This is a genomic window from Pseudomonas sp. S60 (assembly GCF_016647865.1).
Classification (GTDB): domain Bacteria; phylum Pseudomonadota; class Gammaproteobacteria; order Pseudomonadales; family Pseudomonadaceae; genus Aquipseudomonas; species Aquipseudomonas parafulva.
Map to the genome: position 1 here is coordinate 115344 of NZ_JACVVH010000004.1, position 57671 is coordinate 173014.

51 protein-coding genes (2 of these 51 cut by a window edge) are annotated in these 57671 nt (G+C 61.9%); 24 read left to right on the forward strand and 27 right to left on the reverse strand.

What is annotated here, in order from left to right; genetic code table 11:
* The 5 genes from aceE to IAE33_RS03305 all read left to right on the forward strand — a co-directional run.
* Positions 1–2117, forward strand: the 3' portion of a protein-coding gene (aceE, locus tag IAE33_RS03285; protein ID WP_201162157.1) for a pyruvate dehydrogenase (acetyl-transferring), homodimeric type. The gene continues 529 nt to the left of window position 1, outside the view; only the last 2117 of its 2646 coding nucleotides appear in the window; the start codon falls outside the window, past its left edge; its stop codon occupies positions 2115–2117.
* A 13-nt stretch (positions 2118–2130) separates the two neighbouring features.
* A complete protein-coding gene (aceF, locus tag IAE33_RS03290) occupies positions 2131–3783 on the forward strand; it encodes a dihydrolipoyllysine-residue acetyltransferase (RefSeq protein ID WP_201162159.1) in 1653 nt (550 codons plus the stop codon).
* A 253-nt stretch (positions 3784–4036) separates the two neighbouring features.
* A complete protein-coding gene (locus IAE33_RS03295) occupies positions 4037–6724 on the forward strand; it encodes a putative bifunctional diguanylate cyclase/phosphodiesterase (RefSeq protein ID WP_060483591.1) in 2688 nt (895 codons plus the stop codon).
* 154 nt (positions 6725–6878) lie between these two features.
* Entirely contained in the window at positions 6879–7547 is a 669-nt protein-coding gene (msrA, locus tag IAE33_RS03300; protein ID WP_201162160.1) for a peptide-methionine (S)-S-oxide reductase MsrA, read from the forward strand.
* 3 nt (positions 7548–7550) lie between these two features.
* Complete coding sequence (locus IAE33_RS03305) at positions 7551–8174, forward strand: glutathione S-transferase (protein WP_201162162.1); 624 nt, start codon at positions 7551–7553, stop codon at positions 8172–8174.
* Positions 8175–8240: 66 nt separating this feature from the next.
* Here IAE33_RS03305 and rloA2 read toward each other — a convergent pair whose 3' ends face one another.
* On the reverse strand, positions 8241–8741 hold the full coding sequence (gene rloA2 / locus IAE33_RS03310; protein WP_201162164.1) for a retropepsin-like aspartic peptidase RloA2: 501 nt from the start codon (positions 8739–8741) through the stop codon (positions 8241–8243).
* 182 nt (positions 8742–8923) lie between these two features.
* On the opposite strand from rloA2, the gene IAE33_RS03315 reads away from it, so the two are divergent.
* Positions 8924–9811, forward strand: a complete 888-nt coding sequence (locus IAE33_RS03315) for an acyltransferase (RefSeq protein ID WP_201162166.1) — start codon at positions 8924–8926, stop codon at positions 9809–9811.
* Between the two features lie 66 nt (positions 9812–9877).
* Here the strand turns inward: IAE33_RS03315 and IAE33_RS03320 are convergent, their stop codons facing one another.
* On the reverse strand, positions 9878–10444 hold the full coding sequence (locus IAE33_RS03320) for a DUF2780 domain-containing protein (protein WP_201162168.1): 567 nt from the start codon (positions 10442–10444) through the stop codon (positions 9878–9880).
* Positions 10445–10659: 215 nt separating this feature from the next.
* Here IAE33_RS03320 and IAE33_RS03325 point away from each other — a divergent pair, with 215 nt between their 5' ends.
* Positions 10660–11556: an RHS repeat-associated core domain-containing protein gene (locus IAE33_RS03325; protein WP_201162169.1), complete on the forward strand. Its 897-nt coding sequence runs from the start codon at positions 10660–10662 to the stop codon at positions 11554–11556.
* Positions 11557–12017: 461 nt separating this feature from the next.
* Positions 12018–12929 carry an RHS repeat-associated core domain-containing protein gene (locus IAE33_RS03330; protein ID WP_201162171.1) on the forward strand — a complete coding sequence of 304 codons (912 nt, stop codon included), beginning with the start codon at positions 12018–12020 and terminating at the stop codon, positions 12927–12929.
* Between the two features lie 82 nt (positions 12930–13011).
* On the opposite strand, the gene fdhA is transcribed toward IAE33_RS03330, so the two are convergent.
* Positions 13012–14211 (reverse strand): formaldehyde dehydrogenase, glutathione-independent, encoded by a 1200-nt coding sequence (fdhA, locus tag IAE33_RS03335; protein WP_201162173.1) that lies wholly within the window; start codon positions 14209–14211, stop codon positions 13012–13014.
* Between the two features lie 254 nt (positions 14212–14465).
* Between fdhA and IAE33_RS03340 the strand changes: the two genes are divergently transcribed.
* The 3 genes from IAE33_RS03340 to IAE33_RS03350 all read left to right on the forward strand — a co-directional run bounded on the left by IAE33_RS03340 (position 14466) and on the right by IAE33_RS03350 (position 16445).
* A complete protein-coding gene (locus tag IAE33_RS03340; protein ID WP_201162175.1) occupies positions 14466–14627 on the forward strand; it encodes a hypothetical protein in 162 nt (53 codons plus the stop codon).
* A gap of 9 nt (positions 14628–14636) precedes the next feature.
* Positions 14637–15284, forward strand: a complete 648-nt coding sequence (locus IAE33_RS03345; RefSeq protein WP_201162178.1) for an RHS repeat-associated core domain-containing protein — start codon at positions 14637–14639, stop codon at positions 15282–15284.
* A gap of 192 nt (positions 15285–15476) precedes the next feature.
* Positions 15477–16445 (forward strand): RHS repeat-associated core domain-containing protein, encoded by a 969-nt coding sequence (locus IAE33_RS03350; protein WP_201162180.1) that lies wholly within the window; start codon positions 15477–15479, stop codon positions 16443–16445.
* 13 nt (positions 16446–16458) lie between these two features.
* Here IAE33_RS03350 and purU read toward each other — a convergent pair whose 3' ends face one another.
* The 6 genes from purU to IAE33_RS03380 all read right to left on the reverse strand — a co-directional run bounded on the left by purU (position 16459) and on the right by IAE33_RS03380 (position 23972).
* Entirely contained in the window at positions 16459–17316 is an 858-nt protein-coding gene (purU, locus tag IAE33_RS03355; RefSeq protein ID WP_201162182.1) for a formyltetrahydrofolate deformylase, read from the reverse strand.
* 11 nt (positions 17317–17327) lie between these two features.
* The gene (locus IAE33_RS03360; RefSeq protein WP_028635274.1) at positions 17328–17960 is read right to left on the reverse strand and encodes a sarcosine oxidase subunit gamma; all 633 of its coding nucleotides are present in this window, start codon (positions 17958–17960) and stop codon (positions 17328–17330) included.
* 128 nt (positions 17961–18088) lie between these two features.
* Positions 18089–21106: a sarcosine oxidase subunit alpha gene (locus tag IAE33_RS03365; protein ID WP_028635275.1), complete on the reverse strand. Its 3018-nt coding sequence runs from the start codon at positions 21104–21106 to the stop codon at positions 18089–18091.
* Positions 21103–21438 (reverse strand): sarcosine oxidase subunit delta, encoded by a 336-nt coding sequence (locus IAE33_RS03370; RefSeq protein ID WP_028635276.1) that lies wholly within the window; start codon positions 21436–21438, stop codon positions 21103–21105. The genes IAE33_RS03365 and IAE33_RS03370 overlap by 4 nt, the downstream gene beginning before the upstream one ends.
* A gap of 14 nt (positions 21439–21452) precedes the next feature.
* Positions 21453–22703, reverse strand: a complete 1251-nt coding sequence (locus IAE33_RS03375; RefSeq protein WP_028635277.1) for a sarcosine oxidase subunit beta family protein — start codon at positions 22701–22703, stop codon at positions 21453–21455.
* A gap of 15 nt (positions 22704–22718) precedes the next feature.
* Positions 22719–23972: a serine hydroxymethyltransferase gene (locus IAE33_RS03380; protein ID WP_028635278.1), complete on the reverse strand. Its 1254-nt coding sequence runs from the start codon at positions 23970–23972 to the stop codon at positions 22719–22721.
* Positions 23973–24326: 354 nt separating this feature from the next.
* On the opposite strand from IAE33_RS03380, the gene IAE33_RS03385 reads away from it, so the two are divergent.
* On the forward strand, positions 24327–25367 hold the full coding sequence (locus IAE33_RS03385; RefSeq protein ID WP_201162184.1) for a threonine aldolase family protein: 1041 nt from the start codon (positions 24327–24329) through the stop codon (positions 25365–25367).
* Between the two features lie 68 nt (positions 25368–25435).
* Here the strand turns inward: IAE33_RS03385 and IAE33_RS03390 are convergent, their stop codons facing one another.
* The 3 genes from IAE33_RS03390 to gbcB form a co-directional block, all read right to left on the reverse strand.
* Positions 25436–25738, reverse strand: coding sequence for a cell division protein ZapA (locus tag IAE33_RS03390; RefSeq protein ID WP_201162186.1), 303 nt, complete (start codon positions 25736–25738; stop codon positions 25436–25438).
* Positions 25735–25965, reverse strand: a complete 231-nt coding sequence (locus IAE33_RS03395) for a hypothetical protein (RefSeq protein WP_028635281.1) — start codon at positions 25963–25965, stop codon at positions 25735–25737. Before IAE33_RS03395 ends, IAE33_RS03390 begins: the two co-directional genes overlap by 4 nt.
* A 180-nt stretch (positions 25966–26145) precedes the next feature.
* Positions 26146–27246, reverse strand: coding sequence for a glycine-betaine demethylase subunit GbcB (gene gbcB / locus IAE33_RS03400; protein WP_201162188.1), 1101 nt, complete (start codon positions 27244–27246; stop codon positions 26146–26148).
* A 294-nt stretch (positions 27247–27540) separates the two neighbouring features.
* On the opposite strand from gbcB, the gene gbcA reads away from it, so the two are divergent.
* Entirely contained in the window at positions 27541–28833 is a 1293-nt protein-coding gene (gene gbcA / locus IAE33_RS03405; RefSeq protein ID WP_028635283.1) for a glycine-betaine demethylase subunit GbcA, read from the forward strand.
* A gap of 54 nt (positions 28834–28887) precedes the next feature.
* Here the strand turns inward: gbcA and IAE33_RS03410 are convergent, their stop codons facing one another.
* From IAE33_RS03410 to IAE33_RS03440, 7 genes are all read right to left on the reverse strand, one after another.
* Complete coding sequence (locus IAE33_RS03410; protein WP_201162189.1) at positions 28888–29682, reverse strand: RHS repeat-associated core domain-containing protein; 795 nt, start codon at positions 29680–29682, stop codon at positions 28888–28890.
* Positions 29683–29870: 188 nt separating this feature from the next.
* Complete coding sequence (etfB, locus tag IAE33_RS03415; RefSeq protein ID WP_028635284.1) at positions 29871–30641, reverse strand: electron transfer flavoprotein subunit beta; 771 nt, start codon at positions 30639–30641, stop codon at positions 29871–29873.
* A 10-nt stretch (positions 30642–30651) separates the two neighbouring features.
* Positions 30652–31884: an electron transfer flavoprotein subunit alpha gene (gene etfA, locus IAE33_RS03420; protein WP_201162191.1), complete on the reverse strand. Its 1233-nt coding sequence runs from the start codon at positions 31882–31884 to the stop codon at positions 30652–30654.
* Positions 31884–33839: a dimethylglycine demethylation protein DgcB gene (dgcB, locus tag IAE33_RS03425; protein WP_201162193.1), complete on the reverse strand. Its 1956-nt coding sequence runs from the start codon at positions 33837–33839 to the stop codon at positions 31884–31886. Before dgcB ends, etfA begins: the two co-directional genes overlap by 1 nt.
* 179 nt (positions 33840–34018) lie before the next feature.
* A complete protein-coding gene (dgcA, locus tag IAE33_RS03430; RefSeq protein ID WP_060482833.1) occupies positions 34019–36079 on the reverse strand; it encodes a dimethylglycine demethylation protein DgcA in 2061 nt (686 codons plus the stop codon).
* Positions 36080–36094: 15 nt separating this feature from the next.
* Positions 36095–36625, reverse strand: a complete 531-nt coding sequence (locus IAE33_RS03435; protein WP_060482832.1) for a DUF5943 domain-containing protein — start codon at positions 36623–36625, stop codon at positions 36095–36097.
* Positions 36626–36701: 76 nt separating this feature from the next.
* Entirely contained in the window at positions 36702–37679 is a 978-nt protein-coding gene (locus IAE33_RS03440) for a dipeptidase (protein WP_028635289.1), read from the reverse strand.
* A gap of 283 nt (positions 37680–37962) precedes the next feature.
* Here IAE33_RS03440 and IAE33_RS03445 point away from each other — a divergent pair, with 283 nt between their 5' ends.
* On the forward strand, positions 37963–38364 hold the full coding sequence (locus tag IAE33_RS03445; RefSeq protein WP_201162195.1) for a lysozyme inhibitor LprI family protein: 402 nt from the start codon (positions 37963–37965) through the stop codon (positions 38362–38364).
* A 53-nt stretch (positions 38365–38417) separates the two neighbouring features.
* On the opposite strand, the gene IAE33_RS03450 is transcribed toward IAE33_RS03445, so the two are convergent.
* The gene (locus tag IAE33_RS03450; protein WP_028635291.1) at positions 38418–39362 is read right to left on the reverse strand and encodes a GlxA family transcriptional regulator; all 945 of its coding nucleotides are present in this window, start codon (positions 39360–39362) and stop codon (positions 38418–38420) included.
* Between the two features lie 147 nt (positions 39363–39509).
* Between IAE33_RS03450 and choX (IAE33_RS03455) the strand changes: the two genes are divergently transcribed.
* The 5 genes from choX (IAE33_RS03455) to IAE33_RS03475 all read left to right on the forward strand — a co-directional run bounded on the left by choX (IAE33_RS03455) (position 39510) and on the right by IAE33_RS03475 (position 43447).
* The gene (gene choX / locus IAE33_RS03455; RefSeq protein ID WP_201162198.1) at positions 39510–40454 is read left to right on the forward strand and encodes a choline ABC transporter substrate-binding protein; all 945 of its coding nucleotides are present in this window, start codon (positions 39510–39512) and stop codon (positions 40452–40454) included.
* A gap of 123 nt (positions 40455–40577) precedes the next feature.
* The gene (locus tag IAE33_RS03460; protein WP_201162200.1) at positions 40578–41462 is read left to right on the forward strand and encodes a 3-keto-5-aminohexanoate cleavage protein; all 885 of its coding nucleotides are present in this window, start codon (positions 40578–40580) and stop codon (positions 41460–41462) included.
* Positions 41463–41480: 18 nt separating this feature from the next.
* On the forward strand, positions 41481–42446 hold the full coding sequence (locus tag IAE33_RS03465; protein WP_201162202.1) for an L-carnitine dehydrogenase: 966 nt from the start codon (positions 41481–41483) through the stop codon (positions 42444–42446).
* Positions 42447–42456: 10 nt separating this feature from the next.
* On the forward strand, positions 42457–42924 hold the full coding sequence (locus tag IAE33_RS03470; RefSeq protein ID WP_201162204.1) for a thioesterase family protein: 468 nt from the start codon (positions 42457–42459) through the stop codon (positions 42922–42924).
* A 265-nt stretch (positions 42925–43189) separates the two neighbouring features.
* Positions 43190–43447 (forward strand): hypothetical protein, encoded by a 258-nt coding sequence (locus IAE33_RS03475; protein ID WP_201162206.1) that lies wholly within the window; start codon positions 43190–43192, stop codon positions 43445–43447.
* A gap of 110 nt (positions 43448–43557) precedes the next feature.
* On the opposite strand, the gene IAE33_RS03480 is transcribed toward IAE33_RS03475, so the two are convergent.
* Together IAE33_RS03480 and IAE33_RS03485 are read right to left on the reverse strand one after the other, a co-directional pair.
* A complete protein-coding gene (locus IAE33_RS03480) occupies positions 43558–44664 on the reverse strand; it encodes a GlxA family transcriptional regulator (RefSeq protein WP_028635297.1) in 1107 nt (368 codons plus the stop codon).
* 449 nt (positions 44665–45113) lie between these two features.
* A complete protein-coding gene (locus tag IAE33_RS03485; protein ID WP_028635298.1) occupies positions 45114–46490 on the reverse strand; it encodes an L-serine ammonia-lyase in 1377 nt (458 codons plus the stop codon).
* A 451-nt stretch (positions 46491–46941) separates the two neighbouring features.
* Between IAE33_RS03485 and choX (IAE33_RS03490) the strand changes: the two genes are divergently transcribed.
* The 3 genes from choX (IAE33_RS03490) to choV all read left to right on the forward strand — a co-directional run bounded on the left by choX (IAE33_RS03490) (position 46942) and on the right by choV (position 49995).
* Positions 46942–47889 (forward strand): choline ABC transporter substrate-binding protein, encoded by a 948-nt coding sequence (gene choX / locus IAE33_RS03490; RefSeq protein WP_201162208.1) that lies wholly within the window; start codon positions 46942–46944, stop codon positions 47887–47889.
* Between the two features lie 82 nt (positions 47890–47971).
* A complete protein-coding gene (gene choW, locus IAE33_RS03495; protein ID WP_174435893.1) occupies positions 47972–48820 on the forward strand; it encodes a choline ABC transporter permease subunit in 849 nt (282 codons plus the stop codon).
* The gene (gene choV, locus IAE33_RS03500) at positions 48817–49995 is read left to right on the forward strand and encodes a choline ABC transporter ATP-binding protein (protein ID WP_060482826.1); all 1179 of its coding nucleotides are present in this window, start codon (positions 48817–48819) and stop codon (positions 49993–49995) included. Before choW ends, choV begins: the two co-directional genes overlap by 4 nt.
* A gap of 80 nt (positions 49996–50075) precedes the next feature.
* Here the strand turns inward: choV and hisF are convergent, their stop codons facing one another.
* The 5 genes from hisF to IAE33_RS03525 all read right to left on the reverse strand — a co-directional run bounded on the left by hisF (position 50076) and on the right by IAE33_RS03525 (position 55152).
* The gene (gene hisF, locus IAE33_RS03505; protein ID WP_028635302.1) at positions 50076–50846 is read right to left on the reverse strand and encodes an imidazole glycerol phosphate synthase subunit HisF; all 771 of its coding nucleotides are present in this window, start codon (positions 50844–50846) and stop codon (positions 50076–50078) included.
* 109 nt (positions 50847–50955) lie between these two features.
* Positions 50956–51687: a 1-(5-phosphoribosyl)-5-[(5-phosphoribosylamino)methylideneamino]imidazole-4-carboxamide isomerase gene (gene hisA / locus IAE33_RS03510; protein ID WP_028635303.1), complete on the reverse strand. Its 732-nt coding sequence runs from the start codon at positions 51685–51687 to the stop codon at positions 50956–50958.
* 112 nt (positions 51688–51799) lie between these two features.
* Positions 51800–52438 (reverse strand): imidazole glycerol phosphate synthase subunit HisH, encoded by a 639-nt coding sequence (gene hisH, locus IAE33_RS03515; protein WP_060482824.1) that lies wholly within the window; start codon positions 52436–52438, stop codon positions 51800–51802.
* Positions 52439–53032, reverse strand: coding sequence for an imidazoleglycerol-phosphate dehydratase HisB (gene hisB, locus IAE33_RS03520; RefSeq protein WP_028635305.1), 594 nt, complete (start codon positions 53030–53032; stop codon positions 52439–52441).
* A gap of 458 nt (positions 53033–53490) precedes the next feature.
* Positions 53491–55152, reverse strand: coding sequence for an OFA family MFS transporter (locus IAE33_RS03525; RefSeq protein ID WP_201162210.1), 1662 nt, complete (start codon positions 55150–55152; stop codon positions 53491–53493).
* A gap of 257 nt (positions 55153–55409) precedes the next feature.
* Between IAE33_RS03525 and IAE33_RS03530 the strand changes: the two genes are divergently transcribed.
* Both IAE33_RS03530 and mutY read left to right on the forward strand, forming a co-directional pair.
* Positions 55410–57662, forward strand: a complete 2253-nt coding sequence (locus IAE33_RS03530) for an AsmA family protein (RefSeq protein ID WP_201162212.1) — start codon at positions 55410–55412, stop codon at positions 57660–57662.
* On the forward strand, positions 57659–57671 hold the 5' portion of the coding sequence (mutY, locus tag IAE33_RS03535) for an A/G-specific adenine glycosylase (RefSeq protein WP_201162214.1). The gene runs 1052 nt beyond the window's last position; the window shows 13 of its 1065 coding nt (coding positions 1–13); it begins with the start codon at positions 57659–57661; its stop codon lies beyond the right edge, outside the window. Before IAE33_RS03530 ends, mutY begins: the two co-directional genes overlap by 4 nt.

Consider the following 57671-nt stretch of genomic DNA (forward strand, 5'->3'; position numbering starts at 1 on the left):
TGATGCCTGACTTCTGGCAGTTCCCGACCGTATCGATGGGTCTGGGCCCGATCCAGGCCATCTACCAGGCACGCTTCATGAAGTACCTGGAAGCCCGTGGCTTCATCCCGGCCGGCAAGCAGAAAGTCTGGTGCTTCATGGGCGACGGCGAGTGCGACGAGCCGGAATCCCTGGGTGCCATTTCCCTGGCCGGCCGCGAGAAGCTGGACAACCTGATCTTTGTCATCAACTGCAACCTGCAGCGCCTCGACGGCCCTGTACGCGGTAACGGCAAGATCATCCAGGAACTCGAAGGCGTGTTCCGTGGCGGTGGCTGGAACGTCAACAAAGTGGTCTGGGGCCGTTTCTGGGACCCACTGCTGGCCAAGGACACCAACGGTGCCCTGCAGCGCCGCATGGACGAAGTCATCGACGGCGAGTACCAGAACTACAAGGCCAAAGACGGCGCCTACGTGCGTGAGCACTTCTTCAACACCCCAGAGCTCAAGGCCATGGTCGAAGACCTGTCGGACGACGAGATCTGGAAGCTCAACCGTGGCGGCCACGACCCGTACAAGGTTTACGCGGCGTACCACCAGGCTGTTAACCACAAAGAGCAGCCGACCGTTATCCTGGCCAAGACCATCAAGGGCTACGGCACCGGTGCGGGCGAAGCCAAGAACACCGCGCACAACACCAAGAAGGTCGACGTCGACAGCCTGCGTAAATTCCGCGACCGCTTCGACATCCCGGTCAAGGATGCAGAGCTGGAGAACCTGCCGTTCTTCAAGCCTGAAGAAGGTTCCGCCGAAGCCAAGTACCTGGCCGAGCGCCGCGCAGCCCTGGGCGGTTTCGTGCCGCAGCGCCGCGCCAAGAGCTTCAGCGTGCCTACCCCGCCACTGGAAACGCTGAAAGCGATCCTGGACGGCTCGGGCGACCGCGAAATCTCCACCACCATGGCCTTCGTGCGTATTCTGGCGCAGCTGGTCAAGGACAAGGAAATCGGCCAGCGCATCGTGCCGATCATTCCGGACGAAGCCCGTACCTTCGGTATGGAAGGCATGTTCCGCCAGCTGGGCATCTACTCGTCGGTCGGCCAGCTCTACGAGCCTGTCGACAAAGACCAGGTGATGTTCTACCGCGAAGACAAGAAGGGCCAGATCCTCGAGGAAGGCATCAACGAAGCCGGCGCCATGTCGTCGTTCATCGCTGCCGGTACCTCGTACAGCTGCCACAACCAGCCGATGCTGCCGTTCTACATCTTCTACTCGATGTTCGGCTTCCAGCGCATTGGCGACCTGGCCTGGGCCGCTGGCGACAGCCGCACCCGTGGCTTCCTGATCGGCGGTACTGCCGGCCGTACCACGCTCAACGGTGAAGGCCTGCAGCACGAAGACGGTCACAGCCACATGATGGCCGGTACCATCCCGAACTGCCGCACCTACGATCCCACCTACGGCTATGAGCTGGCGGTGATCATCCAGGACGGCATGAAGAAGATGACCGAAGAGCAACAGGACATCTTCTACTACATCACCGTGATGAACGAATCCTACCAGCAGCCTGCCATCCCGGCCGGTGCCGAGGAAGGCATCATCAAGGGCATGTACCTGCTGGAAGAAGACACCCGTGAAGCCGCACACCATGTGCAGCTGATGGGCTCGGGCACCATCCTGCGCGAAGTGCGCGAGGCAGCGAAGATCCTGCGTGAAGAGTTCAACGTCGGTGCCGACGTGTGGAGCGTCACCAGCTTCAACGAACTGCGCCGTGACGGCCTGGCCGTGGAACGCGCCAACCGCCTCAAGCCTGGCCAGAAGCCACAGCAGACCTACGTCGAGCAGTGCCTGACCGGTCGCAAAGGCCCGGTGATCGCGTCTACCGACTACATGAAGCTGTTCGCCGAACAGATTCGCCAGTGGGTGCCAAGCAAAGAGTTCAAGGTCCTGGGTACCGACGGTTACGGTCGCAGCGACAGCCGCAAGAAGCTGCGTCACTTCTTCGAAGTCGACCGCCACTTCGTGGTGCTGGCTGCCCTGGAAGCCCTGGCTGACCGTGGCGAGATCGAACCCAAGGTTGTGGCTGACGCCATCGTCAAGTTCGGTATCGACCCGGACAAGCGCAACCCCCTGGACTGCTGAGGAGTATTTTTAAGTGAGCGAACTCATTCGCGTACCTGACATCGGCAGCGGTGAAGGTGAAATCATCGAGCTGTTCGTCAAGGTCGGTGACCGTATCGAGGCCGACCAGAGCCTGCTGACCCTGGAGTCCGACAAGGCCTCCATGGAGATCCCGGCGCCGAAGGCTGGTGTGGTCAAGGAACTGAAGGTCAAGCTGGGCGACCGCCTGAAGGAAGGCGACGAACTGCTGGTACTGGAAGCCGAAGGTGCCGCTGCTGCGGCCCCTGAGGCACCGGCGGCCGAGCAGAAGCCTGCAGCAGAAGCAGCGGCGCCAGCGCCTGCCGCAGAAGCTGCCCCGGCCCCCGCTGCTGCACCGGCTGCGGCCAGCGTGCAGGACATCCACGTGCCGGATATCGGTTCGTCGGGCAAGGCCAAGATCATCGAGGTACTGGTGAAGGCTGGCGATACCGTCGAAGCCGACCAGTCGCTGATCACCCTGGAGTCCGACAAAGCCTCCATGGAAATCCCGTCCCCCGCCGCCGGCGTGGTGAAGGAAGTCATCGCCAAGCTGGACGATGAGGTTGGTACCGGCGACCTGATCCTCAAGCTGGAAGTGGCGGGCGCCGCGCCGGCTTCTGCTCCAGCCCCTGCGGCTGCGGCGCCGGCGAAGGCCGAGGCTGAACAGGCCCCGGCGGCAAGTGCTCCTGCGCCTGCCGCCCCTGCCGCTGCACCTGCACCTGCTGCCGCTGCGCCGGCTGCCAGCAGCAACGCCAAGGTTCATGCCGGCCCTGCCGTGCGCCAGCTGGCCCGTGAATTCGGCGTCGAGCTGGGCGCAGTGGCGGCCAGCGGCCCACACGGTCGCATCCTGAAAGAAGACGTGCAGGTTTACGTCAAGGCCATGATGCAGAAGGCCAAGGAAGCACCCGCAGCTGCCGGTGCCACCGGTGGCGCAGGCATCCCGCCGATCCCTGCCGTGGACTTCAGCAAGTTTGGTGAAGTGGAAGAGGTGGCCCTGACCCGCCTGATGCAGGTCGGTGCTGCCAACCTGCACCGCAGCTGGCTGAACGTGCCGCACGTCACCCAGTTCGATTCTGCCGACATCACCGAGCTGGAAGCCTTCCGCGTGGCGCAGAAGGCTGTGGCCGAGAAAGCAGGCGTGAAGCTGACCGTGCTGCCGTTGCTGCTCAAGGCCTGCGCCTTCCTGCTCAAGGAACTGCCAGACTTCAACAGCTCGCTGGCCCCAAGCGGCAAGGCGATCATCCGCAAGAAGTACGTCAACGTCGGTTTCGCCGTGGACACCCCGGATGGCCTGCTGGTACCGGTGATCAAGAACGTCGACCAGAAGAGCCTGCTGCAACTGGCTGCCGAAGCTGCGGCGCTGGCCGAAAAAGCCCGCACCAAGAAGCTGTCGGCTGACGAGATGCAGGGCGCCTGCTTCACCATCTCCAGCCTCGGCCACATTGGCGGCACCGGCTTCACGCCGATCGTCAACGCACCGGAAGTTGCAATCCTGGGGGTTTCGAAAGCCACCATGCAGCCGGTCTGGGATGGCAAGGCCTTCCAGCCCAAGCTGATGCTGCCGCTGTCGCTGTCCTACGATCACCGTGTGATCAATGGCGCTGCCGCCGCGCGCTTCACCAAGCGTCTGGGCGATGTGCTGGGCGACATCCGCACCCTGCTGCTGTAACGCTGCACGCTGCCCCTCCTGGCGAGGGGCAGGACTTTTTTCGAGCTGCCACGCTCGTACCTCAACCCCGTCGTTTGGCGGGGCTTTTTTTTGTCCGCCGAAAAACCCAAGGCGATCTAACTTTCCCGCTCACCCGGCCGATAACCATTACACACCCTCAAACATGGCCGCTTGCCAGCCATAGGGACATGATGCAACCTTGCCAGATTCGACGTGGTCCAACGGGCGCGTTCCCTCTTCAAGCGAGTCTTCGATGAAAAGCCAAACCGATGCCGCCAGCCGTGTGGCGGCCGAGGTCGTCACGCCGTTACCCGTGCCGTCGCGGCTGGGTATGCTGCGGTTCGAAAGGCTCAACGAGGCAAGCTGGTCGCTGCTGTACCTGGACCCGGCCTGCGAGCGCCAGTTTGGCCTGCACGCCGGCGATTTGTGCGCCCTGGTGGATGCCCCCTACGCCAGCCTGATGGAGCCTGAGGCCCGCTACCGGCTGCACGACGACATCCAACTGCAATTGGCCCAACGTGCCTATTACCGGGTGCGCTACACCCTGCATACCCCAAGCGCCTCACTGCGCATGCTGGAAGTGGGCGAAGGCTACAAGCAACACAACCGCCAGTTGCTGCGCGGCTACCTGAGCGTGCTGGACGACCACCCCGAAGACACGGGCGAGACCGCCAGTGAGCTTGAGTCGCGCAACAACCGCCTGCAACTGGCCCTGCAACTGAACCAACGCGCCCAGCAGGAACAACTGGAACACCTTGAGCGGGTGCGCAGCCAGCAGGACCTCATCCTGCGCCTGGCACGCCAGCGGTACAGCGCCGAAAACTCACTGCTTGAAGCCGCCGAATTGATCACCCGCAGTGCCTGCGAAATCTACAAGATCGACTGCGCTGGCATCTGGCACCTGGAAGACCAGCGCCTCGAACCCATCACCGCCTGGTACAGCGACGTGCAGGCCTACCGCCAGCCCGAAGCCATTGACGCCAGCCGCTTCCCCGACTACCTGGACGCCCTGCACGCCAGCCGTGCCATCGACGCCCACAATGCCGGCCACGACCCCCGCACCCGCGCCCTGTTGCAAAGCATGGGGCCCGGCAACAAGGCGATGCTCGACGCCAGTATCCGCGTCGACGGCCAGGTGGTAGGCGTGCTGTGCCTTGAGCAGACCGGGCAGACGCGCGCCTGGCAGTCAGACGAAATTGCCTTTGCCGGCGAGCTGGCCGACCAGTTCGCCCAGGTGATCACCAACCACAACCGCCGTGCCGCCACCAGCGCGCTGCACCTGTTCCAGCGAGCGGTGGAACAAAGTGCCAGTGCCTTCCTGCTGGTGAACCGCGATGGCCAGGTGGAATATGTAAACCCGAGTTTCACCGCCATTACCCAGTACAGCACCGATGAAGTCCAGGGCCACCACCTGGGGGAGTTGCCCGCGCTGGAAAACCTCAACGAACTGCTGTTCGATTCCCCTTCCAGCCTGGCCATGGGCAACAGCTGGCAGGGCGAATTCAAAAGCCGGCGCAAGAACCTGGAGCCCTACTGGGGCCAGTTGTCGATCTCCAAGGTGTACGGCGACAACCGCGAGCTGACCCACTACATCGGCATCTACGAAGACGTCACCCAGACCAAGCTGGCGCAGCAGCGCATCGAGCGTTTGGCCTACACCGACAACCTGACCAACCTGGGTAACCGCCCTGCCTTCATCCGCAGCCTGGACGAATGCTTCGCCCGCGACGTGCAAAACGCCATGTGCCTGTTGTTGGTAGACATCGACAACTTCAAGCGCATCAACGACAGCCTGGGCCACCACACCGGCGACAAGCTGCTGATCAGCCTGGCCAGGCGCCTGCGCAACAGCCTGCACGCCGGCGGCATCCTGGCGCGCTTCGCCAGTAACGAGTTTGCCGTGCTGCTCGACGACACCAGCCTGGAAGCGGGCCAGAGCGTGGCGCAGCAGTTGCTGCATACCCTCGACAAACCGATGTTCGTCGACAACCAGTTGATCAACGTCACCGCCTCGGTAGGCCTGGCCAGTGCGCCGCAGCACGGCGCCGACCCCACCAGCCTGATGAAGAACGCAGGCCTTGCCCTGCACAAGGCCAAGGCCAACGGCAAGCACCAGGTGCAGGTGTTCACCGAGGTGCTCAATGCCGAAGCCAGCTACAAACTGTTCGTCGAGAACAACCTGCGCCGCGCGCTGACCCAGAACGAGCTGGAGGTGTTCTACCAGCCCAAGCTGTGCCTGCGCAGTGGCCGGCTGCTGGGCCTGGAAGCCTTGCTGCGCTGGAACCACCCCGAGCGCGGCATGATCCGCCCGGACCAGTTCATCAGCGTGGCCGAAGAAACCGGCCTGATCATCCCCATCGGCAAATGGGTGGTGCGCCAATCCTGCCGCATGAGCAAAGCGTTGCGCGAAGCCGGCCTGGGCAACCTGCATGTGGCCATCAACCTGTCGCCCAAGCAGTTCTCCGACCCGGACCTGGTGGCCTCAATCAGCAGCATCATTCGCGAGGAGGGGCTGCCGGCGCACCTGCTGGAACTGGAACTGACCGAAGGGCTGCTGCTGGAAGCCAGCGACGACACGCACCGCCAGCTGGATGAACTGAAAGCCCTGGGCCTGACCCTGGCCATGGACGACTTTGGCACCGGCTACTCATCGCTGAGCTACCTGAAGAAGTTTCCGATCGACATCCTCAAGATCGACCGCAGCTTCATCAATGATATTCCGGACAACCAGGACGACATGGAAATCACCTCGGCGGTGGTGGCCATGGCGCACAACCTGAAGCTGAAAGTGGTGGCAGAGGGCATCGAGACGCCTGCCCAGCTGGCGTTCCTGCGCCGCCACCGCTGCGATATTGGCCAGGGATACCTGTTCGACCGGCCGATTCCAGGGCGCGAGCTTGCCGAGCGATTGAAGCGTTACCCACGCGGGCCGGTGGCCTGACAGCAGCATAAACCTCGGGCACTATAGAGCCCATGAGGGCCTCTTCGCCCACAAGCCCACCACGGATTTCGAATACTGTGGAAGGCCTGTGGGAGCGGGTTTACCCGCGAATGCCCCAGCACCTACCCAACTGAAAAAACACAGAGGAACGGCCATGGTCCTGCGTTCGGAAATCCTGGTGAACAAAAACGTCATGCCTACTGCGGAACAGGCCCTGCCTGGCCGCGAAACGCCAATGAGCCTGCCCGAATTCCACTACGTGTTCGAAGGCACCCCGCTACTCGGCCCCTTCTTCGAAGGCGCTATCGACTTCGCCATTTTCGGCCTGGGTTGCTTCTGGGGCGCCGAGCGCCGCTTCTGGCAGCGTGAAGGTGTGGTCAGCACGGTGGTTGGCTACGCTGGCGGCTTCACCCCAAACCCTACCTACGAAGAAGTCTGCTCGGGCCTGACCGGCCACACCGAAGTGGTACTGGTGGTGTTCGACAAGGACAAGGTCAGCTACCGCGAGCTGCTGGCCATGTTCTGGGAACTGCACAACCCGACCCAAGGCATGCGCCAGGGCAACGATGTCGGTACCCAGTACCGCTCGGCCATCTACTGCACCAGCCCGCAACAGCTGGAGCAGGCCAAGGCCAGCCGCGACGCCTTCCAGGCTGAACTGAGCAAGGCTGGCTTCGGCGAAATCACCACTGAAATCGACCAGGCACCGACGGTGTACTTCGCCGAGGCCTACCACCAGCAGTACCTGGCCAAGAACCCCCAGGGCTACTGCGGTATCGGCGGTACCGGCGTGTGCCTGCCGCCTAGCCTGCAGGGTAACTGAAGCATGAGCACGATGACCCTGTTTCACGCCCCCTTGTCGCCATTCGTGCGCAAGGTCATGGTGGTGTTGCACGAAACCGGCCAGCTGCAGCGTGTGCAACTGCACACGGTGAATATCAGCCCGGTGAGCGGCGATGCGCAGCTTAACCAGGGCAACCCGATCGGCAAGATCCCGGCCCTGCGCCTGGATGACGGCACCGTGCTGCATGACAGCCGGGTCATCTGCGAATACCTTGACCAGCAGCACGTGGGCCAGCCACTGCTGCCCCGTGAGGGCTCTGCCCGCTGGCGGCGCATGACGCTGGCGTCCCAGGCCGATGCAATCATGGATGCGGCGGTTTCCAGCCGCTACGAAAGCTTCTTGCGGCCTGAGGACAAGCGTTGGGGCGGGTGGCTGGAGGCTCAGGCCGAAAAAATCCGCCGCAGCCTCGCCAACCTGGAGCAGGAGCATCTGGCTGAGCTGGCATCCGGGTTCGACCTGGCAGCCATCGGCCTGGCGTGTGCACTGGGGTATCTGGACCTGCGCCAGCCCGAGTTTGGCTGGCGGGAGCGCCAGCCAGGGTTGGCAGCGTGGTATGCCGAGGTGAGCTTGCGGCCGTCCATGGTAGCGACCGCTCCAGCGGCCTGAGCGGCCTCATCGCGGGTTTACTCGCGATTGTCCCTGCCCATTTTTAAGATGCAAACCTCAACCCATTCAGCAACCCGGCTTGCCCGCCGTATACTTCTTGGCCGGGTTGACTGCAGCCTTGAACTCGCGCAGAGCCTTGGCGCCCACCAGCAGCGGGTAGTTGAAGTGGCTGCGGTCCACGAGGTTGACCTCGACCGTACGCTTCACATCGCCCAGGCAAAGCTCAAGGTCTACCACCGGCCGTTTGGTTGCCTCGGGCGCATCCCCTTCATCGTCCTCTTCGGCGCGCGCCTTGATCTTGCTGATGCGCGATACCTTGTGCTCATACACCTTGCCGTCCGCATCCTGGGTGGCGAGGCGGAAGCGCACCCACTCCTCCCCGTCACGGGTGAAGCGTTCGATATCCTTGGCCGACAACGACGCCGTGTAGGCGCCGGTGTCCATCTTGGCTTTCAGCGTTTCACCGATCTCCGGCAGTGCGATGTTTTCGTAACGTCCATACACGGTAGGCTCGGCGGCCATCACCGGTAGCGCCAACAGTGACAGCAGGGCAAACAGAGGTTTCACAGGCAAGCTTCCTTGAAAGGGGTCGGTGCTTAGACTGCACCGGCAGAAGAGGTTCGCTGTCACAAGCCTAACCAACATAATGTGAAACATTTGTCTTCATCGCAGCGCATTGGACATTTGGCGTAGGCCAACGCCCTGCTTATCATTGCCAACAGTTTTCATCCCACAACAAGAGTTTCCTTATGCGTCGCCTGCTGACCGGCATTCTCACCACCACCCTGCTGCTGCTCAACACCCTGGTGTTGATCGGCCCGCTGCTGGTATTCGCCCTGATCAAACTGGTGCTGCCGGGGCGTGGCCGCGACTACGCCTCGTGGGCAGTGATGTGGGTGGCCGAAACCTGGTCGGAAATCGACAAAGCCATCTTCGCCCTGTGCATCCCTACCCGGTGGGACATTCGCGGTGTCGAAAGCCTGCGCAAAGACACCTCGTACCTGGCGGTGAGCAACCACCAAAGCTGGGTCGATATCCCCGCATTGATCGAAAGCCTCAACCGCCGCACGCCGTTCTTCAAATTCTTCCTGAAAAAAGAGCTGATCTGGGTGCCGCTGCTGGGCCTGGCCTGGTGGGGCCTGGACTACCCCTTCATGAAGCGTTACAGCAAGGCGTTTCTGGAGAAGCACCCCGAGCTCAAGGGCAAGGACCTGGAAATCACCAAGGCCGCCTGTGAGCTGTTCCGGCGCCAACCGGTGACCGTGGTCAATTACCTGGAAGGCACCCGCTTCACCGAAGCCAAGCGGTTGGAGCAGCAGTCCCCCTATGGCCACCTGCTCAAACCCAAGGCGGGTGGCGTGGCGTTTGTGCTGGCGGCATTGGGCGAGCAGCTGGATGCCCTGCTGGACGTGACAATCGTATATCCCGGCAACAAGGCGCCGGGGTTCTGGGACCTGCTCAATGGCAGTGTCAGCCGGGTGATCATTGATATTCAGGTACGCGAACTGGCCCCCGCGCTGTGGGCGGGAGATTACGAGAACGATCCGGAGTTTCGCCAGACGATACAGGCCTGGGTGAACCGGTTGTGGGTGGAGAAGGACCTGCGGATTGAGCAATTGCGGGGCGAAATGGGCTGAACTATTCGCCGCCTGGCTTGGGCCACTTCGCGGGTAAACCCGCTCCCACAGTGCCCGCGCCGACCGTCAGACCGAAGGCTGGACTAACGGCGCCGGCGCCGTCCACAAGCTACCCAGGTTCTGCAACAACGACCCGGCAATCCCTTGCTGCCCCAGGTACTGCAGAATCAACGGCGCGAACTGCCCGATCATGCCGGTATCCATGCCCAACGCCTTGAACGCGCTGTCCAGGTCATTGCGGTTTTCGACATTGCCCAGCGCATTGCTCAGCGCCGAGCGCTGCCCAGTATGCTTACCGAGCAGTTCACCGAGACCATTAAGGCTACCCAGTGCATGTGCGCCCGCCAGCAGGTCCAGACCGGGCACCGCCTTGGTCAGCTGGCCGTATTCATCACCACTGAGGTTGTTGCGCGCCAGGCCCAGCATGGCGCCAGCGCCGCCTAGCGCTTGTTCCGGGCTGATCTTGAGTTCGCTGCCGAGGGTGTTGAGCAGGTCGGCCTGCGCTTGCGGGGCCTGTACGTTGCCTTGCTCGCCTTGCATGGCCGAAACGACGTTGGCGGCGTCGTTGAGGTTGAAGGCGAACACCGGGCTAGCGGCCAGGGTCATCAGGGTTGCCAGGGTGACTGCTTTCATCGTAACGGGCCTCGTTGACCACAATGGTCGGAAACGACGTGTTGGACTGGAAGCCCAGGGGAATGTTTCAGGCCGCGCGTCGGCTGAAACGGCATAACGAACCTCCGCTTATGGAGGCTCACTGATACTTTTGCTAGTTGAGGCTCACCGATAATCGTCAAACACTCGACGCAGCCGCTGTAACGATCAGCCTGTTCATAATGGGGACCTGTGTCATGTTGAAAGATGCCAATTACCGTATGTTCCATGCTGGCGAGCATCTTGTCACAGTGGTCCATGCACACGGCGGTACATCCTTGCTACGCGCTGGACGACTACCGCTCGCCCAATTGAGCACAGAGCAGCCGCACGCCTCGTTGCTACTGGCTTCGGATGAGAAAGCGTCGGTGCTCAAGGTCCTGCAAAACCGCCATGGGCAGCCCATCACTTATGATGTGTATGGCTATGCCTTGTCGCACAGCGAGTCGTTACTGAGGTTCGATGGCGAATTTCAGGATGCCATCACCCACTTGATGTGCATGGGCAACGGTAAACGCTGTCGTGATCCAAGGATGAGTCGGTTTCTCCAGCCGGATGAGCTGTCGCCCTTCGGCAAGGGAGGGGTGAATACCTATGGGTACGTATCGGGTGACCCGGTCAACCGCATCGATCCGTCCGGGCAGTTCTCGTGGCTGATCAAGGCTTTTCGAAGGGTTCAAAAGTTTTTCGGCAAGGGTAAAAACTCACCACCTCAACACGAAAATTTCGAGCTGGTCATTGTGAACGACCAGCAGCGTTCGCCACAACCTGGTCCGTCGCGGCTGGCTTCACAACCCGTGATGACTCAGATGCCGAATGATTCGAGGACCGCAGGTACAACGACTACAACATTGATCAGTGCACCTGACGCCGGTTCGCGCAAATTTTTACGGTATGAAACTTCCCGTGAGGGAACCTATGTTGTCTATCGAACGGGTGGAGGGATTCTTGTGCGAGCACACGACCCAACACATGAAATCACCGTCCAACCGGACGGGTACACGCTACCTGACGGGTTCACAATTCCCTATAACAGAAGCAGGGTGGTTTCAAACCCCAGTTCGGCAAGAGACAGAGTGAGATGCTCGCAGTGAGCCCAGCGTGCTACGCGGCAGAGATACGGCCAGCATGGCAGCCGAAGCCAATTGCAGTTTTGCTGAGGGCACGCAAGGGTGGCGCTGTACGCGGGGCGCTAGCCTCCAAGTGACCAACGGGGCAGGTAGGGAGCTACCCGATGACAGACCTGATAATTCTGTCAGTTGCGTCCTCTAAGCAAGCCATGGACACTTTTCCTGTGACCTACCGAGACAACGGGAGCTGCCGATGAACACGCATACACCTACAGCGCTGTATTATTTTCAAGGCGGGCCGTCAGTTAGCGTTGAACACGGCAAGTCAGCGAACTCCGTTTTCCATAACGAAAACACGCCGCTTGCAGAGTTCCGATAAAACGCGTCTTTCTATAACACACCGCTTGCGATCAATGCCGCGAACTCGAGCCAGCAGCCAGTTCGAAAGCGAAGCGTAATAGAGCGAATTTCACGAGGCACTAAAGATGAATAACAAGCCAACGATGTATTTTTACCAGAATAAAAAAATAACCACCATCAAATCAGATAATCACGCTAGCTCCGTCCTTCGAAGCAATGAAGCAATTTTAGCTGAACGCCCCATGCAAACGCCGAATGCCACCCGTCTTTATGCAACTAGCGAGTCGGGATCGGTACTGAGATCTTCGCTTTCCGACTCAGCAGCACATAACTATTCCGCCTATGGCCATGGCGCAATGCTGAACAGCTCCATGTTTGCATTTAATGGGGAAATGTGGCAGCAGCCTTCAGCAAAATACCTCCTCGGGGACGGATACAGACTTTACAGCCCCGCGATCATGCGTTTTCTGTCGCCAGACATTCTCAGCCCCTTCCGTGAGGGCGGCATCAATCCCTTCAATTATTGTGGGGGTGACCCAATCAACTATACGGATCCATCAGGCGCTTTTCGCATATTTTTCAAAACCCGAGGCCGCCCGCGAGTTCCCAAGGCACTTAAAAAACTCCCGCCTCCAGAGCACGAGCCATCATCTCCAAACCCTCCACTTTACAATTCGATAGACGATGAATTGCCCCCTCCTTCTTACATTAGCACGATTACAAGCTCCCAGAGTGAACTAGCGACTGTCCTACCAGAGCCGAAAAAACAGCTGGGAAAATTTTCAAAACGGATCGGTCACTTCGACCAATACCTTGAACGACAAGAAATAAAACTCGAAAAAGCTGAAAAATACCACTTCAATATTTTACAGAGACAAGGACGTTACCCAGCGAACGACAGGATCCAACAAACCCTCAGCTATCTGGAGCGAAGAGCCGAATACGATATCAATTATTACAACAATAAAATAACGAAATTTACAATAGATAGAGATCACATCGTGTTTTGGGTGGAAAAGATTCGCACCGCCCGTTAGATAGCGCTCACCCTGCAGCGATGTATGAACAGACTGCAGTATAAGGACCCCTCAACCAGCCAAGGGGTCCTTATTCAACGCCTCACGCAGCACTAAACGTCCTGTGCGGGTCAATCACAAACTTCTTCGGCACGCCCGCGTCGAATTCGCCATACCCTTCCGGCGCCTGATCCAAGCTGATCACCTGCACCCCAACGATCTCAGCGATATTGATGCGGTCCCACATGATCGCCTGCATCAGCTGGCGGTTGTACTTCATGGTTGGGGTCTGACCGGTATGGAAGCTGTGCGACTTGGCCCAGCCCAAGCCGAAGCGGATGCTCAGTGCGCCGATCTTGGCGGCGGCATCCACCGCACCCGGGTCTTCAGTCACGTACAGGCCGGGGATACCGATTTGGCCGGCAACACGGGTGACCTGCATCAGCGAGTTGAGCACCGTGGCCGGGGCCTCATGCTTGGCGCCTTCATGGCCATGGCCGCGGGCTTCGAAGCCAACGGCATCGACAGCGCAATCCACTTCTGGCTCGCCGAGGATGTCGACGATCTGTTCGTGCAGCGGGGTGTCCTTGGACAGGTCGACCACTTCGAAGCCCTGGGACTTGGCGTGGGCCAGGCGAGCCGGGTTAAGGTCGCCGACGATGACGCAGGCAGCGCCCAGCAGGCGGGCCGAAGCAGCGGCAGCCAGGCCGACCGGGCCAGCGCCCGCGACGTAAACGGTGCTGCCAGGGCCAACGCCCGCAGTCACGGCACCGTGGTAGCCGGTTGGCAGGATGTCGGACAGGCAGGTCAGGTCACGGATTTTCTCCATGGCCTTGTCGCGCTCAGGCAGTTTCAGCAGGTTGAAGTCGGCGTATGGCACCAGCACGTACTCGGCCTGGCCGCCGGTCCAGTCGCCCATGTCTACATAGCCATAGGCACCACCGGCACGGGCCGGGTTGACAGTGAGGCAGACACCCGTGTGCATTTCTTTGCAGGAGCGGCAACGGCCGCAGGCCACGTTGAACGGTACCGATACCAGGTCACCGATCTGCATGCGCTCGACGTCGCTGCCCTTCTCGACGATTTCACCGGTGATTTCGTGCCCCAGCACCAGGCCGACCTGGGCAGTGGTGCGGCCGCGGACCATGTGCTGGTCAGAGCCGCAGATGTTGGTGGAAACCACCTTGAGGATCACGCCGTGCTCGATTTTCTTGCCGCGCGGATCTTGCATCTTGGGGTAGTCGATCTTTTGTACTTCGACCTTGCCAGCGCCGAGATACACCACTCCACGGTTACCAGACATGCTCTTACCTCGCTTGATTTGTACTTATGCAGCGGTGGTTGAACGCGCCGCCATCCATGGGCGGCATGTGTTACTGGAATGAAGGGAATTGTGGGCTTGATGGGAGGCTGTGCGGTGACTGGAAACGACAGGGAGATGCCTTTTAACGGCAGGCCGGGTTTGCGACCTCCTAGCATTGCCAGTAGGAAAATCGGGGTGGGTATTCAGAATGGACCTGTGGCAACCCATTCTTCCATTGCATAGGGACATGAAGCATGACGACAGCAAACCATTCGCTTTTTTTCTATCAGGCCAACAGCCTGATCGCGGTGAAACAAGGCAGCGACCATCGCGCAGTTTTTCGCTCCTCAGGCGTGCCTTTAGCAGAGCAACGCTCAGGCCCGCTGGAAACGAGCCTGCTCGCGGTAGAGGGTTAAGGTACAGTCATGCAGGCCGTATGTGCTGGCCTGAGCGAACCGTACACATACTCAGCTTACGGCCACAACCCGGGGCTGCCTTCCCCCATGACGTTGCGGGGATTCAACGGCGAAGCATTGGTTGCATTGCACGCTGACTACGCACTTGGCCAAGGCCATCGCTCGTTCAGCCCGGCGAGAATGCGCTTCAACGCGCCCGATAGCTTGAGCCCTTTCGGGGCGGGTGGCCTGAATGCTTATTGCTACTGCGAAGGGGACCCGGTCAATTACCTGGATCCAACCGGGAAAATGCCGCGCCGGATGCTGGCGAATGGCAAGAAAGTCCTGCGCAGGACCGATCGTCCCGGTCTCACAAGAACGCAGTCGCTCCCAAATGATGCGTTCCCCGGTGCTACAGCCTCACGCAAACTACACGGCCAAGTAAGTGCAAGCTCTGAAAGGGTGTCAGCGTCTGCAGACAACCTGGCCCAACCCGCAAGCACTTCGCACAAAAGCCTGGTAGGAAAAGCTGCGGAACAGCAACAGCCCGACACCGTTTCGAGGCTGTCGCTAAGCACCGCGTCTTCGAATTCGAGCACCACTGGAAGCGAGTCAAACCTGGCCCCCCAAGACCTTGAACTTTCATTCCATATACGAGGTCTGGCCGACCATTCTTAAAAATGGAAAGGTCACTGGCTTATATTATAAGTCTGTCCATGACTTGCGGAATGGGTGATAGCGAAGGGCCTGCAGTAGCCGACTCTGGATGAGCGCAGTGCTGCTGAAAGTAACCCCCTGGCATTTCTGACAGTTACCGTCCTGTAGGTTTCATTCTAGGATTGATCAAAACTCTCTACTGGACGGTACCTAATGATGATCGCGCAACCCTGCTTGCTATTCTATAACCGTGCCCAGCTATCGATGATAAAAAGTTCTGCTGCGACCACGCGTCTTTTTTGCGCTGGGTTTGAGCTTCTCGCAGAACAAAACAGCCAAGGTAGACTTTTATTCTGCGCACGGGACGCGGCTGGCTCACCGCTTCTCACAGTAGATCGGGAAAGGCAGACCACTCACCAGACCTTCACTGCCTATGGACACGACCGAGGCGAAAAAGCCAGAACTTCGGCCACGGGCTTTAACGGCGAGCTTCTCGATACCGTGCTGGAGGGTTATTTGTTGGGGAATGGTCACAGGGTATATAGCCCCGGCATGATGCGTTTTTACAGTGCAGATTCGCTCAGTCCTTTCAACGCCGGTGGGCCCAATGCCTATGCCTATTGCGGTGATGACCCCATTGGCAAGATTGACCCCAGTGGTCGGGCGCCGCTTATGCTCAGGCCTTTTGTAAAGGGGTACCGTTGGTTATCAAAAAGACTCAATGGCACTCAGCGAGCCCGTCATGAGGAGATTTCGATGCCCGTCTACGGTCCACCTAACCTCTCCCCTCGTTCACGGCGTGCGGCTGAAGCAGCTAGTGTGGCTCGAGCGGCTCGAATGGATCGCGAGGGTGAACGAGCACAGCTATGGGTCGAATTAGAAGGGCCGCGACGGAGCGTCTCGAGTGACGTCGATATCGATATGGGTGAGAGACCGCATCTTGCGAACGCACGGTTCCAGGCCAAAAGAGTTCTGACGGACCAGATGAGATACTTAGAGAAACGTAAAGCCTTTGCCAAAAGTGAAATAGATCTTGCCGCAAAGGACCCATCCCGCCCTGGCCTGATGACTTACCGTGAGGCAATGGACATCATAATAGACAGTAGGATTGAGCAACTTCAAATAAAGTCTGTGTACGCCTCCATCTTCGACGGAGTCTCCAGCATTCGAAGTGCCTCTTGAGACTGTGCCCTTGTCACAGCACCACTGTCCGATTGGCATTCAAAAACACCCGCTTTTCAATGTGATACCCCACCGCCCGCGCCAGCGTCAGGCATTCGATGTCACGCCCCTTGGCGATCAGGTCTTCGGGGTAATGGCTGTGGTCCACCACTTCGACGCCCTGGGCGATGATCGGCCCTTCATCCAGGTCGTTGTTGATGTAGTGGGCGGTGGCACCGACCATCTTCACACCCTTGTTGTAGGCCTGGTGATAAGGCTTGGCGCCTTTGAACCCAGGCAACAGCGAGTGGTGGATGTTGATTGCCCAGCCATCCAGGCGCCGGCACAACTCGGGCGACAGCACTTGCATGTAACGGGCAAGAATCACCAGCTCGGCACCCGTGTCCTCGATCACCTGCAGCACCTTGCGTTCTTGCCCGGGCTTGTCATTGGGGTCGAGGGCAAAGTGGTAGTAAGGGATCTTGTGCCAGTGGGCCAATGGCTCCAGGTCGGGGTGGTTGGACACCACCGCCACCACGTCCATGGCCAGCTGGCCAATGCGCTGACGATACAGCAGGTCATTCAGGCAGTGGTCGGCCTTGGACACCATGATCACCACCTTGGGGCGGTGGTTGGGCGCGGTCAGCTCGAAGGCCATGCCAAAAGCCTGGCTGCGTTCGGCCAGGCCTGCACGCAGGCCGTGTTCGTCAAAACCGTCAGGTACGCGAAACTCCACGCGGATGAAGAACCGCCCTGACAACCGGTCGTCGAAGGAGTGGTGCTCCGTGACGTAGCAGCGTTGCTCGAAGAGATAACGCGTCACCACGTCGACGGTACCGAGCATGCTCGGGCAGTCGGCGGTAAGAATCCAGGTATCCGGTGCCCGACTCATGGTGTTTCTCCTTAGGCCTCGATGGCCAGACCGTACTCAGCCGATGCGTCCTGCAGCCACAACCACCAGTAGTCCGAGAAGCTGCGGCGGATTACCAGTTCCCAGGTGTCTTCGGCCGTACGGCGGATCACCAGTTGCGACTTGGCGAACACGGTGCCCACAGCCTTGCCGACCGGGAAGTTGTTCGGGTGTACATCGTAGCTGGTGGACTTCATCAGCACTTCGCGCACGTTCGGGCCGCGCAGCTCCAGCAGGCTCTGCCCACCGCTGACGTTGACCACCTGGATGTGCTGGCCTTCAAGGGCAGCACGCAGCTTTTGCTCCACCGCCAGTTCCTGGCCGCCGGGTACGATCAGCAGCCACTCATCCGGCCCCACCCACTGCAGCGACATGTCGTTGCTGGCGACCACGGTCAGCGCGACCGGCAGCTCGAGGCCCAGGGCCTTGTGCACACCAGCGGCGAATTCCGGGTTATGGCCGTCACCCCGCAGGGTGAGGTGGCCGAGGAACTTGCGTTCACGCAGGATCACGCCTGCATTGTTGCGGCCCTTGCCCACCAGGCTGGCCAGGTCGGCATGGTGCAGCGGCGACTGGGCCTTGGCCTCGGCGCCGGGGTTTTGCTGGAAGACGTTGATAGCGCTCATTTCTTACCTGCCTTGAATTCTGTAGGTCGCGTACGGTGCCATGGCGGGTGGTGCATCCTGTAGGAGTGGATTTACCCGCTCCTACAGGGACCTCATTACCCGCCCGGCACCGTTTGCCATCCGGGGACTTAGACGTTCTGCCGCTCACCCTTCGGATCGAAGAACACCGAAGACACGATTTCCGCCTCGATCACGCTGCCGTCAGCCTGTGGCGAGTAAACGCGCTCGCCCATGCGCTTGAGGCCGCCCTTGACCACGCCCATGGCAAACGAATAGCCCAGGGAGTTGGCGGCGTAGCTGGAGGTCACGTGGCCGACCATGTCCATCGGAATGGCTTGCTTGGGGTCGAACACCAGTTGCGCGCCTTCAGGCAGCCACTTGGTGGGGTCGATCGGCTTCAGGCCTACCAGTTGCTTGCGGTTCTCGCGCACGCAGTCTTCACGGTTCATGCCACGCAGGCCGATCCACGAGAACGGCTTGTTGCGGCCCACGCACCAGCTCATGTTCAGGTCGTCCGGGTTCATCGAACCATCGGTATCCTGGCCCACGATGATGAAGCCCTTCTCGGCGCGCAGCACGTGCATGGTTTCGGTGCCGTACGGGGTCAGGTTGTACTTCTTGCCAGCCTCGATGATCTGCTCGAGTACGCCCATGGCGTAGTTGGCCTGTACGTTGACCTCGTAGGAAAGCTCTCCGGTGAACGAAATACGGAACACCCGCGCCGGTACCCCACCCACGTTGCCTTCCTTCCAGGTCATGAACGGGAAGGCTTCCTTGTCCATGTCGATGTCGGTGAGTTCGCTCAACAGCTTGCGGCTGTTGGGGCCGGACAAGGTCATGGTGGCCCAGTGGTCGGTGACCGAGGTGAAGTACACCTTCAGCTCAGGCCATTCGGTCTGGTGGTACAGCTCCATCCACTGCAGCACACGTGCAGCGCCGCCGGTGGTGGTGGTCATGATGAAATGGTTGTCGCCAACGCAGGCGGTTACGCCGTCGTCGAACACCATGCCATCTTCCTTGCACATCAGGCCGTAGCGGGCCTTGCCCACATCGAGCTTGGTCCAGGCGTTGGTATAGATGCGGTTGAGGAACTCACGGGCATCCGGCCCCTGGATGTCGATCTTGCCCAGGGTCGAGGCGTCCAGCAAACCGACGCTGTCACGCACGGCCTTGCACTCACGGGCAACGGCGGCATGAATATCTTCGCCGGCCTTGGGGAAGTACCACGGGCGTTTCCACTGGCCGACGTCCTCGAACTCGGCACCGTTCTTCACGTGCCAGGCATGCAGGGCAGTGAAGCGTACGGGTTCGAACAGGTGGCCACAGTGCCGGCCCGCTACCGCACCGAAGGTAACCGGCGTGTAGTTGGGGCGGAACATGGTGGTGCCCATTTCCGGGATGGTGATGCCCATCGAACGGGCAGCGATGGCCAGGCCGTTGATGTTGCCCAGTTTGCCCTGGTCGGTACCGAAGCCCAGTGCGGTGTAGCGCTTGACGTGCTCGACCGACTCGAAGCCCTCGCGGGTGGCCAGCTCGATGGCCGCGGCAGTGACGTCGTTCTGCTGGTCGACGAACTGCTTGGGTGCACGGGCAGTGCCCTTGTCGTGCGGCACCTGGAACAGCGCCACAGTGGCGTCTTCCTTGCGCGACACGGTTTTTGGCAGGGTGCCGACGGTGGCCTTGAAACCGGCTTCGGTGGCTGCGCGCACGCCGCCCTCAAAGCCATCGGCAATGGCGTCGCCCAGCGGGTACACACCGTTGATGCCGCCCACGCATTCACGTTTCTGCGGGGCCTTGCCCGGCACGAAGCCCAGAATGTCGTCACGCCACACAGGGCGACCGCCCAGGTGCGAAGCCAGGTGAACCACCGGGCTGTAGCCGCCGGATGTGGCGATCAGGTCGCACTCGAGGGTTTCGCCTGGGCTGGTGACCTTGTGTGCCTGCACATCGATGGCTGCCACGCGGGCACCCGTCACATGCTTGCTGCCCTTGGCCTCGATCACGGCGCTGGAGGTGAGAATGCGGATACCCTTGGCACGTGCTTCTTCCACCAGCGAGCCACGCGGGTTGTGGCGCGCATCGGCGATGGCCACTACCTGCAGGCCGGCGTCGTGCCAGTCCAGCGCGGTACGGTAAGCGTGGTCGTTGTTGGTCGACAGCACCAGCTTGCGGCCCGGTGCCACGCCGTAGCGACGCACGTAGGTAGACACGGCACCGGCCAGCATGTTGCCCGGCACGTCGTTGTTGCCGTAGACCAGCGGGCGCTCGTGGGCACCGGTTGCCAGTACTACACGCTTGGCGCGTACGCGGTGCACACGGTGGCGTACCTGGCCGATCGGCGCACGGTCACCCAGGTGGTCGGTGAGGCGCTCGTGAATGGTCAGGAAGTTATGGTCGTGGTAGCCGTTGACCGTGGCGCGTGGCAGCAGGGTCACTTCCGGCAGGCCTTCGAGCTCTTTCACCACCGCACTGACCCACTCGGCAGCCGGTTTGCCGTCGAGGGTTTCACGGGTGTCGAGCAGGCTGCCGCCGAACTCTTCCTGTTCGTCAGCCAGGATCACCCGGGCACCGCTGCGCGCAGCGGCCAGGGCAGCGGCCAGGCCAGCAGGGCCGGCACCCACGATCAGCACGTCGCAGTGCTGGTTCATGTAGTCGTAGCTGTCCGGGTCGTTCTGCAGCGGTGCACGGCCCAGGCCGGCAGCCTTGCGGATGTACTTCTCGTAGGTCATCCAGAACGACTTGGGGTACATGAAGGTTTTGTAGTAGAACCCCGGCGGCATCATGCTGCCGCCTACCTTGCCAAGGATGCCCATGACGTCGTTGTTGACGTTCGGCCAGCCGTTGGTGCTGGTGGCAACCAGGCCCGAATACAGGGCCTGCTGGGTAGCACGCACGTTTGGGATCTGGGTGGCTTCGCTGGAGCCGATCTGCAGGATGGCGTTCGGCTCTTCGGTACCTGCCGCGATGATGCCGCGGGGGCGCGAGTACTTGAAGCTGCGGCCCACGATGTCAACGCCGTTGGCCAGCAGTGCGGCCGCCAGGCTGTCGCCGGCATAGCCCTGGTAGGTCTTGCCGTTGAAGGTGAAGTTCAACACCTTGCTGCGGTCGATGCGGCCGCCGCTGGCGAGGCGATAGGTCTGGCTCATACGTTGACTCCCCGTTCGTTTACAGCAGCCGAGCGCTCAGGCGTGTGTTCACGGGCGCTGACCTGCGGCTTCTCGCCAATCTTGTAGGTTTCCAGAATCTCGTAGGTCTCGGTGTTGCGGGTGACGTTGAAGTACTGACGGCAGCCGGCAACGTGGTCCCACAGCTCGTGGTGGATACCGCGCGGGTTGTCACGGTAGAACATGTACGTGCCCCACTCCTCGTCGGAGCAGGCGCTGGGGTCCAGCGGGCGGGCGATGTGCGCCTGGCCAGAGGCGTGGAACTCTTCTTCGGAGCGCAGCTCGCCGCAGTGGGGACAGAAAATATGCAACATGACGGTGTCTCCGGTTAGTGGGCGACGGCGGCGGCGCCGTGTTCGTCGATCAGTGCGCCGTTGTAGAAACGGTCCATGGAGAACGGCGCTGCCAGTGGGTGCATTTCGCCCTTGGCCAGGCTCGCAGCGAAGACGTTGCCCGAACCCGGGGTCGCCTTGAAGCCGCCAGTACCCCAACCGCAGTTGAAGAACATGTTCTTGACCGGGGTTTTGGTGATGATCGGGCAGGCGTCCGGCGAGGTGTCGACGATACCGCCCCACTGGCGGTTCATGCGCACGCGGGACAGGTTGGGGAACATCTCGACGATGGCCTGCAGGGTGTGCTCGATCACCGGGTACGAACCGCGCTGGCCGTAGCCGACCCAGCTGTCGATACCGGCACCGATCACCAGGTCGCCCTTGTCGGACTGGCTGATGTAGCCGTGTACGGCGTTGGACATGATCACGCTGTCGATGATCGGCTTGATCGGCTCGGATACCAGGGCTTGCAGCGGGTGCGATTCCAGCGGCAGGCGGAAACCGGCCAGCTTGGCCATGTGCCCGGAGTTACCGGCGGTGACCACACCGACGCGCTTGGCACCGATGAAGCCTTTGTTGGTTTCAACGCCAATGACCGCGCCGTTTTCCTTGCGGAAACCTGTCACTTCGGTCTGCTGGATCAGGTCCACGCCCAGGGCGTCTGCTGCGCGGGCGAAGCCCCAGGCCACGGCATCGTGACGGGCCACGCCGCCACGGCGCTGCACGGTGGCACCCAAAATCGGGTAGCGGGTGTTCTTGGAGCAGTCCAGGTACGGGATCTCGGCCGCCACCTGGGCGGTGTTCAGCAGTTCGCCGTCCACGCCGTTCAGGCGGTTGGCACTGACGCGGCGCTCGGAGTCACGCATGTCCTGCAGGGTGTGGCACAGGTTGTACACGCCGCGCTGGGAGAACATGACGTTGTAGTTGAGGTCCTGGGACAGGCCCTCCCACAGCTTCATGGCGTGTTCGTACAGGTGCGCCGACTCGTCCCACAGGTAGTTGGAACGCACGATGGTGGTGTTACGGGCGGTGTTGCCGCCGCCCAGGTAACCTTTTTCGATCACCGCCACGTTGGTGATGCCGTGCTCCTTGGCCAGGTAGTAGGCCGTGGCCAGGCCATGGCCGCCACCGCCAACGATGACCACGTCGTACACCTTTTTCGGCGTGGGCGTGCGCCACATGCGCTGCCAGTTCTCGTGGTGGCTGAGGGAGTGCTTGAGAAGGCCGAAGCCCGAGTAACGTTGCATGGTGTGGGACTCCACTCAGCGGTAAACAGGGAAATCTGCGCACAGGGCCGCGACGTTCTTCGCCACATCGGCTTCCACGTCAGCGTCACCGAGGTTATCGAGGATGTCGCAGATCCAGCCGGCCAGGGCCACGCACTGGGCCACCTTGAAGCCACGGGTAGTCACGGCCGGGGTACCGATACGCAGGCCCGAGGTCACGAACGGCGACTGCGGGTCGTTCGGCACGGCGTTCTTGTTGACGGTGATGTGCGCGCGGCCCAGGGCAGCGTCGGCGTCTTTGCCGGTGAGGCCCTGGCGAATCAGGCTGACCAGGAACAGGTGGTTGTCGGTACCGCCAGACACCACGTCGTAGCCACGGTCGACGAACACCTGGGCCATGGCCTGGGCGTTTTCGATGACTTGCTTCTGGTAGCTCTTGAACTCAGGCTCCAGCGCTTCCTTGAAGCACACGGCCTTGCCGGCGATCACGTGCATCAGCGGGCCGCCCTGGGCGCCCGGGAATACGGCGGCGTTGAGCTTTTTCTCGATTTCTTCGTTCGACTTGGCCAGGATCAGGCCGCCACGTGGGCCGCGCAGGGTCTTGTGGGTGGTGGTGGTGACCACATCGGCGAACGGGATCGGGTTCGGGTACAGGCCAGCGGCTACCAGGCCGGCAACGTGGGCCATGTCCACGAACAGCAGCGCACCGACTTTGTCGGCAATGGCGCGGAAGCGTGGGAAGTCAAGGGTCTTGGAGTAGGCCGAGAAGCCGGCAACGATCATTTTCGGCTTGTGCTCGACCGCCAGGCGCTCGACCTCGTCGTAGTCGATCAGGCCGGTGTTGGTGTCGATGCCATACTGCACCGCGTTGTACAGCTTGCCAGACGACGACACTTTGGCACCGTGGGTCAGGTGGCCACCGTGGGCCAGGCTCATGCCCAGGATGGTGTCGCCCGGCTGCAGCAGTGCCAGGTACACGGCGCTGTTGGCGGAGGAGCCAGAGTGCGGCTGGACGTTGGCGTAATCGGCACCGAACAGCTGCTTGGCGCGCTCGATGGCCAGCGCCTCGACTTTGTCGACGTGCTCGCAGCCGCCGTAGTAGCGCTTGCCCGGGTAGCCTTCGGCGTATTTGTTGGTCAGGCCGCTGCCTTGGGCCTGCATCACGCGCTTGGAGGTGTAGTTCTCCGAGGCGATCAGCTCGATGTGATCTTCCTGCCGCTGTTCTTCGGCATTCATCGCCGCCAGCAGTGCATCGTCGTAACCCTGGATCTGGTCTTGCTTGCTGAACATCTTGTCTCTCCCGGCAGCGATCATTTTTTGTTCGGAGGGTTCAACGACCCTTTGCGGCGATGGTATGACTGGCGGGGGCGTGTCAGATGCCTGCGCACGCCTTGCAATGGCGCGTTTACGACATTCGTTTTTTTGCGGGTGCTGTCGGGCTCTTCGCGGGTAAATCGGATCGCCGCACCGCCGCTCCCACTGGTACAGCAGAGCTCTGGAAGGTTGTACTGGCCCTGTGGGAGCGGGTTTACCCGCGAAGAGGCCAGCCCAGACAACCAGATACTCGACAATGCACAGCTTGTATAGGCAACTGCCAAAACGATGGTTTAGAGTGCTGCTCTGCGTCGTTCAAAGGACAGTGCCATGACAGACAAGAGCCAACAATTTGCCAGCGACAACTACTCCGGCATTTGCCCCGAAGCCTGGGCCGCCATGGAGCAGGCCAACCATGGCCACGACCGCGCTTACGGCGACGACCAGTGGACCGAACGTGCCGCCGAGCACTTTCGCAAGCTGTTCGAAACCGACTGCGAAGTGTTCTTCGCCTTCAACGGCACTGCCGCCAACTCGCTGGCCCTGGCCTCGCTGTGCCAGAGCTACCACAGCGTGATCTGCTCCGAGACTGCCCACGTCGAAACCGACGAGTGCGGTGCACCCGAGTTCTTCTCCAACGGCTCAAAACTGCTGACCGCGCCCAGTGTGAACGGCAAGCTGACCCCACAGTCGATCCGCGAAGTGGCCCTCAAGCGCCAGGACATCCACTACCCCAAGCCGCGAGTGGTTACGCTCACCCAGGCCACTGAAGTGGGCACCGTCTACCGGCCGGACGAGCTGAAGGCCATCAGCACCACCTGCAAGGAGCTGGGCCTCAACCTGCACATGGACGGTGCGCGCTTCAGCAATGCCTGCGCGTTTCTGGGGTGCAGCCCGGCAGAAATCACCTGGAAAGCCGGCGTCGATGTGTTGTGCTTTGGCGGTACCAAGAATGGCATGGCAGTTGGCGAGGCCATCCTGTTCTTCAATCGCCAACTGGCCGAAGACTTCGACTACCGCTGCAAGCAGGCCGGGCAACTGGCGTCGAAAATGCGCTTCCTCTCCGCGCCCTGGGTCGGCCTGCTGGAAGGCGGCGCCTGGCTGCGCTACAGCGCCCATGCCAACCGCTGCGCGCAGTTGCTGGCGTCATTGGTGAGCGATTTGCCAGGTGTGCAGCTGATGTTCCCGGTAGAGGCCAATGGCGTGTTCCTGCAAATGCCCGAACCTGCCCTCGAAGCATTGCGCAACAAGGGCTGGCGGTTCTACACCTTCATCGGCAGCGGCGGCGCACGCTTCATGTGCTCGTGGGATACCGAAGAAGCACGGGTGCGGGAGCTGGCGGCGGATATCAGGGCGATACTCACCCACTGACAGCCCGCGAACGCATCAGTGATTACGTGGTGGCATTCGCGGGCTAACCGCGCCGAGCAATGAGCACCTCAATGCTCGGCGATAGTCCGGGCGATGGCGTCTACCGTGGCGTCGATCTGAGCCTGGGTACGGGCAAGTGTCTGCTGGTGTTCGTTCTGCAGTTCAACCTGTTTGGAACACAGGTTGAGCGCCGCCAGCACCAGCAATTTGTCACCGATCAGCGTGGGGTACTGGCGCTTGGTCTGGGCCAATGCGGTGTTGAGCATCTGTACCGCCTGGGCGAGGGTCGCCTCCTGGCCTTCAGGCGCCTTGATCGAATAGTCGTTGCCCAGGATCGACACAACATTGATCGGTTGCGCTTGCAGCGTCATGCGCCCACTGCACCCGCGTTGGCACGCTCCAGCAGGGCCTGCAGGCGGGCTGCAGTGCTGCCGTTCTGTTCTTCCTGCTCCATCAGCGACAGCTGCAGGGTTTCGTTCTCTTCCTTTGCCTTGGCCAGTTCCTGGCCCAGGGTGGTGTTCTGCTCGGTGAGTTGAGCGTTCTTTTGCATCAGGTCGCTGACCAGCTGCTCGATTTGATTGAGGGAGGCTTCAAGCATGGGTCTATCTCAGGTTGTTGCGAGGGGCGCACACGATAAAGAAAAGTGCCGCCCATCGCCATTAAATATCGGATTCACAAGGTTTCCGCCCCGCAGATTGACAGGGTATCCACCTGCTTGTTCCGACCTGAGTCAACCACCGGTCAGTCAGGCTGCACGAACACACCCACAGCCTGGCCCTCAATAATCGATGCGCACATCCCCTTTCGGCACGCTGCAGCACGACAGGATGTACCCCTCGGCTTCATCTTCCTCGGTGATACCACCGTTGTGCTCCATTTCCACTTCGCCGCCCAGCTTGAGCACCTTGCAGGTACCGCAAATGCCCATGCCGCAAGCTTTCGGGATCATCAGGCCGACCTTGGCCGCTGCAGCGTGCACGGTTTCGCCGGGGGCGATGCGGATGCTCTTCTCGCTGCCGATGAACTCCACCAGGTTGAGGTCGGCAGCGTCCACTTCTGGCGCGTCGGCCGCCGCTTCGGCGTGCTCCACGGCATCGGCCTTGGCCTCGGCCGGGGTCGCCCCGAAGGACTCCTCATGGTAGTTGTCCATGTCGAAGCCCACCGCCTCGAGCATGCGCTTGACCGCCGTCATGTACGGGGTGGGGCCGCAGCAGAACACCACGCGCTCCATGTAGTCGGGGGCAATCAACTCCATCAGGCGTTGGTTCAGGTAGCCACGGTAACCCGCCCAGGGCTCGCCCAAACCGTGTTTCTCGCAAATGATGTGCAGGCTGAAGTTGGGCACGCGCGAGGCCATCTGCTCCAGCTCGCGGTGGTAGATGATGTCTTTCGGTGAGCGGGCGCTGTGCACGAACACCATGTCCACATTGGCGTTGGTGTCATAGAACCAGCGGGCCATGGACATCACCGGGGTGATGCCGACGCCACCGGACAGGTACAGCACCTTGGCTGCCGTGAAGTCGATGGCGTTGAACAGGCCGACCGGGCCGTGCACCGGCAGCTCGGCGCCTTCGTGCATGGTGTCGTGCAGGAAGTTGGACACCAGGCCACCCGGCACGCGCTTTACCGTGATGGAAAAACTGTACGGCACTGACGGCGAACTGGAGATGGTGTAGGAACGCATCACCGGCTTGCCTTCGATTTCCAGCTCCAGGGTCACGAACTGCCCGGGTTTGAAGAAGAACATGATCGGCTGGTCTGCCATGAAGCAGAAGGTGCGCACGTCCCAGGTCTCCTGGATGACCTTGACGCAGCGCACGATGTGGCGGCCGTTGGCCCAGGTCTGGGTAGTGACCGGATTGAGAAAGGTATCGGACATGTTCATCTCCAGCAGCCGACTATTGGCCTTTTTATGGCTTGGATGATGCGCAAGCTTGAAGCCATGAACATTCCTGCCAGCGACATCGGCGTACTTATCGCGACCAGCCCCGCACCGCAAGGGCTGCGGCGTCGTAATTCAATTCGGCCATGTCGCCCATGGATACGGTTCACGCCGCCTTCGGACGCACACTCCACCGCAAAACAACACGCTGTTCATGGTTAACAGCCTTGCGGCACCACAACAACGATTAGCCACCTTTTGCCGGCCGCAAACGGCCCCGAGGAATACACGATGGACGTCACCGCAACCCTGAGCCTGGGCGATCCACTGGAACCTGCACGCAAGGCCACCGCCGAGATGCTGCAGACCCGCGAGCGCACCTACTCGCTGCCCCAGCCTTTCTACACCGACGAGCGTCTGTTCCAGATCGACATGCAGGAGATCTTCCACAAAGAGTGGCTGATCGCTGGCATGACCTGCGAGATCCCGGCCAAGGGTAACTACCTCACCCTGCAGATCGGCAAGAACCCGATCATCGTGGTGCGGGGTACCGAGGGCAAGGTGCATGCCTTCCACAACGTTTGCCGCCACCGCGGCTCGCGCCTGTGCGTCAGCGAAAAGGGCAAGGTGGCGAAACTGGTATGCCCATACCACCAGTGGACCTACGAGCTCGACGGCCGCCTGCTGTTCGCCGGCACCGAGATGGGCGCCGACTTCGACATGAAGCAGTACGGCCTCAAGCCGGTCAATGTGAAAGTGGCTGGCGGCTACATCTTCATCAGCCTGGCGGAAAACCCGCCAGCCATCGACGAGTTCCTGGCCACGCTGGACCACTACATGGAACCGTACGACATGGAAAACACCAAGGTGGCGGTGCAAACCACCTTGATGGAAAAAGCCAACTGGAAGCTGGTGCTGGAAAACAACCGTGAGTGCTACCACTGCAACGGTTCGCACCCAGAACTGCTGCAAACCCTGCTGGAATGGGACGACACCAACGACCCACGCGCCAGCCAGGAATTCAAGGACCACGTGGCAGCCTCTGCCGCCGCCTGGGAAGCCGAGAAAATCCCGTACCTGCACAAGAGCCATGGCCTGCGTAACCGTATCGTGCGCATGCCGCTGCTCAAGGGCACCGTGTCGATGACCATGGATGGCAAGCAGGCCTGCCAGAAACTGATGGGCCGCATCAAGAACCCAGACCTGGGCTCGATGCGCATCCTGCACCTGCCCCACTCCTGGAACCACTGCATGGGCGACCACATGATCGTGTTCACCGTGTGGCCGATCAGCGCCCAGGAAACCATGGTCACCACCAAGTGGCTGGTGCACAAGGATGCCGTAGAAGGTGTGGACTACAACCCAGAGAACATGCGCAAGGTGTGGGACGCCACCAACGACCAGGACCGCCGCCTGGCCGAAGAGAACCAGCGTGGCATCAACTCCACGGCTTATCAGCCGGGCCCTTACTCCAAAACCTACGAGTTTGGTGTGGTGAACTTCATCGACTGGTACAGCGGGCGCTTGCTGAACAACTTGGGTGCGGAGCCTGCACCGTATCTGAAGGAAGTGTTGGCGCAGTAGCTGCGCTAGAAGTCGGGGTAGCGACAGATGTCGCTATCCTTCTTCAAGCCGACGTTAAGCGGATCTTATAGTTGCAGCATTACTTTGCAGCCTGTCCGAGAAGTCTGTGTTTACAGGGCGCACACGCCCCCTTAAAGAACTGTCAACGCTCCTCGTCGATCTCTGAGACAACGGCACGTGAACGAGTGTGGGGTCACTCGATTGCCACGGTTTCGCTTGCGCCAGCTTCCACGCTTCATAGGTAGAGGTGCCCAGCGACGCTATCGTCAGCGCTGCAAGCGCCCAGGTTTGCCAATCGGCGTCCGGATCAACTGTTCTGGTCACCCCGACGGTAAGCCCGGCCGTACCCGATAGGGCGCTAATACTCGATAGCACCCAGTCAGCGCGCGATGGCTTGGGGATACTCGGTAGAAGAGGATCTATGGCACTCCGTGGGAGCGAATTGATTCGCTTGTAGAAAGACCTGAAACGTAGGCCGCTGATAAAGACACCCATGAGGTTGGTGAAGATGCTCAGCACTGGCAGCACATACTCTTCTGGCTTTTCCCCAGTCGGGTCTCTGTAGTTAACTGGATCACCCACGCAGTAGGCATAAGTATTCAAGCCTCCATCACCAAATGGGCTGTATTTATCGGGTGTATGGAAGCGCATGATCGATGGCTTGTAGTGCCGGTACCCATTTCCCAGCGGGTAGCTGCACATCAGCGGATCACGCAACTCTCCACAAAAGGCAAGGCGGGACTCGAAGAGCCCGTTCCCAGCGCCATAGGGCGAATAGGCGCGATGAAGTGGGCGCCCGTTTTCTGATACGGAATGTCGGCGATCGTTGTTATGAAGAAAGGTCGGCATGATTACCCTAACTCGCGTGGCATGCGTGCAGGGTATATAGGGAGGCCGCGCTTGCGAACTGGCAGAAATGACAGGCAGTGAGTAGCCCCCATCGCCCCCTGTAGGAGCGGGTTTACCCGCGATCACCGGCAAAGCCGGTGCCAGCCATTGCGCTGATGCCTCGCGGGTTCAGTGAAAAGCCACGCCAATCAGCGCAGCACACCTTCCTCCACCAACAACTTCAGAATGGCCTCGGCACCTTCCTGCGGGGTGACGTCCTTCAGCACCTTGCCCCCACCACCACTGGCCTTGGCGGTCGCAGCCTTCATGCGGTCGGCGCCGCTTTTGGCCTTGATCACCTTCAACCGCTTGGGCCGTGGGCGCGCCGGCTGCAGGGCCTCTTCGCCCAGCAGTTCATCGTCCACCACCTGCACGTCCTGCGCCGCCAGTACACCGCGGCGTGCGGGCCCGAAGGCGCTTTGGCGCGGTTTGGGCGCGGCGTTGTCGACCGTGGCCAACAGCGGCAGGCGTACCTTCAAACGCCGACGCTGGCCACGTGGCAGCGCTTGCAACACCTGTGCTGTGCCGTTTTCGATGGACTCCACTTCGGCCAGCCCCACCACCAGCGGCCAGCCAAGCTTCTCGGCGAGCAGGAACGGCAGCATGCCAGACCCCTCCCCCGTTTCGGCCTGGCTGCCGGTAAGCACCAGTTGTGCACCGGCACCGCGCAAGTAATCGCCCAGCACCCCCAGCACATCCGCGCCAGCGGGTTGCTCAAGCACATCCAGGTGTTCCAGGCCCATCCCCAGGTAACCGCGCAGGGCTTCCTCGTGAGGGTCGCCTGCATGCACAACCTGCAGATCCCCGCCGGCCAGTTGCAGGCCCAGCTCCACTGCACGTGAATCCTGCTCGGCGCGGCGCGCACGACCCGAGCTTGGGTGGGCGCCGATCGAGACCAGGCTGATGACTTTCGTACTCATGCTCGTGCCCTTATGCCGCGTCGCGCTGGGCGCCGTTGCGGTAGTTATCCACAGCGTCGATCAGTGCCTGGAGAATCGCCGCACTGTCGCCAATGACCGACAGGTCGGCGCGTTTGATCATGTCGCAACCAGGGTCCATGTTGATCGCCACCACCTTGTCGCAGGCGCCGATGCCCTGCAGGTGCTGGATGGCGCCGGAGATACCCACCGCCATGTACACCCGTGCAGTTACCCACGTACCCGTGGCGCCCACCTGACGATCACGCGGCATGTGGCCGTCGTCCACCGCCACGCGGGACGCGCCCTGGGTAGCACCCAGCGCGGTGGTGGCCTTGTGGAACAGTGGCCAGTCCTTGACGCCGTTGCCGCCAGAGACAATGAACTCGGCCTCCGCCATGGCGATCTTGGCCGGGTCAACCGCCACCGAGCCCAGGTCTTCGATACGCGAAATGCTGCGGGCAACGTTGGCAGACAACTCGACCGGCAACGCTTCGTGGCGCGTCTCGCTGACCGGCTCGGCACACTCGGCCGCGGCCAGGATCAACCGCGGCAGTGCACGCTGCATGTCTTGCTGGCCAGCGCCAGCACGGCCGATGCACTGGCCGTCCTTGATCTGCCACACACGGGTAGCCGGGCGTTCACCCAACGCCGCACCCAGGCGCCGGCCCAGCTCACCACCGCCGGTGCGGCTGTCTGGCAGCAACCAGTGGCGTGGGGCAAACTGGTTGTCCACCGCGCGCAGGCCCTGCACCAGTTGCTCTGGCGCATACCCCTGGTATTCATCACCATCGATTACCAGCAGGCGGTCTACACCGGCATTGGCGAAGCTGCTTTCCTTGTGCTCGCCGAACACGATTGCCAACACCGCACCGTCGTTGCCGGCCAGGCTGTGGGCCAGGCCCAGCAAGTCGCGGTCGTGGCTGCCAAGGCGGCCGCCGACCATGTCCGGCACCACGGCAATGTAGAACGCGGGGTCGGCCACCTGATGCAGCGGCAACTGCACTTCGGCCGCCGCCGTGCGCCGCGCCCCGACGGTAGTGCCCTGCTGGGCGCCACTGCGGTCGATGCGCTTGAGCCCGTTCGGGCCGATGAAGCCTGCGGCGCTGGCGTGCGGGTTCTTGCGGATGAGGCCGTTGGGCCCCATCCAGCTGGTCTGTTGGGTCTGCATGGCTGCGTGCAGCGGGTGCAGACGGTTACGGGCGATCCACTCGGCGCGAGGGTCGCGGCGGATGATGTCGCTCATCAATGCACCTCCGCAGGTTCACGTTTGGTCTTGGCTGGCTTGCTGGCCGTCGCCTGGGCGTCTTCCTCGATCAACACGTCGGCCACCAGTTCGGCCAGGTCCTTGATCAGTGGGCGCGGCTCCACCACACCTTCGAGCATCGCCGTGCACTGCGGGCAACCCACAGCCACCACTTCGGCCTCGGTGGTGCGGATGTCGTCCATGCGCATGTCGGGGATGCGCTGCTTGCCAGGGATGTCGGTGATCGGCGCACCGCCGCCACCGCCGCAGCAGCGTGAACGGAAGCCTGAGCGTTCCATTTCACGCACCTCGATGCCAAGCGCTTTGAGCACTTCACGCGGGGCTTCATATTCACCGTTGTAACGGCCCAGGTAGCACGGGTCGTGATAGGTGACGCTGCCACCTTTGTGCTGGCCAAGGTTGAGCTTGTTGGCGCCAATCAGCTCGGCAATGTAGGTGCTGTGGTGCTGCACCTGATAGTTGCCGCCCAGCGCACCGTACTCGTTTTTCAGTACGTGGAAGCTGTGCGGGTCGCAGGTAACGATGCGCTGGAACGTGTATTTGGCCAGGGTCTTGATATTGCGCTTGGCCAGTTGCTGGAACGTGGCTTCATCACCCAGGCGACGGGCCACGTCACCGCTGTCGCGCTCTTCCAGGCCCAGCACGGCGAAGTCCACACCCGAAGCCTTGAGCACCTTGACGAACGAACGCAGCGTGCGCTGGTTGCGCATGTCGAACGCGCCATCGCCCACCCAGAACAGCACCTCGGTGCTCTTCACCTCGGACAGCAGCTTGAGGTTCAGGTCGGCAGCCCAGTTCATGCGGCCACCCGGGGCGAAGCCGCCAGGGTTGTCAGTGGCGATCAGGTTGTCGAGCACCTCGGCGCCCTTGTTCGGGGTAGCGCCCTTTTCCAGTGTGAGGTGGCGGCGCATGTCGACGATGGCGTCCACGTGCTCGATCATCATCGGGCACTCTTCAACGCAGGCGCGGCAAGTGGTGCACGACCAAAGTGTCTCGGCATCCACCAGGCCATTGACGATCGGCTGGTGCGGGTGGCCGCCGTGCTCGCCGATCGGCTTGCCGGGGTAAGGGCTGCCGGCGAACTTGGCATCGGTACCACCGGCCAGGCCGATGACCATGTCCTGGATGAGCTTTTTCGGGTTCAGCGGCTGGCCGGCAGCAAAGGCCGGGCACATCGCTTCACACTTGCCGCACTGCACGCAGGCGTCAAAGCCCAGCAGCTGGTTCCAGGTGAAGTCCACCGGTTTTTCTACGCCCAGCGGCGCGTTCGGGTCTTCCAGGTCCAGTGGCTTGAGGCCAGTGCTGCGGCCACCCCCAAAACGCTCGGCGCGGCGGTGCCATGCCAAATGCAGGGCACCGGCGAAAGCGTGCTTCATCGGCCCGCCCCAGGTCATGCCGAAGAACAGCTCGGACACGCCCCACAGCACGCCCAGGCCCAGAATGCCGACCATCACCCAGCCGCCGGTATTGGCCGGCAGGATGCCAGCCACGGGCAAGGTGGCGATGAAGAAGCTGGCAGCGAACACCAGCAGGCTCTTGGGCAGGCGCATCCAAGGGCCTTTGGACAGGCGCGAAGGCGGGTTGAGGCGCCGTTTGAAGACGAAGATGGCGCCGGTGAACATGATCACCGTGGCCACCAGCAGGGCATAACCCAGAATCTTGCTGTGCAGGCCGAAACCGTGCACCAGGATGGCCAGCAGCGCCGACAGCACGAAGCCGCCAGCAGTGGCCACGTGGGTCTTGGACATGTACTTGTCGCGCTCGACCACGTGGTGCAGGTCCACCAGGTAACGGCGCGGCATGGCCAGCAAGCCGCCGACCAGGTCGACCTTGGAGGCCCGGCCACGGCGCCACATGCGCACCCGGCGCAGGGCGCCGAGCACCGCCAGGCCAAGGGCAGCGAACAGCAGGATGGGTAGAAGGGTGTTCAACATGGGAGGCTCCCACAACAGCTAGATTCTTGCGCCGTTCTGGCGCCTGGACTGGCCCCCTTGTGGGAGCGGGTTTACCCGCGAATGCGTCAGGTCAGACAACGATGTTGCTTGGGCTGACGCATTCGCGGGTGAACCCGCTCCCACAGGAAACCGCGCTCAGCGGCGGCTATTTTTAAAGATCAGAAGTCCTTGCACAGGCGCAAGGCGTCGTAGATCGCCGCATGCACGTTACGCTGGGCCACGCAGTCACCAATGCGGAACAGCAGGTAGCCCTCGCCTGGCTGGCTGAGGATCGGCTGCGGCTTGATGGCGAACAGCGCCTCCACATCGATCTGGCCTTTGTTGCGCGAGCCGTCCTTCAGGGCGTAGTACAGCTGCTCGTCAGGACGCACGCCGTTCTCCACCACCACCTGGTCCACCACGCGCTCTTCCTTGGCACCGGTGTATTCGTTTTCCAGCACCGCCACCAGCTTGTCGCCCTCGCGGTAGACCTTTTCCAGCATCATGTCGCCGGTCATGATCACTTCTTTGGGGTACATGCTGCGGTAGTAGGTGGGGAAGGTCGTACCGCCCATGGCCACACCCGGCTTGATATCGTCGGTGACGATTTCCACCTGGCAGCCCTTGTCGGCGATGAAGTCCGCCACCGACATGCCGGTGAACTCGCAAATGGTGTCGTACACCAGCACGTTCTTGCCCGGTGCAACCTTGCCGTCCAGTACGTCCCAGCTGCTGACCACCAGCCCTTCGGCAGCGCCCCAGTGGTCGTTCTGCTCCAGGAACGAGTGCCCGCCCACGGCCAGCACGATGATGTCCGGGCGCAGGTCCTGGATGGTGTCCACGTCGGCAGCGGTACCCAGGCGCAGGTCCACTTTCAGGCGCGCCAGCTCCAGCTGGTACCAGCGGGTGATACCGGCAATCTGGTCGCGCTGCGGCGCTTTGGCGGCGATGGTGATCTGGCCACCAATCTGGTCTTTCTTCTCGAACAGGGTCACATCGTGGCCACGTTCAGCGGCCACGCGGGCCGCCTCCATGCCGGCAGGGCCAGCACCCACAACCACCACCTTGCGCTTGGCACCCGTGGTTTTCTCGATGATGTGCGGCACACCCATGTATTCACGGGAGGTGGCGGCGTTCTGGATGCACAGCACGTCCAGGCCCTGGTACTGGCGGTCGATGCAGTAGTTGGCACCCACGCACTGCTTGATCTGGTCGATCTGGCCCATCTTGATCTTGGCGATCAGGTGCGGGTCGGCCATGTGCGCACGGGTCATGCCGACCATGTCCACGTAGCCGCCTTCAAGAATGCGCGTGGCCTGGTTCGGGTCCTTGATGTTCTGTGCGTGCAGCACCGGTACCTTGACCACTTCCTTGATACCTGCGGCCAGGTGCAGGAACGGCTCCGGCGGGTAGCTCATGTTCGGGATGACGTTGGCCAGGGTGTTATGGGTGTCGCAACCCGAACCTACCACGCCGATGAAGTCGAGCATGCCGGTGGCATCGTAATACGCAGCGATCTGCTTCATGTCCTCGTGGCTGAGGCCATCGGGGTGGAACTCGTCACCACAGATACGCATACCCACGCAGAAGTCGTCACCGACCTCGGCACGCACGGCCTTGAGCACTTCCATGCCGAACTTCATGCGGCCTTCGAAGCTGCCGCCCCACTCGTCGGTACGCTTGTTGACGCGCGGGCTCCAGAACTGGTCGATCATGTGCTGGTGCACCGCCGACAGCTCCACGCCGTCCAGGCCGCCCTCTTTGGCGCGGCGCGCAGCCTGCGCGTAATTACCGATCACCCGCCAGATCTCCTCCACCTCGATGGTTTTGCAGGTGGCGCGGTGTACGGGTTCACGGATACCCGAGGGCGACATCAGGGTCGGCCAGTTGAAACCGTCCCAGCGCGAGCGACGGCCCATGTGGGTAATCTGGATCATGATCTTGGCGCCATGCTTGTGCATGGCATCGGCCAGGTTCTGGAAGTGCGGGATGATGCGGTCGGTAGACAGGTTGACCGACGCCCACCATTCCTGCGGGCTGTCGATGGCCACCACCGACGAGCCGCCGCAGATGGCCAGGCCTATGCCGCCCTTGGCCTTCTCTTCGTAGTACTTCACATAGCGGTCGGTCGTCATGCCGCCGTCAGTGGCGTAGACCTCGGCGTGCGCGGTGCTGAGCACGCGGTTGCGAATGGTCAGTTTGCCGATCTGAATCGGCTGGAACATTGCTTCGAATGCCATGACGCTATCTCCGGCTTACAACGGCTTCGTTACGAACAGGCCATCTTCGTGGCCTTCTTCCGACCCGCCGTACACCTGTTCGGCAACGGTGCGGATCGAGCTGCCGCGGGCAGCGAGAATCTGGTCCATGGCGCCGGCGAACCAGCCGGTGAACATGTAGTCGACCTTGCGGCCGCATTTGCCATAGACGTATACGAATGCAGAGTGCTTGAGCTTGACGCTGCAGGTGCCCTTGTCCAGGTCGATGTCCTGGATCTCGAACAGGCCCCAGCCACGCTGGCTCAGGCGTTTCATGTAGTGCTCGAATACTGCGACGCCTTCCAGGCCGTGGCACTCGGCTTCTTTTTCGCACCAGTGCCAGGCAGATTTGTAGCCGGCCTTGTAGAGGATCTCGGCGTACTTGTCGGCGCCCAGGACTTCCTCGATGCCCTTGTGGTTGTTGACGAAGAAATGCCGTGGCACGTACAGCATCGGCAGGGCGTCGCTGGTCCACACACCGGTTTCGCTGTCGACTTCAATTGGCAATTGCGGGGCGATCTTGGCCATGGAAACTCAACTCCAGAAAAATTTTTATTGGGTTGCCCCGGCGTTGCTGGCAGGGGCTTCAGGCTTGGAGAGCGGCTTATTCGCCCCAGACGTCTTTCAATACGTTGACCCAGTTCTCGCCCATGATCTTGCGGACCACGCGCTCGGAATGGCCGCGCTTGAGCAAGGTTTCGGTGAGGTTGGGGAACTCGCCCACGGTACGGATGCCCAGCGGGTTGATGATCTTGCCGAAGTTGGTCAGGCGGCGGGCGTAGCCCTTGTCGTGGGTGAGGTATTCGAAGAATTCCTTGCCATGACCCTGGGTGAAGTCGGTACCGATACCAATGGCATCTTCACCGACGATGTTCATGGTGTACTCGATGGCCTCGGCGTAGTCGTCGATGGTGGAATCGATCCCCTTGGCCAGGAACGGTGCAAACATGGTCACGCCCACGAAGCCGCCGTGGTCGGCGATGAACTTCAGCTCTTCATCGGACTTGTTGCGCGGGTGCTCCTTGAGCCCGGACGGCAGGCAGTGGGAGTAGCACACCGGCTTTTTCGATTCGAGGATGACTTCTTCGGAGGTTTTCGAGCCAACGTGGGACAGGTCGCACATGATGCCCACACGGTTCATCTCGGCAACGATCTCGCGGCCAAAGCCAGACAACCCACCGTCACGCTCGTAGCAGCCGGTACCTACCAGGTTCTGGGTGTTGTAGCACATCTGCACGATGCCCACGCCCAGCTGCTTGAAGATCTCGACGTAGCCAATCTGGTCTTCGAACGCATGGGCGTTCTGGAAGCCGAAGAGGATGCCGGTCTTGCCCAGTTCCTTGGCCTTGCGAATGTCAGCGGTGGTACGCACGGGCATCACCAGGTCGCTGTTCTCGCGGATGAGCTTCTGGCTGGCGGCAATCTGGTCGACGGTCGCCTTGAAGCCTTCCCAGACCGACACGGTGCAGTTGGCGGCGGTCAGGCCACCTTTGCGCATGTCCTCGAACAGCTCGCGGTTCCACTTGGCGATGATCAGGCCATCGATGACGATGCTGTCGGCGTGTAATTCGGCTGGGCTCATCAGGCGTCCCCTTTTATTGAATGGGTGGCGCCAAACCTTGTGCCGGCGCTTTGGGGCCAGCATATGCCTGCGGCCCGAGGCGCCCCGATGCAAAAACGACAGGGGGTTTGCCGAAAGCGTCAATGCGCGACAAGCCGCCCTCTGGCGGGGTTTTCGGCAATGAGAGACAGTCTCGATAACAACCTGGGCAGCCCTGTTGATGAACATTTTGCCGAAGAGCTATCGCCCGGCGAGCGGCTGAGCGAGAATCCGGCCATTCATCAGTTTGGCGAGGAGAATACGGATGAAAGCAATGGCATGGATGGTACTGCTGGCGGCGGTGTCTGGCGCCCACGCAGCGGAAGAAGAAAGCACCCCTTGCGACAATGTCGAAACCGACCAGCAGACCTATGCCTGTGCAGCCTTCAGCAAGCAGGCCGCCGAGCGGGAACTGCAAGCGGCTTATGATGACCTGATCCAGCGCGTGCGCGACCAGTACGCCGACCAGGGCAACCAGGTGAGCGCCCTGGTAGGGCAACTGGACGCGGCGCAGAAGCTGTGGGCCCAATTGCGCGATGCCGACTGCAAGGTGGAAACCTTTGCCGAGAAGAAAGGCAGCAAGGCCTTCCAGGCGGCGTGGGATACCTGTGTGGCGCAACGCAGCGATGACCGGTCGGAGTACCTGCAGTCCATTGGTCAGCAGTGAAGCTGGTCTGGCCTCATTGTGGATAAATCCGCGATGCGGCCCTCAGGCGAAAATCACACTGCCCTGCCCGCCCGATCCGTGCGCGGGCAACGCTGGTACCGCGCCCGGTAACAGCGGGTAAAGTAAGAAGCCGACTCAAACCCGCAAGCCACCCCCACCTCCAGCACGCTCATGTCGGTCTGGCGCAATAACTGCCGCGCTTTTTCCAAACGCAAACGCAGGTAGAAACCGCTAGGGGTATCGCCCAGATGCAGGCGAAACAACCGCTCCAGTTGCCGACGCGTCACCTGGACGCTTTCGGCCAGCACCTGGGTGTTGAGCGGCTGTTCGGTGTTGCGCTCCATTTCGCCGATCACCTTCACCAGCTTGCGGTTGCTGATGCCATAGCGGCTGGCAATCTGCATACGCTGGTGGTCCTGTCGCTGACGGATACGCCCGAGCACGAACTGTTCAGAAACCTCCACCGCCAGCTCAGCACCGTGGGCCTGTGCGATCAGGTCGAGCATCATGTCGATCGACGCCGTGCCGCCAGCGCAGGTGATGCGCCGCCGGTCGATCTCGAACAGCTCCTGGGTGGCTTGCAGGTCTGGGTAATTCTCGCGAAACGCATCCAGCGCCTCCCAGTGCACCGTGGCGCGATGCCCGTCGAGCAAGCCCGCCTGGGCCAGCACCACGGCGCCGGTATCAATGCCGCCCAGCACTACCCCGCCGTGGTCCAGGCGGCGTAGCGCCTGCTGCAGCGCCGTGCCATAGCGGGCCAAGGGTTCGAACCCGGCCACGATCAACAGCATGGCGCAGGGCTCACCTGCCCCCAGTGCTGCGTCGGCGTTCACCGACATGCCGTTGCTGGCCTGCACTGGCCCGCCATCCAGGCTCAGCACCTGCCACCGGTACAACGGCCCGCGGAAGCGGTTGGCTACCCGCAGCGGTTCCAGCGCACTGATGAACCCCATGGCCGAGAAGCCGGGTAGCAATAGGAAATGAATGATTTGCGGCATTGCATGCTCCACGGCAAAGGTGGTCGCCTCCGTGCAACTGTTGGTCGCCAGGGTGCGATTTTCCACCCTGCCAGCAGCGTAGCGTGTTCACACCGCCCCAAAGAGGCCGGCCCCCATAAAAATATGCACTGCCGATGGAGAGCCACCATGCACAGCTTGATCCGCCGCAGCTTGTTAACACTCGCCCTGAGCAGCATCGCCGTTGCCCCCACCTACGCCGCTGACGCTGCAGCCTGCAAGAACGTGCGCCTGGGCGTGGTCAACTGGACCGACGTCATCGCCACCAGCGCCGTCGCCCAGGTGCTGCTCGACGGCCTTGGCTACCAGACCAAGCAGACCAGCGCGTCACAGCAGATCATCTTCGCCGGTATCCGCGACAAGCGCCTGGACATGTTCCTGGGTTACTGGAACCCGATCATGACCCAGACCATTACGCCGTTCATCGACGCCAACCAGGTGAAGGTACTGGCCAAGCCAAGCCTGGAGGATGCTCGCGCCACGCTGGCGGTGCCCAAATACCTGTATGACAAGGGCCTGAAAACCTTCGCCGACATCCATAAATTCGAGAAGGAACTGGGCGGCAAGCTCTACGGCATCGAGCCCGGCTCCGGCGCCAATACCCAGATCAAGGCGATGATCAGCAACAACCAGTTCGGCCTGGGCAAGTTCCAGCTGGTGGAATCCAGCGAGGCTGGCATGCTCGCGGCGGTAGACCGCGCCGTGCGCCGCAAGGAAGCGGTGGTGTTCTTTGGCTGGACGCCCCACCCCATGAACGTGAACATCGACATGGCTTACCTGGGGGACAGCCAGGGCGCACTTGGGCCTGATGAAGGCCGCGCGACGGTATGGACCGTAACCGCACCCGACTACGCCGAGCGCTGCCCCAACGCCAACCGCCTGCTGGCCAACCTCACGTTCAGCGCCGAGGACGAGAGCCGCATGATGCAACCGCTGCTCGACCACAAGGACGCGCTCGAATCGGCCCGCCAGTGGCTCAAGGACCACCCCGAAGACAAGGCCCGCTGGCTTGAGGGGGTGACCACCTTCGACGGTAAGCCGGCTGCGGACAACCTCAAGCTTACCGCCAACTGATCCGGCCCCTTCGCGGGTAAACCCGCTCCTACAGGTTACGCATAGTCCAGGGGACCAAACGGCCCCCTGTGGGGGCGGGTTCACCCGCGAAAAGGCCAGCACAGACAACACAAGGAACGCGCCATGAACCAAGACGTGATCATCACCTGTGCCCTCACCGGCGCGGGCGACACCGCCTCGAAAAGCCACCTGGTACCCGTCACCCCGCAACAGATCGCCGCTGCTGCCGTGGAAGCCGCCAAAGCCGGCGCCACCGTCGTGCACTGCCACGTCCGCGACCCGCAAACCGGCCGCTTCAGCCGTGACGTGGCGCTGTACCGCGAAGTCATGGAGCGCATTCGCGAAGCGGATGTGGACATCATCGTCAACCTCACCGCCGGCATGGGCGGCGACCTGGAAATCGGCCCCGCTGAAAACCCCATGGCCTTCGGCCCGGGCACCGACCTGGTCGGCCCGCTGGAGCGCCTGGCCCACGTGGAGGCCCTGCTGCCTGAAATCTGCACCCTGGACTGCGGCACGCTCAACTTCGGCGACGGCAATTCGATCTACGTGTCCACCCCAGCCCAGCTGCGCGCCGGGGCCAAACGCATCACCGAGCTGGGGGTAAAAGCCGAGCTTGAGATCTTCGACACCGGCCACCTGTGGTTTGCCAAGCAAATGATGAAGGAAGGCCTGCTGCACGACCCGCTGTTCCAGCTGTGCCTGGGTATCCCCTGGGGCGCGCCCGCAGACACCACCACCATGAAGGCGATGGTCGACAACCTGCCGGCCAATGTCACCTGGGCCGGCTTCGGCATCGGCCGCATGCAGATGCCCATGGCGGCGCAGGCGGTGCTGCTGGGTGGCAACGTGCGGGTGGGGCTGGAAGACAACCTGTACCTCGACCGGGGCGTACTGGCCAGCAACGGCCAGTTGGTCGAGCGCGCGGTAGAGATCATCTCCCGCCTCGGCGCCCGCGTGCTGACCCCTGCCGAAGGCCGGGAAAAGATGAACCTCAAACGCCGCTGACTCTATTGGGAGACAACCATGACCTTCATCACCGAGATCAAGACGTTTGCTGCATTGGGCAGCGGCGTAATAGGCAGCGGCTGGGTGGCCCGCGCCCTCGCCCACGGCCTGGATGTGGTCGCCTGGGACCCGGCGCCGGGTGCCGAGCAGGCCTTGCGCAAACGTGTCGCCAATGCCTGGCCTGCATTACAGCAACAAGGCCTGGCACCGGGCGCGTCACAGGCCCGTCTGCAATTTGTGAGTACCATCGAAGCGTGCGTGCGGGACGCTGACTTCATCCAGGAAAGCGCCCCCGAGCGCCTGGACCTCAAGCTGGACTTGCACGCCCAAATCAGCGCCGCCGCCAAACCCGATGCCATTATCGGCAGCAGCACATCGGGCCTGCTGCCCAGCGAATTCTATGAATCGGCCAGGCACCCCGGGCGCTGCCTGGTCGGCCACCCGTTCAACCCGGTCTACCTGCTGCCGCTGGTAGAAATCGTCGGCGGCAAGCACACCGTCCCTGCGGCCATCGACGCGGCGAAAACCATCTACACCGCCCTCGGCATGCGCCCACTGCACGTGCGCAAGGAAGTGCCAGGCTTTATCGCCGACCGCTTGCTGGAGGCGTTATGGCGCGAAGCCCTGCACCTGGTCAATGACGGCGTGGCCACCACCGGGGAGATCGACGATGCCATACGCTTTGGCGCTGGCCTGCGCTGGTCGTTCATGGGTACCTTCCTCACTTACACCTTGGCGGGTGGCGACGCCGGCATGCGCCACTTCATGTCGCAGTTCGGCCCGGCACTCAAGCTGCCCTGGACCTACCTGCCAGCGCCAGAGCTGACCGACAGGCTGATCGACGATGTGGTGGAAGGCACCTCGGAGCAACTGGGCGAGCGCAGCATTGCAGCCCTCGAGCGTTACCGGGATGACACCCTGCTGGCGGTGCTGGGCGCAGTCCAGGCCAGCAAAGCCCGCCATGGCATGGCGTTTGGTGATTAAGGAGAACTCGATGTCGGCACTGATCACCTACCGCACCCAGGTCCTTGAGGAATGGGTCGATTACAACGGGCACCTGCGCGATGCGTTCTACCTGCTGATTTTCAGCTACGCCACCGATGCGCTCATGGAGTGCATTGGCCTGGATGCAGACAGCCGGGGGCAAAGCGGCCATTCATTGTTCACCCTGGAAGCACACCTCAACTATCTACACGAGGTGAAGCTGGGCACAGAGGTATGGGTGCAAACGCAGATCATCGCTTTTGATCGCAAGCGCCTGCACGTGTATCACAGCCTGCACCGATCAGGGTTCGATGAAGTGCTGTCGGCCAGTGAACAGCTACTGCTGCATGTGGACTTGGCAGGCCCACGATCTGCACCTTTCAGTGAGCAGAGTATCGGACTGCTGCAGGGGCTCGCTCAAGGGCAGCAGGATCTGCCAGCCGCAGTCTACGTACAGCGGGTGATTGGCATTACATGACCCAAAAAATAACCCCGGAAAGCCGTGAGCATCCGGGGCCAAGAGCGAGCAACATCCACTGTGCACGTGTGAGGGTGACCAAACCCTCCGCTTCGGTAGATGGCTTGAGTGTGCGCACTTCATGGCAGGGGGATTTAGCCGGAAACGACCTGTTCTTAGCCAAAGCGGCCACCCCTGCATTCTGAGGTTGCGGGCGTGTCGTACCCGTCACAGAATCGGTCGTAAATCACGCAGCACTCTCTTCGCGATAAAAGGGATAACAGCCATGATGCATGCCGATTTGATTGACCAGGACGACCTCGCAGGCCACCTGCGCGCACGCGGGTTCGACATACCAGCCGGGGCTACCGCGGAGCAGGCGTGCGAAGCTGTGGTGCGCGGGCTCACTGAGCCCAATGCATGGGCGTTGAAAGGGATGGTGGAGCAGATGTACACCGGGAGCGCGACCATTTTGCCGGCGGTGCGCCAGGCAATCGACAAGCAGCTGCTGCCGGCCTTGGCCCAGTTCAGCAAACGCGCCTGAGGGACCTTTTCTCCGTACTGGCCCATTCGCGGGTAAACCCGCTCCCACAGGTACCGAAGACCACAGGCACCTGTAGGAGCGGGTTTACCCGCGAACGAGCCAGTGCCGTGTCAAAGCCTTACGCTGGCAAACGTCGACTCGTTGCGCGCCTGGCTCAAGGCAGCCATCGGCCCGCTGTGGGGCGACAGGGTAATCGCCTGCGGGATCGGCATCATCGCCACCTGCTGGGTGGTGTTGGAGCCCACACGCTCGTCACGCGGCGGAATGCCGAAGTACTCCCGGTAGCACTTGGAGAAGTGCGGCGTGGAAACGAAGCCACACACCGACGCCACCTCGATGATCGACATGGGCGTCTGCTTGAGCAACTGCCGGGCGCGGATCAGGCGCAGCTTCAGGTAGTAGCGTGATGGCGAACAATGCAAGTACTTCTGGAACAGCCGCTCCAGCTGTCGCCGCGACACCGCCACGTAAACCGCCAGCTCGTCCAGGTCGATCGGCTCTTCCAGGTTGGCCTCCATCAGGGCGACGATTTCCTGCAGCTTCGGCTGGTTGGTACCCAGCATGTGCTTGAGCGGTACGCGCTGGTGGTCCTGCTCGTTACGAATGCGCTCGTACACGAACATCTCGGAAATCGCCGCCGACAGCTCACGGCCATGATCGCGGCTGATCAGGTGCAGCATCATGTCCAGCGGCGCGGTACCGCCAGAGCTGGTGAAGCGGTTACGGTCGAGGGTGAACAGGCGGGTGCTCATGTTCACCCGTGGGTAGGCTTCCTGCATGGCGGCCAGGCATTCCCAGTGCACGCTGCAATCGAAACCATCGAGCAGGCCGGCACAGGCCAACGCCCAACTGCCGGTGCACACCGCACCGAGGCGGCGCGACTGGCGGGCCTGGGCTTGCAGCCAGGTGACATGCTCACGGGTAACGGTGCGCTGGATGCCCACGCCGCCGCAGACGATCACGGTGTCGATGGGGGGGGCGCTGTGCATGGCCGCGTCCGGGGTAATCTGCAAGCCATCACTGGCCCAGACCTGGCCACCGTCCACGGTGAGCGTGTGCCAGCGGTACAGCTCACGGCCAGACAGCTGGTTGGCCATGCGCAGCGGCTCCACGGCCGAGGCCAGTGAAATCAGGGTGAAGTTGTCCAATAGAAGAAACCCGATGGACTGGGGTGCTGTGCGGTTCTGGGTTGGGTTCCCGGAGGTGTACGACGTCATCGCGGTTTCTCCTCACACAAATGCAGGGTGTGCCTCAGGCGGGCACTGATTTCTTGTTATTGCCCCGCTTGATGGTGTGCAGGGCTGTTGACCAATATCTACGCAAACGCCGTGCCTGAAATTGAACGGCTATTCGAAAAAACCTGAAAACGACCTATTGAGTCGGCAAAATCAGGCGTTTCCTACAAGTCGGCGACTGCGCCAAAAGCGGCGAGCTAGGCGCCATGCGTGTAACCCCTGAGCAGTTTGGTGACACGGAATGTGCAGGCTGCCCAGAAACGACATTTTTAAGTGTCACCGACAATGCCAACATCGATTGCGACATCTGACGATCGGTAGGGGTAGTGCCGCGCCGAAATGGGGCAGGAAGGGTGCTTTTGCACCTTGTTAAAACGCTTTGGGGCCATTGCGTACTTGCCCGCAATGGCCCGTAACGCCAGCCTGAATACTCAGCACTCGATTGCGCTGACCGCCAGGCCACCGCGCGAGGTTTCCTTGTACTTGTCGTGCATGTCGGCACCGGTATCGCGCATGGTGCGTATAACCTGGTCCAGCGAAATGAAGTGCTCACCATCGCCGCGCAGGGCCATTTGCACCGCATTGATGGCCTTGACCGCAGCAATGGCATTGCGCTCGATACACGGCACCTGCACCAGCCCGCCCACCGGGTCACATGTGAGGCCCAGGTTATGCTCCAGCGCGATTTCTGCAGCGTTCTCCACTTGCGGTGGGGTGGCGCCGAGCACTTCGGCAAGGCCCGCCGCCGCCATGGCGCAGGCCGAGCCGACTTCGCCCTGGCAACCCACTTCGGCGCCGGAGATGGACGCGTTTTTCTTGCACAGGATGCCCACCGCTGCTGCCGCCAGGAAGAAGTCGACAACGTTGGACTCGTTCACCTCATCGCTGAAGCGCATGTAGTAATGCAACACCGCCGGGATGATACCGGCGGCGCCGTTGGTGGGTGCCGTAACCATTCGCCCGCCAGCGGCGTTCTCTTCGTTGACCGCCAGGGCGAACAGGTTCACCCACTCCATGGCGCTCATGGTGGAGCCAATCACATTGGGCTTGCCGATTTCCTGCAGGCTGCGGTGCAGCTTGGCGGCACGGCGGCGGACGTTCAGGCCACCGGGCAACGTGCCTTCGTACTTCAGGCCATTGTTCACGCATTCCTGCATGGCAGCCCACAGCTTGTGCAGGCCCGCGTGGATCTCTGCCTCGCTGCGCCACACCTTCTCGTTGGCCATCATCAATTGCGACACGCTGAGGTCGTTTTGCTTGCACAGGCTGAGCAGTTCGGCAGCGCTGTTGAAATCGTACGGCAGCACCGTCTGGTCGGCGTCCAGCACACCGCTGGCAGCCTGGGCCGCATCCACCACAAAGCCGCCGCCCACCGAGTAGTAGGTGTCGCGGTGCAGCTCGCCCTGCTCACCTTCGGCGACCAGGGTCATGGCGTTCGGATGATAGGGCAGGTTCTCGTCCAGCAGCAGCATGTCCCGGGCCCAGACGAATTCGATGGGGCGGCCATTGTCGAGCTGCAGGGTATTGGTTTCACGCAGGTCGGCGATGCGCGGGGCAATCTGGGTAGGGTCGATTGCATCGGGCCATTCGCCCATCAGCCCCATGATGGTGGCGCTGTCGGTGCCGTGCCCCACACCGGTGGCCGACAGCGAGCCGTACAGGCGCACCTCGATCCGTTTCACGTGGTCCAGCTCGCCACGCTCGCGCAGCCCCTGGACGAACAGGGCGCCGGCACGCATGGGGCCGACAGTGTGCGAGCTGGAAGGCCCGACACCGATCTTGAACAGGTCGAACACGCTGATGGCCATTGTTGAATCACCTCTTGCTGGGCTTGTCTCTGCGCGCCATGCGCAGGGTGGGGCAACTGCTAGGCTCAAACAGCGGCCCACCTTGAATGCACGCATCATCGGGCTTTTACCGCCCCCCTCGCCGTCTGCAACCGACGTAGTTTTGTCCGCCAGCGCCGCGCTGTTCTGGCCTGGTAACAGCGCCCGCTACGCCGTTTTCCAGCGGCCTGGTGACGCAAAAATACGGCCGGAGGGGGAGAAGAACCTATAAGCGACATCGCCAATACTGGATACGACCCGTTGCGTACTGGATACGACCCCACCAGTAGGCGATTGCCCGGCGCTGGAGGATTATCGAAAGCGACTCGTAAAGCACGGCCACGCAACCTGCCCTCTGCAGGCCTGATCGACCGGTCCCTCAGAAGCCCGGCGAAACACGCGAACCCGAAGACAAAATCACAGGAGTCCATCCATGAAAGGTTCACCCTCGCTGTTGCTGGTGGCGTTGCTGTCCGCACCACTGCTGGCCCAGGCTGCAGAGCCCGAACAGTGCAAGGAGGTAAGGTTTTCGGATGTCGGCTGGACCGACATCACGGTAACCACAGCCACCACCAGCGCTGTGCTCGAAGCCTTGGGTTACACGACCCACACCGACATGATCTCTGTTCCCGTTACCTACAAGTCTTTGGCAGACGGCAAAAAACTGGACGTGTTTCTCGGCAACTGGATGCCGACCATGGAAAACGACATCAAGCAGTACCGCGATGCCGGTACCGTCGAAACCGTACGCGCCAACCTGGAAAACGCCAAATACACCCTGGCCGTGCCGCAAGCCTTGTATGACAAAGGCCTGAAGGACTTCAGCGACATTCCCAAATTCAAGGATGAGCTCAAGGGCAAGATCTACGGCATCGAACCGGGCAACGATGGCAACCGCACCATCCAGAGCATGATCGACAAGAACGCCTTCGGCCTGAAGGACGCCGGCTTCACCATCGTCCAGTCCAGCGAAGCCGGCATGCTGTCCCAGGTCGACCGTTCGCAGAAGCGCGGCGAGGCCATCGTGTTCCTGGGCTGGGAACCCCACCCCATGAACAACCGATTCAAGATGCAGTACCTCACCGGCGGGGACGACTTCTTCGGCCCTGAATTCGGCAAGGCAACGGTGTACACCAACACCCGCAAGGGCTACGTGCAGGAATGCAGCAATGTGGGCCAGTTGCTGAAGAACCTGGCCTTCGACCTGAAGGACGAGAGCACCATGATGGGCTACGTGTTGGGCGACAAGATGAAGCCCGACGCAGCCGCCAAGAAGTGGATCAAGGACAACCCCGGCAAGCTGGATACCTGGCTGGCGGGCGTGACCACCGTGGATGGCAAACCTGGCCTGGAGGCGGCCAAGGCGAAACTCACGCAATAAAAGAACTACGCAGTAGCGCTACCTCGGGGCAGGACCGTGCCCGCCCCGGGTTGATTTCAATCTACGCAGGTGGAAGCTCGCTATCATGCTTATCGATCAAAAAATACCGCTGGGCCAGTACATGTCCTCGTTCGTCGAGTGGCTGACCCAGCATGGCGCGAATTATTTCGACGCCATTGCGCAGGGCCTGGAATTCATGATCCATGGCGTCACCAGTGCCCTGACCTGGTTCAACCCGCTCGTTCTCATCGCCCTGTTCGCCGCCCTGGCCCACCTGATCCAGCGCAAGTGGTCGCTGACTGCATTCGTTGCCCTGTCGTTCCTGCTGATCCTCAACCTGGGCTACTGGCAAGAAACCATGGAAACACTGGCCCAGGTGTCGTTCGCCACGGTCGTGTGCGTGGCCATCGGCGTGCCGCTGGGCATCGTCGCGGCGCACAAGCCGATGTTCTACACCGCCATGCGCCCGGTCCTGGACCTGATGCAGACGGTACCCACCTTCGTCTACCTGATCCCTACCCTGACCCTGTTCGGCCTGGGCGTTGTGCCGGGGCTGATCTCCACCGTGGTGTTCGCCATCGCGGCGCCCATCCGCCTTACCTACCTCGGCATCTGCGACGTCCCGCAGGAGCTGATGGATGCCGGCAAGGCATTTGGCTGCTCGCGCCGCCAACTGCTCACCCGTATCGAACTGCCGCACGCGATGCCGAGCATCGCCGCTGGCGTCACCCAGTGCATCATGCTGTCGCTGTCGATGGTGGTGATCGCCGCCCTGGTGGGCGCGGACGGGCTGGGCAAACCTGTGGTCAACGCACTGAACACCGCTGATATCTCCCTGGGCTTCGAAGCGGGCCTGGCGATCGTGCTGCTGGCAATCATGCTCGACCGTATCTGCAAGCAACCGGAACTGCCGGCAAGGGGTGAAGCATGAGTATCATTCGGTTCGAAGACGTCGACGTCATCTTCTCCAACAAGCCGCGCGAAGCGCTGTCGCTGCTGGACCAGGGCAAAACCCGCGAAGAGATCCTCAAGCAGACCGGCCTGGTGGTAGGCGTGGAAAAGGCCAACCTGGATATCCAGAAAGGCGAGATCTGCGTACTGATGGGCTTGTCCGGCTCGGGTAAATCCAGCCTGCTGCGCTGCATCAACGGCCTGAACACGGTCAGCCGCGGCAAGCTGTTCGTGGAGCACGAAGGCAAGCACATCGACATTGCCCACTGCACGCCGGCCGAGCTGAAGATGATGCGCACCAAGCGCATCGCCATGGTGTTCCAGAAGTTCGCCCTGATGCCCTGGCTGACGGTGCGCGAAAACATCAGCTTCGGCCTGGAAATGCAGGGCCGCCCGGAGAAAGAACGGCGCAAGCTGGTAGACGAGAAGCTGGAGCTGGTGGGCCTGGCTCAGTGGCGCAACAAGAAGCCGGACGAGCTTTCCGGTGGGATGCAGCAGCGCGTGGGCCTGGCCCGGGCGCTGGCGATGGACGCCGACATCCTGCTGATGGACGAACCGTTCTCGGCACTCGACCCGCTGATCCGCCAGGGCCTGCAGGATGAGCTGCTGACCCTGCAGAGCAAACTGAACAAAACCATCGTGTTCGTCAGCCACGACCTGGACGAAGCCCTGAAGCTGGGTAGCCGTATTGCGATCATGAAAGATGGCCGCATCATCCAGTACAGCAAGCCGGAAGAGATCGTGCTGAACCCGGCCGACGAATACGTGCGTACCTTCGTCGCCCACACCAACCCGCTGAACGTACTGTGCGGCCGCAGCCTGATGCGTAGCCTGGACAACTGCAAACGGGTCAACGGCTCGGTTTGCCTGGACCCGAGCGGCGATTCGTGGCTGGACCTGGGCGAAGGCAATTCCATCACCCGCGCACGCCAAGGGCAGAACGGGCTGGAAATGCAGAACTGGGCGCCAGGGCAGGCAGTGGAAGGGCTGGGCCGCAGGCCGACCTTGGTGCATGCGGATATCGGCATGCGTGAAGCGCTGCAGATTCGTTACCACACCGGTAACAAGCTGGTGTTGCAGGAGAACGACAAGGTGGTCGGGATTCTGGGGGATACCGAGCTGTATCACGCCTTGCTTGGCAAGAACCACGGTTGACGTGATTGGGGCCGCCTTGCGGCCCATCGCGAGCTTTGCTCGCTCCTACGGGGAATTGCGCAGCAGCCCCAATCAATGGCTCAACGAACGACGATCCCGCGCGAAGCCATGTAGGCCTTGGCCTCAGGCACCGTGTACTCGCCAAAGTGGAAGATACTGGCCGCCAGCACCGCACTGGCGTGCCCTTCCAGGATGCCATCGGCCAGGTGTTGCAGGTTACCCACACCGCCCGAGGCAATCACCGGGATGCTCAGCGCATCGCTGATGGCCCGGGTAACGCCCAGGTCAAAGCCGTTTTTCATGCCGTCCTGGTCCATGCTGGTCAACAGGATTTCACCGGCCCCCAGCGCTTCCATCTTCATCGCCCACTGCACAGCATCCAGCCCGGTCGGCTTGCGCCCGCCATGGGTGAAGATCTCCCAACGGGGTTGTTCACCAGGGCCAGAAACCTGCTTGGCATCGATTGCCACCACGATGCACTGCGAACCGAAACGGTCCGCCGCCTCGCCAACGAACTCCGGGTTGAACACCGCAGCCGTGTTGATCGAAACCTTGTCGGCACCGGCATTGAGCAGGTTGCGGATGTCCTGCACGGTACGCACGCCGCCGCCCACGGTCAGCGGGATGAACACCTGGCTGGCCATGCGCTCCACGGTATGCAAGGTAGTGTCACGGCCATCGACGCTGGCGGTGATGTCGAGGAAGGTGATTTCGTCGGCACCCTGCTCGTTATAGCGACGGGCGATTTCCACGGGGTCGCCGGCATCACGAATGTTCTCGAACTTGACGCCCTTGACCACGCGGCCGTTGTCCACGTCCAGGCAAGGGATTATGCGTTTGGCTAAAGCCATGGGTCAGGCTCCTGACGGCAGCTGCAAGCGGCAAGCTTCAAGCTTCAAGTGAAGAGCGGCTGGTATAGCGCTCACCCTCTTGCAGCTTGCAGCTTGCCGCTTGCCGCTCTTAGTGGTTGTCGCAGAAGGCCTGGGCCTCGGCGACGTCGAGGGTGCCTTCGTAGATGGCACGGCCGGTGATGGCGCCGATGATACCCGGGGCCTTGGCGTCCAGCAGGGCCTTGATGTCGCCCAGGTTGTGGATGCCGCCCGAGGCAATTACCGGGATCGAAGTCGCTTCGGCCAAGGCCTTGGTGAAGGGCACGTTGCAGCCCTGCATCATGCCGTCCTTGGCGATGTCGGTATAGACGATCGCCGAGACGCCATCGGCCTCGAAGCGCTTGGCCAGGTCGATCACCTGCACCGAGCTGACTTCGGCCCAGCCATCGGTGGCGACGAAGCCGTCCTTGGCATCCAGGCCAACGATGACCTTGCCAGGGAACGCCTTGCACGCCTGGGCAACGAATTCAGGTTCCTTCACCGCCTTGGTGCCGATGATCACGTAGCTGACGCCCGCCCTGACATAGTGCTCGATGGTTTCCAGCGAGCGGATGCCGCCGCCGATCTGGATCGGCAGGGTGGGGTAACGCTTGGCGATGGCAGTGACCACTTCACCGTTGACCGGCTGGCCTTCGAAGGCGCCGTTGAGATCGACCAGGTGCAGGCGGCGGCAGCCACCTTCGACCCACTTGGCGGCCATGCTCACCGGGTCGTCGGAGAATACCGTGGAGTCTTCCATGCGGCCCTGGCGCAGGCGCACGCAGGCGCCGTCCTTCAGATCGATAGCGGGGATAATCAGCATGTGTGTTCCTCAAAATTCACAAGCTGCAAGCCTCAAGCTACAAGCTTGCACGCGGTTGTTCGAGCTGCGCGCTCCTGCTTGGCGCTTGCAGCTCGAAGCTTGAAGCTGGGGTTTAAAAGCGCCCGTCCCAGGCAACGAAGTTCTGCAGCAGCTGCAGGCCATGGGTATGGCTTTTTTCCGGGTGGAACTGCACGGCGAAGCGCGAGCCATCGGCCAGGGCGGCGGCGAAGTCGACGCCATAGTGGCCACGGCCGACTACCTGCCCCGGCTTGCCGGCATTGATGTAGTAGCTGTGCACGAAGTAGAAGCGCGCCCGGTCAGGGATGTCGTGCCACAGCGGGTGGTCGATGCTCTGGCTGACTTCGTTCCAGCCCATGTGCGGCACCTTCAGGTGCTCGCCGTCTTCTTGCAGGCCTTTGCCAAAGAAGCGCACCTGCCCAGGGAACATGCCGATGCAGTCGACACCGTCGTTTTCTTCGCTGTGCTCCAGCAGGGCCTGCATGCCTACGCAGATACCCAGAAACGGGCGGTCCTGGCTGACTTCGCGCACCAGGCTGTCAAAGCCCAGGCGGCGGATTTCGGCCATGCAGTCGCGGATGGCGCCCACACCGGGGAACACCACGCGGTCAGCCTCACGGATGACAGCGGCGTCGCTGGTTACCACTACCTTGCCGGCACCGACGTGCTCCAGCGCCTTGGCCACCGAGTGCAGGTTGCCCATGCCATAGTCGATTACGGCTACCGTCTGCATTTACAGGCACCCTTTGGTGGATGGCATCTGCCCGGCCATGCGCTCGTCGAGGGTGATGGCCATGCGCAGCGCGCGGCCGAAAGCCTTGAACACGGTTTCGATCTGGTGGTGGGTGTTGTGGCCACGCAGGTTGTCGATGTGCAGCGTCACCAGGGCGTGGTTGACGAAGCCCTGGAAGAATTCCTGGAACAGGTCGACATCGAAGCCACCGACGCTGGCACGGGTATACGGCACATGCATCTGCAGGCCCGGGCGCCCGGAGAAGTCGATGACCACCCGCGACAGGGCTTCATCCAGCGGCACGTACGCATGGCCATAGCGGAAGATGCCTTTCTTGTCGCCGATGGCCTGGGCGAACGCCATGCCAAGGGTAATACCGACGTCTTCGACGGTATGGTGATCGTCGATATGCAGGTCGCCCTTGCACTCGATATCCAGATCGATCAGCCCGTGGCGGGCGATCTGGTCCAGCATGTGTTCAAGGAAAGGCACACCGATATCGAATCGGGCCTTGCCACTGCCATCGAGGTTGATCGAGCACTTCACCTGGGTTTCCAGGGTGTTGCGCTCGACGGAAGCCTTACGTTCGACCATCACCAGCTCCGCAAAAATCATGGGGCGAAAAGGGCTCCATTATAGGCCCAGATGGCGCCGGCTTGGAACGCGCATGACATATGGCAGGGCCAGTAATTGCGGGGGATGGATGGCGTTACAGGTCTATACAAGTGGGTAGGGCCGCCAGGTGCTCGCCGCTAGAGGTCTGTACCCGTGAGATCGAGCGCCGCCCGCGCGGCGCATCGCGAGCTGCGCTCGCTCCTACGTTTGTTTCGGGCCAATTAGGCCTGCGCCATTGGCGCGCGGACGCCTTGGCGTATGTCGCGATATCGTGTCGTATGCACCAGGCGTGACTGGCCCGAAACAAGCGTAGGAGCGAGCAAAGCTCGCGATGCGCCGCGCGGGCGGCGCTCGATCTCACAGGCGCCGCACTCGCCACGACGAACACCTTGCAGCCCCCTGCGTCCCTGCCGGAAGGCCGCCCACCCGCGATCAGGTCAATGGAACAACACAGCAGTCTTCTGCAAGGTGATCCACACGCCCCACGCCAGCGGCACAACCACCACCGCCCACGCCAGCAACACCAACGGCAGGCTGCCCGGTGCAGGCTTCCACTCCAGCGAGCGTGCCTCATCGGCGCCCTTGTCATGGCTGAGCGCACGCTCGGCGGCGAGCTCGGCATCGGTCATGAAGTGCTTGTCTGCCACCGGGCGTACCAGCATGTTGCAGATGAAGCCCAGCACCAGCAGGCCGGCCAGGATGTACAGCGTCATGTCGTAAGCCGCCGCCCGCGCCACGCCCGCCGCCAGCTGCGACTCGCGCAGGTAGGTGATGAGCACCGGCCCCAGTACGCCCGCCGCCGCCCAGGCAGTCAGCAGGCGACCATGGATGGCGCCGACCATCTGCGTACCGAACAGGTCAGCCAGGTAAGCCGGCACGGTGGCAAAGCCACCACCGTACATCGACAAGATGATGCAGAAGGCCGCGACGAACAGTGCCACGTTGCCCAGGTGCCCCATGTTCGGCACCAGGCTGTACAAGCCCACGCCCAGGGCAAAGAAGGCGAAGTAGGTGTTCTTGCGGCCGATGTAGTCCGAGAACGACGCCCAGAAGAACCGCCCACCAATATTGAACAGGCTCAGCAAACCCGTGAAGCCCGCAGCGATGGCTGCAATCTGCGCCAGTTGCGCGGCGTTCAGCTCGCTGAAGGTCAGCTCGTTGCCCAGCAGCTTGCCGGCGAACACTTCCTGCAGCAGGGGCGAAGCCATGCCGATAATGCCGATACCGGCCGACACGTTCAGGCACAGCACCAGCCAGATCAACGCGAACTGCGGTGTTTTCCAGGCCACGCTGACGTGCACGTGGCGGTCGGTGACCATGCTGTTGCCTGCTTTCTTCGCAGGGGCAACCCAGCCTTCGGGCTTCCAGCCGGTTGGCGGCACCCGGTACGCCAGGGCGCCGGCGGTCATGAACACAAAGTAGATCGCCGCCATGACCACGAAGCTCTGCCACACGCCCACTTCATGCGCGTTGCCGAAGTGGCCCATCAGCGCAGTGGCCAAGGGTGCACCCACCATCGCGCCGCCGCCAAAGCCCATGATCGCCATGCCGGTGGCCATGCCGCGTTTGTCCGGGAACCACTTGATCAGCGTCGAAACCGGCGAGATATAGCCCAGGCCCAGGCCGATACCGCCAATAACCCCCGAGCCCAGCCACATCAGCCACAGCTGATGGGTTTTCACGCCAATGGCAGAGATGAGCATGCCGCCGCACCAGCACAGGGCCGATACCAGGCCGGCTTTACGCGGGCCCGCGTGCTCCAGCCAGCCGCCCAGCACGGCCGCCGAGCAGCCCAGGAAGACGAAGAACAGGGTGTAGATCCAGCTGAGCATCGAAATCGGCCAGTCGCAGTCGGCACTGAACAGCTTGGCGATGAAGCTCATGTCCGGGGCACACGCCACCGGTGCGCTTATACCCAGGGCCTGGGACAGCGGCAGCCAGAACACCGAAAAGCCATAGGCCATGCCGATGCACAGGTGAATGGCCAGTGCCGCCGGCGGTACCAGCCAGCGGTTGAAGCCCGGCCGGGCGATAATGCGCTCCTTGGACAGGAAGCCTGGCGCGCTGGCCGGTGCCCCCGTCGAGACAGTAGTACTCATGGACGTGATCCTTTTTTTATAGGTAAGTGCAGGCAAAGCGGCGCAAGGGTAGCAGCATCAGCGCTGGATGAAAGCAATCTGATATCGCTTATTGTGGCGCAGCTGAACCGGTCCTGCCTGGCAAGATCCAAACATCCCTCTGCTTGCCACAGCGGCAGTGCCGATTGAAGCCGTCCTATCCGATGCATGCGTAGGATAGGCGCTGCGGCGCTATACTCTGCCGCTTGAATTCAAAATCGGACTACAAGGACTCGCCCATGAAAGCGTTCGGCAAAATCCTGGGCCTCGGGCTTCTCGGGTTGTTGCTGATCATCGTGGCGCTGGGCTTCGCCCTGACCCACCTCTTCGATCCCAACGACTACAAAGACGAGATTCGCCAGCTGGCACGCGACAAGGCTCATGTGGAGCTGACCCTCAACGGGGACATCGGCTGGAGCCTGTTCCCATGGCTTGGGCTGGAGCTGCATGAAGCCAGCATCGCCACCCTCAACACGCCCAAGGAGCCCTTCGCCGACTTGCAGATGCTCGGCCTGTCTGTGCGCGTGCTGCCTTTGCTGCGCCGCGAAGTGCAGATGAGCGATGTGCGCGTCGAAGGCTTGAACCTGACCCTGGCCCGCGACGAACAGGGCCACGGCAACTGGGAAGATATCGGCAAGCCGCTGCCAGCCCAGGGCGAGCCGGGCAAGGCTGCGCAAGCCGACGCCACGCCTGCGGCCGGCGCCCAGCCTCGGCCTGCCGACGGTAACGAGCGCCCGGTGAAGCTGGATATCGACAGCCTCACCGTGAACAACGCCCGCGTGCAGTACACCGACGCGCGCACCGGCAACAGCTACAACGCCGAAAGCATCCAGCTGAGCACCGGCCCCGTGCATGAAGGCGTGAACATCCCGCTCAAGGCCAGCGCCTTCATCAGCGCCAGCCAGCCGAACATCAAGGCCCGCACCGAGCTTGCCGGCGAGCTGCGGTTTGACCGCAAGCTCAAGCGCTACAACCTGGAGGACATGCGCCTGTCGGGCGAAACCTCGGGTGAGCCTACCGGCGGCAAGACCGTAACCTTTGCCGCCCAGGGCCAACTGCTGCTGGACCAGGGCGCCAACGTAGCCTCGTGGAACGGCCTGAAGGTGTCGGCCAACCAGCTGCGCGCCCTTGGCGAGCTGAACCTGCGTGACCTGGATAACGCGCCGCAAGTGAGCGGCGGCCTGTCCATCGCCCAGTTCGACCTGCGCGCGTTCATGGACAGCATCGGCCACCCGCTGCCAGCCACCAATGACGCCACGGCATTCACCAAGCTGGAACTGGTGACCCGCCTGCAAGGCACGCCTGCCAGCCTGGCCCTTGAAGACCTGGCGGTGAAGCTGGACGCCAGCGCCTTCACCGGCCGCGTAGCCATCGAGGACTTCGCCAAGCAAGCCCTGCGTGTGCAATTGAAGGGCGACACCTTCGACGCCGACCGCTATCTGCCGGCCAAAAGCCAGGAGGCCAAAGGCGCCACCGCCGCGCGCCAGGCCGAAGTGCAGCAGCAGGAGGCCAGTGCCGTGGCTGGTGCCGGCAGCACGCCGCTGCCCAACGCCCCCACCCAGGTTGCCTGGAGCAATGACAAGCTGCTGCCGGTGGACCGCCTGCGGGCCCTGGACCTGCAGGCCGACCTGAGCTTCGGCGCCTTGACCCTGGACAAGCTGCCGATCAGCAATGCCCGCCTCACCGCCAACGGCCAGGGCGGCCTGCTGACCCTGCAAACCCTGCGCGGTGACCTGTACAACGGCAGCTTCGAGGCCAAGGGCACGGTCGACGTGCGCCCTGCTGTGCCGCAACTGGGGGTGAACACCCGTATCCAGCGGGTGCCGGTGGAGCACTTCATCAAGACCGACGGCAAGCAGCAGACCCCGCCGGTGAAAGGCCTGCTGACCCTGTCCAGCGACCTGACGGCCACCGGCAACAGCCAGAAGGCGCTGGTGGACACCCTCAACGGCAACGCCAACTTCACCATCAATGACGGCGTGCTGGTCAATGCCAACCTGGAACAGCAGCTGTGCCAGGCCATCGCCACGCTCAACCGCAAGTCGCTCAGTGGCGAACCACGTGGCAAGGACACCCCGTTCCAGGAGCTGCGCGGCAGCGTGGTGGTGCGCAACGGTGTGGCCAGCAACCCGGACCTGAAGGTGCGTATCCCTGGCCTTACCGTGAACGGCCACGGTGACGTGGACCTGCGCGTGCTGGGCATGGACTACAACGTGGGCGTGATCGTGGAAGGCGACCAGCGCGCCATGCCCGACCCTGCCTGCCAGGTGAACGAACGCTACGTGGGTGTGGAACTGCCGCTGCGCTGCCGTGGCCCGCTGGAGCTGGGTGCCAAGGCCTGCCGCCTGGACCAGGAAGGCATGGGCAAGGTCGCGGCCAAGCTGGCCGGCAACCGCCTGAAGGACAAGATTGATGAAAAGCTCGATGAAAAACTCGGAGACAAAGTGAGCCCGGAACTTAAAGACGCGCTCAAGGGGCTGTTCAAGCGATGACCCCCGAGC

Coding starts and splice junctions, on each gene's coding strand:
- IAE33_RS03295 (WP_060483591.1), top strand. CDS start 4,037: ATGAAAAGCCAAACCGATGCCGCCAGCCGTGTGGCGGCCGAGGTCGTC.
- msrA (WP_201162160.1), top strand. CDS start 6,879: ATGGTCCTGCGTTCGGAAATCCTGGTGAACAAAAACGTCATGCCTACT.
- IAE33_RS03305 (WP_201162162.1), top strand. CDS start 7,551: ATGAGCACGATGACCCTGTTTCACGCCCCCTTGTCGCCATTCGTGCGC.
- IAE33_RS03315 (WP_201162166.1), top strand. CDS start 8,924: ATGCGTCGCCTGCTGACCGGCATTCTCACCACCACCCTGCTGCTGCTC.
- IAE33_RS03320 (WP_201162168.1), bottom strand. CDS start 10,444: ATGAAAGCAGTCACCCTGGCAACCCTGATGACCCTGGCCGCTAGCCCG.
- IAE33_RS03325 (WP_201162169.1), top strand. CDS start 10,660: ATGTTGAAAGATGCCAATTACCGTATGTTCCATGCTGGCGAGCATCTT.
- IAE33_RS03330 (WP_201162171.1), top strand. CDS start 12,018: ATGAATAACAAGCCAACGATGTATTTTTACCAGAATAAAAAAATAACC.
- fdhA (WP_201162173.1), bottom strand. CDS start 14,211: ATGTCTGGTAACCGTGGAGTGGTGTATCTCGGCGCTGGCAAGGTCGAA.
- IAE33_RS03340 (WP_201162175.1), top strand. CDS start 14,466: ATGACGACAGCAAACCATTCGCTTTTTTTCTATCAGGCCAACAGCCTG.
- IAE33_RS03345 (WP_201162178.1), top strand. CDS start 14,637: ATGCAGGCCGTATGTGCTGGCCTGAGCGAACCGTACACATACTCAGCT.
- IAE33_RS03350 (WP_201162180.1), top strand. CDS start 15,477: ATGATGATCGCGCAACCCTGCTTGCTATTCTATAACCGTGCCCAGCTA.
- purU (WP_201162182.1), bottom strand. CDS start 17,316: ATGAGTCGGGCACCGGATACCTGGATTCTTACCGCCGACTGCCCGAGC.
- IAE33_RS03360 (WP_028635274.1), bottom strand. CDS start 17,960: ATGAGCGCTATCAACGTCTTCCAGCAAAACCCCGGCGCCGAGGCCAAG.
- IAE33_RS03365 (WP_028635275.1), bottom strand. CDS start 21,106: ATGAGCCAGACCTATCGCCTCGCCAGCGGCGGCCGCATCGACCGCAGC.
- IAE33_RS03370 (WP_028635276.1), bottom strand. CDS start 21,438: ATGTTGCATATTTTCTGTCCCCACTGCGGCGAGCTGCGCTCCGAAGAA.
- IAE33_RS03375 (WP_028635277.1), bottom strand. CDS start 22,703: ATGCAACGTTACTCGGGCTTCGGCCTTCTCAAGCACTCCCTCAGCCAC.
- IAE33_RS03380 (WP_028635278.1), bottom strand. CDS start 23,972: ATGTTCAGCAAGCAAGACCAGATCCAGGGTTACGACGATGCACTGCTG.
- IAE33_RS03385 (WP_201162184.1), top strand. CDS start 24,327: ATGACAGACAAGAGCCAACAATTTGCCAGCGACAACTACTCCGGCATT.
- IAE33_RS03390 (WP_201162186.1), bottom strand. CDS start 25,738: ATGACGCTGCAAGCGCAACCGATCAATGTTGTGTCGATCCTGGGCAAC.
- IAE33_RS03395 (WP_028635281.1), bottom strand. CDS start 25,965: ATGCTTGAAGCCTCCCTCAATCAAATCGAGCAGCTGGTCAGCGACCTG.
- gbcB (WP_201162188.1), bottom strand. CDS start 27,246: ATGTCCGATACCTTTCTCAATCCGGTCACTACCCAGACCTGGGCCAAC.
- gbcA (WP_028635283.1), top strand. CDS start 27,541: ATGGACGTCACCGCAACCCTGAGCCTGGGCGATCCACTGGAACCTGCA.
- IAE33_RS03410 (WP_201162189.1), bottom strand. CDS start 29,682: ATGCCGACCTTTCTTCATAACAACGATCGCCGACATTCCGTATCAGAA.
- etfB (WP_028635284.1), bottom strand. CDS start 30,641: ATGAGTACGAAAGTCATCAGCCTGGTCTCGATCGGCGCCCACCCAAGC.
- etfA (WP_201162191.1), bottom strand. CDS start 31,884: ATGAGCGACATCATCCGCCGCGACCCTCGCGCCGAGTGGATCGCCCGT.
- dgcB (WP_201162193.1), bottom strand. CDS start 33,839: ATGTTGAACACCCTTCTACCCATCCTGCTGTTCGCTGCCCTTGGCCTG.
- dgcA (WP_060482833.1), bottom strand. CDS start 36,079: ATGGCATTCGAAGCAATGTTCCAGCCGATTCAGATCGGCAAACTGACC.
- IAE33_RS03435 (WP_060482832.1), bottom strand. CDS start 36,625: ATGGCCAAGATCGCCCCGCAATTGCCAATTGAAGTCGACAGCGAAACC.
- IAE33_RS03440 (WP_028635289.1), bottom strand. CDS start 37,679: ATGAGCCCAGCCGAATTACACGCCGACAGCATCGTCATCGATGGCCTG.
- IAE33_RS03445 (WP_201162195.1), top strand. CDS start 37,963: ATGAAAGCAATGGCATGGATGGTACTGCTGGCGGCGGTGTCTGGCGCC.
- IAE33_RS03450 (WP_028635291.1), bottom strand. CDS start 39,362: ATGCCGCAAATCATTCATTTCCTATTGCTACCCGGCTTCTCGGCCATG.
- choX (WP_201162198.1), top strand. CDS start 39,510: ATGCACAGCTTGATCCGCCGCAGCTTGTTAACACTCGCCCTGAGCAGC.
- IAE33_RS03460 (WP_201162200.1), top strand. CDS start 40,578: ATGAACCAAGACGTGATCATCACCTGTGCCCTCACCGGCGCGGGCGAC.
- IAE33_RS03465 (WP_201162202.1), top strand. CDS start 41,481: ATGACCTTCATCACCGAGATCAAGACGTTTGCTGCATTGGGCAGCGGC.
- IAE33_RS03470 (WP_201162204.1), top strand. CDS start 42,457: ATGTCGGCACTGATCACCTACCGCACCCAGGTCCTTGAGGAATGGGTC.
- IAE33_RS03475 (WP_201162206.1), top strand. CDS start 43,190: ATGATGCATGCCGATTTGATTGACCAGGACGACCTCGCAGGCCACCTG.
- IAE33_RS03480 (WP_028635297.1), bottom strand. CDS start 44,664: ATGACGTCGTACACCTCCGGGAACCCAACCCAGAACCGCACAGCACCC.
- IAE33_RS03485 (WP_028635298.1), bottom strand. CDS start 46,490: ATGGCCATCAGCGTGTTCGACCTGTTCAAGATCGGTGTCGGGCCTTCC.
- choX (WP_201162208.1), top strand. CDS start 46,942: ATGAAAGGTTCACCCTCGCTGTTGCTGGTGGCGTTGCTGTCCGCACCA.
- choV (WP_060482826.1), top strand. CDS start 48,817: ATGAGTATCATTCGGTTCGAAGACGTCGACGTCATCTTCTCCAACAAG.
- hisF (WP_028635302.1), bottom strand. CDS start 50,846: ATGGCTTTAGCCAAACGCATAATCCCTTGCCTGGACGTGGACAACGGC.
- hisA (WP_028635303.1), bottom strand. CDS start 51,687: ATGCTGATTATCCCCGCTATCGATCTGAAGGACGGCGCCTGCGTGCGC.
- hisH (WP_060482824.1), bottom strand. CDS start 52,438: ATGCAGACGGTAGCCGTAATCGACTATGGCATGGGCAACCTGCACTCG.
- hisB (WP_028635305.1), bottom strand. CDS start 53,032: ATGGTCGAACGTAAGGCTTCCGTCGAGCGCAACACCCTGGAAACCCAG.
- IAE33_RS03525 (WP_201162210.1), bottom strand. CDS start 55,152: ATGAGTACTACTGTCTCGACGGGGGCACCGGCCAGCGCGCCAGGCTTC.
- IAE33_RS03530 (WP_201162212.1), top strand. CDS start 55,410: ATGAAAGCGTTCGGCAAAATCCTGGGCCTCGGGCTTCTCGGGTTGTTG.